General features: G+C 52.6%; 58 protein-coding genes and 1 tRNA gene (2 of these 59 cut by a window edge). 28 read left to right on the top strand and 31 right to left on the bottom strand.

The window, feature by feature from the left end:
- Nucleotides 1–2,167 carry the 3' portion of a xanthine dehydrogenase family protein molybdopterin-binding subunit gene (locus tag L103DPR2_RS05585; protein WP_055360125.1) on the top strand. Its footprint begins 173 nt before the window's first position, so 2,167 of the gene's 2,340 nt are visible here — the last part of the coding sequence; its start codon lies beyond the left edge, outside the window; it ends in the stop codon at nt 2,165–2,167.
- Between the two features lie 70 nt (nt 2,168–2,237).
- Nucleotides 2,238–2,594 (top strand): hypothetical protein, encoded by a 357-nt coding sequence (locus tag L103DPR2_RS05580; RefSeq protein WP_231717691.1) that lies wholly within the window; start codon nt 2,238–2,240, stop codon nt 2,592–2,594.
- A gap of 64 nt (nt 2,595–2,658) precedes the next feature.
- Here L103DPR2_RS05580 and hemW read toward each other — a convergent pair whose 3' ends face one another.
- From hemW to rph, 3 genes are read right to left on the bottom strand one after another with little or no spacing between them, the layout of a single operon-like run.
- On the bottom strand, nt 2,659–3,864 hold the full coding sequence (hemW, locus tag L103DPR2_RS05575; protein WP_055360123.1) for a radical SAM family heme chaperone HemW: 1,206 nt from the start codon (nt 3,862–3,864) through the stop codon (nt 2,659–2,661).
- Between the two features lie 3 nt (nt 3,865–3,867).
- Nucleotides 3,868–4,470 (bottom strand): RdgB/HAM1 family non-canonical purine NTP pyrophosphatase, encoded by a 603-nt coding sequence (rdgB, locus tag L103DPR2_RS05570; RefSeq protein ID WP_055360122.1) that lies wholly within the window; start codon nt 4,468–4,470, stop codon nt 3,868–3,870.
- Nucleotides 4,471–4,474: 4 nt separating this feature from the next.
- Nucleotides 4,475–5,236, bottom strand: a complete 762-nt coding sequence (rph, locus tag L103DPR2_RS05565) for a ribonuclease PH (protein ID WP_055360121.1) — start codon at nt 5,234–5,236, stop codon at nt 4,475–4,477.
- A gap of 117 nt (nt 5,237–5,353) precedes the next feature.
- Here rph and L103DPR2_RS05560 point away from each other — a divergent pair, with 117 nt between their 5' ends.
- From L103DPR2_RS05560 to L103DPR2_RS05545, 4 genes are all read left to right on the top strand, one after another.
- Entirely contained in the window at nt 5,354–6,271 is a 918-nt protein-coding gene (locus L103DPR2_RS05560; RefSeq protein ID WP_082466734.1) for a YicC/YloC family endoribonuclease, read from the top strand.
- Nucleotides 6,272–6,290: 19 nt separating this feature from the next.
- Nucleotides 6,291–6,911: a guanylate kinase gene (gene gmk / locus L103DPR2_RS05555; protein WP_055360119.1), complete on the top strand. Its 621-nt coding sequence runs from the start codon at nt 6,291–6,293 to the stop codon at nt 6,909–6,911.
- A 20-nt stretch (nt 6,912–6,931) separates the two neighbouring features.
- Nucleotides 6,932–7,132, top strand: coding sequence for a DNA-directed RNA polymerase subunit omega (gene rpoZ, locus L103DPR2_RS05550; protein ID WP_055360118.1), 201 nt, complete (start codon nt 6,932–6,934; stop codon nt 7,130–7,132).
- Nucleotides 7,133–7,370: 238 nt separating this feature from the next.
- Nucleotides 7,371–9,602, top strand: coding sequence for a RelA/SpoT family protein (locus tag L103DPR2_RS05545; protein WP_055360117.1), 2,232 nt, complete (start codon nt 7,371–7,373; stop codon nt 9,600–9,602).
- A gap of 40 nt (nt 9,603–9,642) precedes the next feature.
- On the opposite strand, the gene greB is transcribed toward L103DPR2_RS05545, so the two are convergent.
- Nucleotides 9,643–10,206 (bottom strand): transcription elongation factor GreB, encoded by a 564-nt coding sequence (gene greB, locus L103DPR2_RS05540; protein ID WP_055360116.1) that lies wholly within the window; start codon nt 10,204–10,206, stop codon nt 9,643–9,645.
- Nucleotides 10,207–10,309: 103 nt separating this feature from the next.
- Nucleotides 10,310–10,386: transfer RNA gene (locus tag L103DPR2_RS05535), tRNA-Arg, on the bottom strand.
- 216 nt (nt 10,387–10,602) lie between these two features.
- Here L103DPR2_RS05535 and L103DPR2_RS05530 point away from each other — a divergent pair.
- Genes L103DPR2_RS05530 through L103DPR2_RS05515 form a run of 4 tightly spaced genes read left to right on the top strand, consistent with a single transcriptional unit; the run spans nt 10,603 to nt 13,468 of the window.
- On the top strand, nt 10,603–11,403 hold the full coding sequence (locus tag L103DPR2_RS05530; RefSeq protein ID WP_055361879.1) for a transporter substrate-binding domain-containing protein: 801 nt from the start codon (nt 10,603–10,605) through the stop codon (nt 11,401–11,403).
- 6 nt (nt 11,404–11,409) lie between these two features.
- Nucleotides 11,410–12,072, top strand: coding sequence for an amino acid ABC transporter permease (locus tag L103DPR2_RS05525; RefSeq protein WP_055360115.1), 663 nt, complete (start codon nt 11,410–11,412; stop codon nt 12,070–12,072).
- A gap of 12 nt (nt 12,073–12,084) precedes the next feature.
- A complete protein-coding gene (locus tag L103DPR2_RS05520; protein WP_055360114.1) occupies nt 12,085–12,738 on the top strand; it encodes an amino acid ABC transporter permease in 654 nt (217 codons plus the stop codon).
- Entirely contained in the window at nt 12,731–13,468 is a 738-nt protein-coding gene (locus L103DPR2_RS05515) for an amino acid ABC transporter ATP-binding protein (RefSeq protein WP_055360113.1), read from the top strand. Before L103DPR2_RS05520 ends, L103DPR2_RS05515 begins: the two co-directional genes overlap by 8 nt.
- An 8-nt stretch (nt 13,469–13,476) precedes the next feature.
- Here the strand turns inward: L103DPR2_RS05515 and L103DPR2_RS05510 are convergent, their stop codons facing one another.
- The gene (locus tag L103DPR2_RS05510; protein WP_055360112.1) at nt 13,477–14,496 is read right to left on the bottom strand and encodes an aromatic ring-hydroxylating dioxygenase subunit alpha; all 1,020 of its coding nucleotides are present in this window, start codon (nt 14,494–14,496) and stop codon (nt 13,477–13,479) included.
- Nucleotides 14,497–14,588: 92 nt separating this feature from the next.
- Here L103DPR2_RS05510 and L103DPR2_RS05505 point away from each other — a divergent pair, with 92 nt between their 5' ends.
- The 9 genes from L103DPR2_RS05505 (at nt 14,589) to L103DPR2_RS05465 (ending at nt 22,569) form a co-directional block, all read left to right on the top strand.
- Nucleotides 14,589–15,092: a nucleoside deaminase gene (locus tag L103DPR2_RS05505; RefSeq protein ID WP_055360111.1), complete on the top strand. Its 504-nt coding sequence runs from the start codon at nt 14,589–14,591 to the stop codon at nt 15,090–15,092.
- 202 nt (nt 15,093–15,294) lie between these two features.
- Nucleotides 15,295–15,882: an NAD(P)H-dependent oxidoreductase gene (locus L103DPR2_RS05500; RefSeq protein WP_055360110.1), complete on the top strand. Its 588-nt coding sequence runs from the start codon at nt 15,295–15,297 to the stop codon at nt 15,880–15,882.
- Nucleotides 15,879–17,114, top strand: a complete 1,236-nt coding sequence (locus L103DPR2_RS05495; protein ID WP_055360109.1) for an amidohydrolase family protein — start codon at nt 15,879–15,881, stop codon at nt 17,112–17,114. Before L103DPR2_RS05500 ends, L103DPR2_RS05495 begins: the two co-directional genes overlap by 4 nt.
- A 20-nt stretch (nt 17,115–17,134) precedes the next feature.
- Complete coding sequence (locus L103DPR2_RS05490; protein ID WP_055360108.1) at nt 17,135–17,584, top strand: RidA family protein; 450 nt, start codon at nt 17,135–17,137, stop codon at nt 17,582–17,584.
- A gap of 27 nt (nt 17,585–17,611) precedes the next feature.
- Nucleotides 17,612–18,469 (top strand): creatininase family protein, encoded by an 858-nt coding sequence (locus L103DPR2_RS05485; RefSeq protein ID WP_055360107.1) that lies wholly within the window; start codon nt 17,612–17,614, stop codon nt 18,467–18,469.
- 138 nt (nt 18,470–18,607) lie between these two features.
- On the top strand, nt 18,608–19,552 hold the full coding sequence (locus L103DPR2_RS05480) for an ABC transporter substrate-binding protein (RefSeq protein ID WP_055361878.1): 945 nt from the start codon (nt 18,608–18,610) through the stop codon (nt 19,550–19,552).
- Entirely contained in the window at nt 19,549–20,346 is a 798-nt protein-coding gene (locus tag L103DPR2_RS05475) for an ABC transporter ATP-binding protein (protein ID WP_055360106.1), read from the top strand. Before L103DPR2_RS05480 ends, L103DPR2_RS05475 begins: the two co-directional genes overlap by 4 nt.
- Nucleotides 20,343–21,167, top strand: a complete 825-nt coding sequence (locus L103DPR2_RS05470; protein WP_055360105.1) for an ABC transporter permease — start codon at nt 20,343–20,345, stop codon at nt 21,165–21,167. Before L103DPR2_RS05475 ends, L103DPR2_RS05470 begins: the two co-directional genes overlap by 4 nt.
- Before the next feature lie 25 nt (nt 21,168–21,192).
- The gene (locus L103DPR2_RS05465) at nt 21,193–22,569 is read left to right on the top strand and encodes an FAD-binding oxidoreductase (RefSeq protein ID WP_055360104.1); all 1,377 of its coding nucleotides are present in this window, start codon (nt 21,193–21,195) and stop codon (nt 22,567–22,569) included.
- Nucleotides 22,570–22,593: 24 nt separating this feature from the next.
- On the opposite strand, the gene L103DPR2_RS05460 is transcribed toward L103DPR2_RS05465, so the two are convergent.
- Nucleotides 22,594–23,709, bottom strand: a complete 1,116-nt coding sequence (locus tag L103DPR2_RS05460; protein ID WP_055361877.1) for a VWA domain-containing protein — start codon at nt 23,707–23,709, stop codon at nt 22,594–22,596.
- Between the two features lie 62 nt (nt 23,710–23,771).
- Between L103DPR2_RS05460 and L103DPR2_RS05455 the strand changes: the two genes are divergently transcribed.
- The 5 genes from L103DPR2_RS05455 (at nt 23,772) to L103DPR2_RS05435 (ending at nt 28,444) form a co-directional block, all read left to right on the top strand.
- A complete protein-coding gene (locus L103DPR2_RS05455; RefSeq protein ID WP_055360103.1) occupies nt 23,772–24,704 on the top strand; it encodes a S1C family serine protease in 933 nt (310 codons plus the stop codon).
- Nucleotides 24,705–24,798: 94 nt separating this feature from the next.
- Nucleotides 24,799–25,758 carry an AAA family ATPase gene (locus L103DPR2_RS05450; protein ID WP_055361876.1) on the top strand — a complete coding sequence of 320 codons (960 nt, stop codon included), beginning with the start codon at nt 24,799–24,801 and terminating at the stop codon, nt 25,756–25,758.
- Nucleotides 25,748–26,641, top strand: a complete 894-nt coding sequence (locus L103DPR2_RS05445) for a DUF58 domain-containing protein (RefSeq protein WP_055360102.1) — start codon at nt 25,748–25,750, stop codon at nt 26,639–26,641. The genes L103DPR2_RS05450 and L103DPR2_RS05445 overlap by 11 nt, the downstream gene beginning before the upstream one ends.
- Nucleotides 26,634–27,626: a VWA domain-containing protein gene (locus L103DPR2_RS05440; RefSeq protein ID WP_082466731.1), complete on the top strand. Its 993-nt coding sequence runs from the start codon at nt 26,634–26,636 to the stop codon at nt 27,624–27,626. The genes L103DPR2_RS05445 and L103DPR2_RS05440 overlap by 8 nt, the downstream gene beginning before the upstream one ends.
- Nucleotides 27,627–27,658: 32 nt before the next feature.
- A complete protein-coding gene (locus L103DPR2_RS05435) occupies nt 27,659–28,444 on the top strand; it encodes a tyrosine-protein phosphatase (protein WP_231717690.1) in 786 nt (261 codons plus the stop codon).
- Here the strand turns inward: L103DPR2_RS05435 and L103DPR2_RS05430 are convergent.
- The 10 genes from L103DPR2_RS05430 to pstS form a co-directional block, all read right to left on the bottom strand.
- Nucleotides 28,436–29,188: an ABC transporter substrate-binding protein gene (locus L103DPR2_RS05430; RefSeq protein ID WP_055360100.1), complete on the bottom strand. Its 753-nt coding sequence runs from the start codon at nt 29,186–29,188 to the stop codon at nt 28,436–28,438. The genes L103DPR2_RS05435 and L103DPR2_RS05430 overlap by 9 nt on opposite strands.
- Before the next feature lie 35 nt (nt 29,189–29,223).
- Nucleotides 29,224–29,616 (bottom strand): hypothetical protein, encoded by a 393-nt coding sequence (locus tag L103DPR2_RS05425; protein WP_055360099.1) that lies wholly within the window; start codon nt 29,614–29,616, stop codon nt 29,224–29,226.
- A gap of 38 nt (nt 29,617–29,654) precedes the next feature.
- Entirely contained in the window at nt 29,655–31,610 is a 1,956-nt protein-coding gene (locus L103DPR2_RS05420) for a PhoX family protein (RefSeq protein WP_055360098.1), read from the bottom strand.
- Nucleotides 31,611–31,678: 68 nt separating this feature from the next.
- A complete protein-coding gene (gene phoR / locus L103DPR2_RS05415) occupies nt 31,679–33,046 on the bottom strand; it encodes a phosphate regulon sensor histidine kinase PhoR (protein WP_055360097.1) in 1,368 nt (455 codons plus the stop codon).
- Between the two features lie 7 nt (nt 33,047–33,053).
- Nucleotides 33,054–33,776, bottom strand: a complete 723-nt coding sequence (phoB, locus tag L103DPR2_RS05410) for a phosphate regulon transcriptional regulator PhoB (RefSeq protein WP_055360096.1) — start codon at nt 33,774–33,776, stop codon at nt 33,054–33,056.
- Complete coding sequence (gene phoU, locus L103DPR2_RS05405; RefSeq protein ID WP_055360095.1) at nt 33,773–34,471, bottom strand: phosphate signaling complex protein PhoU; 699 nt, start codon at nt 34,469–34,471, stop codon at nt 33,773–33,775. The genes phoB and phoU overlap by 4 nt, the downstream gene beginning before the upstream one ends.
- A 16-nt stretch (nt 34,472–34,487) precedes the next feature.
- Nucleotides 34,488–35,264, bottom strand: coding sequence for a phosphate ABC transporter ATP-binding protein PstB (pstB, locus tag L103DPR2_RS05400; RefSeq protein ID WP_055360094.1), 777 nt, complete (start codon nt 35,262–35,264; stop codon nt 34,488–34,490).
- 16 nt (nt 35,265–35,280) lie between these two features.
- On the bottom strand, nt 35,281–36,129 hold the full coding sequence (gene pstA, locus L103DPR2_RS05395; RefSeq protein WP_082466858.1) for a phosphate ABC transporter permease PstA: 849 nt from the start codon (nt 36,127–36,129) through the stop codon (nt 35,281–35,283).
- A 5-nt stretch (nt 36,130–36,134) separates the two neighbouring features.
- A complete protein-coding gene (gene pstC / locus L103DPR2_RS05390; RefSeq protein ID WP_055360092.1) occupies nt 36,135–37,115 on the bottom strand; it encodes a phosphate ABC transporter permease subunit PstC in 981 nt (326 codons plus the stop codon).
- 38 nt (nt 37,116–37,153) lie between these two features.
- Nucleotides 37,154–38,176, bottom strand: a complete 1,023-nt coding sequence (gene pstS / locus L103DPR2_RS05385; protein ID WP_055361874.1) for a phosphate ABC transporter substrate-binding protein PstS — start codon at nt 38,174–38,176, stop codon at nt 37,154–37,156.
- A gap of 261 nt (nt 38,177–38,437) precedes the next feature.
- On the opposite strand from pstS, the gene ppx reads away from it, so the two are divergent.
- A complete protein-coding gene (gene ppx, locus L103DPR2_RS05380; protein WP_055360091.1) occupies nt 38,438–39,955 on the top strand; it encodes an exopolyphosphatase in 1,518 nt (505 codons plus the stop codon).
- On the opposite strand, the gene L103DPR2_RS05375 is transcribed toward ppx, so the two are convergent.
- From L103DPR2_RS05375 to L103DPR2_RS05345, 7 genes are all read right to left on the bottom strand, one after another.
- Entirely contained in the window at nt 39,934–40,395 is a 462-nt protein-coding gene (locus L103DPR2_RS05375) for a SixA phosphatase family protein (protein ID WP_055360090.1), read from the bottom strand. The genes ppx and L103DPR2_RS05375 overlap by 22 nt on opposite strands.
- 17 nt (nt 40,396–40,412) lie before the next feature.
- Nucleotides 40,413–42,497 (bottom strand): polyphosphate kinase 1, encoded by a 2,085-nt coding sequence (gene ppk1 / locus L103DPR2_RS05370; protein ID WP_082466730.1) that lies wholly within the window; start codon nt 42,495–42,497, stop codon nt 40,413–40,415.
- Nucleotides 42,498–42,633: 136 nt separating this feature from the next.
- Entirely contained in the window at nt 42,634–43,662 is a 1,029-nt protein-coding gene (locus L103DPR2_RS05365) for a glycosyltransferase family 4 protein (RefSeq protein ID WP_055361872.1), read from the bottom strand.
- On the bottom strand, nt 43,659–44,540 hold the full coding sequence (locus L103DPR2_RS05360; RefSeq protein WP_082466729.1) for a UDP-2,3-diacylglucosamine diphosphatase: 882 nt from the start codon (nt 44,538–44,540) through the stop codon (nt 43,659–43,661). Before L103DPR2_RS05360 ends, L103DPR2_RS05365 begins: the two co-directional genes overlap by 4 nt.
- Nucleotides 44,540–45,379, bottom strand: coding sequence for a GNAT family N-acetyltransferase (locus tag L103DPR2_RS05355; RefSeq protein ID WP_055360089.1), 840 nt, complete (start codon nt 45,377–45,379; stop codon nt 44,540–44,542). The genes L103DPR2_RS05360 and L103DPR2_RS05355 overlap by 1 nt, the downstream gene beginning before the upstream one ends.
- A gap of 149 nt (nt 45,380–45,528) precedes the next feature.
- On the bottom strand, nt 45,529–45,960 hold the full coding sequence (locus tag L103DPR2_RS05350) for a DUF3237 family protein (protein ID WP_055360088.1): 432 nt from the start codon (nt 45,958–45,960) through the stop codon (nt 45,529–45,531).
- The gene (locus L103DPR2_RS05345) at nt 45,957–46,658 is read right to left on the bottom strand and encodes a DUF599 domain-containing protein (RefSeq protein ID WP_055360087.1); all 702 of its coding nucleotides are present in this window, start codon (nt 46,656–46,658) and stop codon (nt 45,957–45,959) included. The genes L103DPR2_RS05350 and L103DPR2_RS05345 overlap by 4 nt, the downstream gene beginning before the upstream one ends.
- 109 nt (nt 46,659–46,767) lie before the next feature.
- On the opposite strand from L103DPR2_RS05345, the gene L103DPR2_RS05340 reads away from it, so the two are divergent.
- Together L103DPR2_RS05340 and L103DPR2_RS05335 are read left to right on the top strand one after the other, a co-directional pair.
- Nucleotides 46,768–47,283: a hypothetical protein gene (locus L103DPR2_RS05340; RefSeq protein ID WP_055360086.1), complete on the top strand. Its 516-nt coding sequence runs from the start codon at nt 46,768–46,770 to the stop codon at nt 47,281–47,283.
- Entirely contained in the window at nt 47,280–48,095 is an 816-nt protein-coding gene (locus L103DPR2_RS05335) for a hypothetical protein (protein ID WP_231717688.1), read from the top strand. Before L103DPR2_RS05340 ends, L103DPR2_RS05335 begins: the two co-directional genes overlap by 4 nt.
- A 36-nt stretch (nt 48,096–48,131) precedes the next feature.
- Here L103DPR2_RS05335 and L103DPR2_RS05330 read toward each other — a convergent pair whose 3' ends face one another.
- The 5 genes from L103DPR2_RS05330 to L103DPR2_RS05310 form a co-directional block, all read right to left on the bottom strand.
- On the bottom strand, nt 48,132–49,616 hold the full coding sequence (locus tag L103DPR2_RS05330; protein WP_055360085.1) for an amidase: 1,485 nt from the start codon (nt 49,614–49,616) through the stop codon (nt 48,132–48,134).
- Nucleotides 49,617–49,618: 2 nt separating this feature from the next.
- Nucleotides 49,619–50,626 carry a Bug family tripartite tricarboxylate transporter substrate binding protein gene (locus tag L103DPR2_RS05325; protein ID WP_231717687.1) on the bottom strand — a complete coding sequence of 336 codons (1,008 nt, stop codon included), beginning with the start codon at nt 50,624–50,626 and terminating at the stop codon, nt 49,619–49,621.
- 12 nt (nt 50,627–50,638) lie between these two features.
- Entirely contained in the window at nt 50,639–51,775 is a 1,137-nt protein-coding gene (locus L103DPR2_RS05320; RefSeq protein ID WP_055360084.1) for an NAD(P)/FAD-dependent oxidoreductase, read from the bottom strand.
- A gap of 97 nt (nt 51,776–51,872) precedes the next feature.
- Nucleotides 51,873–52,724, bottom strand: a complete 852-nt coding sequence (locus L103DPR2_RS05315) for an alpha/beta fold hydrolase (RefSeq protein WP_055360083.1) — start codon at nt 52,722–52,724, stop codon at nt 51,873–51,875.
- 2 nt (nt 52,725–52,726) lie between these two features.
- Nucleotides 52,727–53,719, bottom strand: coding sequence for a Bug family tripartite tricarboxylate transporter substrate binding protein (locus L103DPR2_RS05310; RefSeq protein WP_055360082.1), 993 nt, complete (start codon nt 53,717–53,719; stop codon nt 52,727–52,729).
- Between the two features lie 88 nt (nt 53,720–53,807).
- On the opposite strand from L103DPR2_RS05310, the gene L103DPR2_RS05305 reads away from it, so the two are divergent.
- Complete coding sequence (locus L103DPR2_RS05305; protein ID WP_055360081.1) at nt 53,808–54,770, top strand: LysR family transcriptional regulator; 963 nt, start codon at nt 53,808–53,810, stop codon at nt 54,768–54,770.
- Nucleotides 54,771–54,792: 22 nt separating this feature from the next.
- On the opposite strand, the gene L103DPR2_RS05300 is transcribed toward L103DPR2_RS05305, so the two are convergent.
- Both L103DPR2_RS05300 and L103DPR2_RS05295 read right to left on the bottom strand, forming a co-directional pair.
- The gene (locus L103DPR2_RS05300; RefSeq protein WP_055360080.1) at nt 54,793–55,980 is read right to left on the bottom strand and encodes an ROK family transcriptional regulator; all 1,188 of its coding nucleotides are present in this window, start codon (nt 55,978–55,980) and stop codon (nt 54,793–54,795) included.
- 23 nt (nt 55,981–56,003) lie between these two features.
- Nucleotides 56,004–56,145: the 3' end of an RbsD/FucU family protein gene (locus L103DPR2_RS05295; RefSeq protein ID WP_055360079.1), read on the bottom strand. Its footprint extends 299 nt past the window's final position; the window shows 142 of its 441 coding nt (coding positions 300–441); its start codon lies off the right edge, out of view; the stop codon is at nt 56,004–56,006.

Raw genomic sequence — 56,145 nt, 5'->3', positions numbered from 1 at the left:
CCACGCCAACATCACCCGTTTAGACACCCAAGCAGCAAAAGGCATGCCGGGCGTTTTGGCGGTTTACAGCGGGCAAGACCTGTTGGCTGCTGGCATCAAACCATTGGCTCGCCCCATGAATTTCAAGCGGGCAGACGGCAGCCCACTTTCGTCAACCACCCGTCATATTTTGGCCACCCAGACCGTGCGTTTTGTGGGCGAGCCCATTGTGGCCGTGGTTGCAACATCAGAAGAACAAGCTCGCAACGCCATCGAGGTCATCGAGATTGAATTCGATGCCTTGCCAAGCGTCACCACCCTGAGCGATGCGTTGGCCCCCACCGCGCCTCTTTTGACAGAAGCACCCGACAACCGTGTTGCCGAAACCCGATATGGCGACGCACAAGCCACCCAGGCGGCCTTTGACCAAGCCGCCCACGTGGTGCACCTGAATATCGTGAATCAACGCGTGGCAGCCCTGTCCATCGAACCTCGCAGTGTTTTGGCCTACCCAGACCAAGGCCGCTTGCACATCCGCATGAGCAGCCAAATGCCAACAGGCGTTCGCAATACAGTTTCTGACCTGCTTGGCATCGACAAGGAAAAAATTCGCGTCATCGTGGGCGATGTCGGTGGCGGTTTTGGCATGAAAACTGGCGCATACGCCGAAGATGTGGTCACCGCATATTGCGCCCACTCGCTTCAACGGCCCGTCAAATGGATCGCCGACCGCAGCGAAGAGTTTCTCAGCAGCTCACATGGCCGTGACATTCAAACTCAAGCCGCCTTGGCATTGGCCGCGGACGGCAAAATTTTAGGTCTTCGCATTGAAACTTTGGCCAACGTGGGGGCCTATCCCACCATGACCGGCTTGGCCATCCAAATGATGATCGGCCCTTGGGTGCAGAGCAGCGTCTACGACATTCAAACCATCGACTACCACTTCACCGGCGTGATGACCAACACCGCCAGTACGGGCGCTTACCGTGGCGCAGGTCGCCCTGAAGCTATTTACAACATCGAGCGTTTGATCGACGAAGCCGCTCGCGTCAGCGGCATTGACCGCGTGCAATTGCGCCGCCGCAACTTCATTCAACCATCGCAAATGCCCTACAAGAACCCCATGGGTCAGGTGTATGACACCGGTGCGTTTGAAATGATCATGGACCAGGCTATGGAAAAAGCCGACTGGGCAGGCTTTGCACAACGCGAAGCGGCCTCCAAAGCCAAAGGCCTGTGGCGCGGCTTGGGCATTGCCACTTTCTTGGAGTGGACGGGTGGCAATGCCTTGGAAGAAAACGTGCAAGTGCAAATTTTGGCCGACGGCACCATTGAAGTGGCCTCGGCAGTCAACGCCATGGGTCAAGGCATCGCCACCTCCTTGGCCCAATTGGTGGTGGATGTTTTTGGTGTCGACATCTCGAAGGTTCGCGTCATCTTAGGCGACACAGACCGCGCCAATGGCTTTGGAAGTGCCGGCTCCCGCTCACTGTTCACAGGCGGTTCAGCGATGCGTGTCGGCGCAGAAAAAACATTGGACAAAGCGCGAGATTTGGCAGGTCAAGCGCTAGAAGCATCGCCTGCCGATTTGGCCTATGAAAGTGGCCGTTTCAGCGTGAAGGGCACCGACTTGAACATCAGCCTGGCCGATTTGGCGAAGCGCCAACCCGAAGGCCGAATTGAGTTGCAATCCAGCACCACCGCCAGCGGACCCACATGGCCCAACGGCTGCCACATTTGCGAAGTTGAAGTGAACCCCGCCACTGGCGAATCGTTCGTGGTGTCTTACACCTCCATGAACGATGTGGGCCGCATCGTCAACCCGATGATTGTGGAAGGCCAATTGGATGGCGGCGCCGTTCAAGGCATGGGACAAGCCTTGTTAGAAGGCTTGGTCTACGACTCAGAAAGTGGTCAGTTGGTGACTGGAAGTTTGATGGACTATGCCGCACCGCGTGCAGACATCATGCCGCAAATGTTCCATACATTTACCAACCAAACAGTGCCCAGCACCAACAACGTGCTTGGCGTCAAAGGGGTTGGCGAATTGGGAACCATTGGTGCAACACCTTGCGTGGTGAATGCGATTGCAGATGCGTTGGCACGCAATGGAAATTCACAAAAATCACAAAATCTACAAATGCCGCTAACTCCTTTTAGATTGTGGGAATTACTTAACGGCGCATGAATCTAATTCACAAAGAATGGACACTTTGCTACTATTTCTCAGATGCGAGGATTAGAATCAAAGTATGACCATGAAGAGCACCACAACCGCCAACGCCTATCTGCGATTTTTGCAGCTAGCGCGTGGCCTTCAGCAATTGCCTGACGCGCCGCAGTTAGACGCCAACGAAAAAGCTTTGCTTGAAGAAGTGGCACTGCGTTGGTTTGAAAATAGAACCATGACGGTTCGCGAAGCCATCGGCTTGGCGCACTTGGGTTCACCTGCAACTTTGCACAAACGCATCACACGTTTGCGCCAAAAAGATTTGCTGATGACTTTCAATCAGCCTGAAGACAAGCGCGCCAAGTACCTCATCCCCACCGAAAAAACCATCGCCATGTTTGGTGACTTCGGCAAAAAGATGAACTCAGTCATGGCAACTGCTTAATTCAAACTCAGCGCTGATGTGCTGCACATTGGCGCTGCTCATTTGCACCGTTCATCTGAACTGTCTAGCGATCTGCCAAAAACAAAGCTTGCAGATCGCTTAAAAAATCAAAGCCTCGTTCTGTGGGCCAAACCCGATTCAAGTCCCTGGCAATGAGTTGCTTGGCTTCGGCCTTGGCCAAACCTTGTTGAATGGACGTCATGGCCAGTCCCGTGCGTGCCATGTAGTCGGCCAAACTAAAGCCCTCTTTCAAGCGCAGCGCATTGAGCATGTATTCAAACGGTAACTCTTCGCGAGCCACTTCTGCGTACTGTGTCACCGGCGCACCTTGCAGGGCTTGCACAAGGTACAACTGCGGCTCACGGTAACGCACATAGCGCATCACGCGGTGCGCAAAACTGAGCTTGCTGTGCGCGCCAGCACCAATGCCCAAGTAATCCCCAAACTGCCAGTAGTTCAGGTTGTGCCAGCAGCGGTGTCCTGGCTTGGCATAGGCCGACACTTCGTAGCGCTGCAAGCCCGCTGCGCCCGTCATGTCGGTGATCAAATCCATCATCGCGTAAGCATCGTCATCCTCAGGTAAGACCGGGGGATGTTTGGCAAACATCGTGTTAGGTTCGATGGTGAGGTGGTAGATGGAAATGTGCGGCGGCTTGAAGCTCAAAGCGGTTTGAATGTCTTGCGTCAAATCGGCCAAGCTTTGTCCCGGCAGTGCATACATCACATCCAGATTGAAAGTTTCAAAGGCACTCTGTGCTTCGGCCACAGCCGCCATGGCCTGATCGCTGTTGTGCACACGGCCCAGCGCTTTCAAATGTGCGTCGTTGAAACTTTGCACACCAATGGACAAGCGCGTCACACCTGCAGCACGAAACGCCTTAAAGCGATCTTTCTCAAACGTGCCAGGGTTGGCCTCCATGGTAATTTCTGCTTCGGCCTCCAAAGGCAAGCGCGCACGAATACCACTGATCAATCGATCGATGCTGGCAGGCTCAAACAAACTGGGTGTGCCGCCGCCAATGAAGATGCTGTGAACAGGACGGCCCCAAATCAGCGGCAAGCTGGCTTCTAAGTCGGCCAGCAGCGCATCGATGTAGCGTTGCTCTGGCATGCCCTGCGCGTTGTCGCGCCACTCGTGCGAATTGAAATCACAATACGGACATTTCTTGATGCACCACGGCAGATGCACATACAGCGAGAGCGGTGGCAAGGCCTGCAATTGCAACAAGCCAGGCCGCATGGCATGCACCACATCAAAAGGATGGCTCATGCTTTAGAGGCCCCAGCGTTCACGCATCAATGCCACCATGGCCTGTGACGAGCGGCCCCGATGGCTGTTGGCATTCTTCACTTCTTCAGGCAACTGTGCAAACGTTTGGCCAAACTCTGGCAACCACAAAATAGGATCAAAGCCAAAGCCATTGGTACCGACGGGTTCGCGCGCAATCTCAACCACCACCCGCCCCACTGCAATCAAAGGCTCAGGATCTTCGGCACTGCGCAGTGCGACCAGGGTGCTCACCATGGCTGCACGGCGGTTATCGACCTGCGCCATTTGCTCAATTACAGCGCGCACGTTGTTGGCATCCGATTTCTCATAACCAAACTGCGTGCAGTAGTAAGCGGTGTCTACACCTGGCAAGCCACCAAATGCATCAATGCACAAACCTGCATCGTCTGCCACAGCCGGCAGACCACTTTGTGCAGAGGCATGGCGTGCTTTGGTCAAGGCATTTTCAACAAAGGTTTTGTAAGGCTCTGGCGCTTCCGAAATGTTCAACTCAGACTGACGCACCAACTGCACATTCAGCACGCTGAACATGCTTTGCAGTTCGTTCAATTTGCCTGCGTTGTTGGAAGCCAAAACCATTTTCATGACATCAAGCGCCTGCGTGAACGTGTGTTTGACGTGATTGCTTTTGCAATTGCACCAACTCGGCAATGCCCTTCTCAGCCAGGGCCAACAAGCTGTCCATTTCTTTGCGTGTAAAGGCCACACCTTCGGCGGTGCCCTGCACTTCTACAAAGTTGCCAGCACCGGTCATGACCACGTTCATGTCGGTATCGCATGATGAGTCTTCGGTGTAATCCAAATCCAGCAAAGGTGTGCCGTCTTTCAAGCCCACCGAAATGGCCGCGACCGAATCAATGATGGGAGACTCTGTGAGCTTGCCTTGGTGCATGAGCCAATCGACGGCGTCTTGGGCGGCCACAAACGCACCCGTGATACTGGCTGTGCGAGTGCCGCCATCGGCTTGCAGTACATCGCAATCCAAATGGATGGTGCGCTCACCCAGTTTTTTCAGATCAAACACGGCGCGCATGGAACGGCCAATGAGGCGTTGAATTTCTTGTGTGCGGCCACTTTGTTTACCGCGTGCTGCTTCGCGGTCACCGCGTGTGTGTGTGGCGCGCGGCAACATGCCGTATTCAGCCGTCACCCAACCTTCACCACTGCCTTTTTTGTGACCTGGTACTTTTTCTTCAACCGAAGCCGTGCACAACACGCGTGTGTCGCCAAATTCGATCAACACAGAGCCTTCGGCATGAACGGTGTAGCCCCGCGTGATTTGGACCTTGCGCAATTGATCTTGCTTGCGATCATGGGCGCGTTGAAAGTTGGAAGAATTGAGAGTGGTCATGGATGTGATCGCTGGTTGAATGTTTGAATGAACGCGTTAGATCGACATTCAAGATTAGTTTGAGATAATCGCCGACTGAACCGCAGCCCTTTGTCTGCCGCATCCTAGAAAGAATTCATGCCAGTTTACAGTATGACCGGATACGCCAGCGTGCAATCCAGCACGCCCGCTTCAGAGAGCGGCACCGACACAGCGGCCACGGCAGCTGTGCGTTTCGGTCTTGAGATACGTTCCGTGAACAGCCGCTTTCTAGACCTCAGCTTTCGACTGCCCGACGAGCTGCGTCATACCGAACCGGCTTTGCGTGAGCACATCACACAACACATCAAGCGCGGCAAAGTGGAAGTGCGTGCGGTCTATCACAGCACCCAAGACAATGACCTGGCCGACCCCTCCATTGGCACCTTGCAAAAACTGGTGGGTCTGCAAAACAAAATTCAAAGCTGGCTGCCCAAAGCGCGCGACCTGAGTGTTTCCGATGTCATCAAGTTGGCCTCGCACGAAAAATCAGGTGCGGGTCTTCAAGACGCCGACCTCATGCCTTTGGCCACACAAGCGGTCAAAGCCCTCAAAGATGCCCGCGCCCGTGAAGGCGCCCGCTTGGCTGAGATGCTGCAAGACCGCATTGGCCAACTGCGCACGCTGGCAGAACAAGCAGCGCCCCTGTTGCCACAATTGGTTGAGCAACAGCGCCAGCGTTTCATTGACCGCTGGAACGAGGCCATGGCTTTGTCGGATGGCAATGTGTCGTCCGACGTTGCCAAAGACCGCGCTTTGACGGAAGCCACGGCTTTTGCCATTCGCATCGATGTGGCCGAGGAGCTCACCCGACTGGCATCCCACTTGGACGAAATCAGCCGCCTCGTCAAAAAAGGCGGCGACATTGGCAAACGCCTTGATTTCCTCATCCAAGAACTCCACCGCGAAGCCAACACCTTGGGCTCCAAGTCGGCGGCCCTCGAGCTCACCAAAATCTCCGTCGACATGAAAGTCTTGATTGAGCAAATGCGTGAGCAGGTGCAAAACATCGAATAAGTTGACTACACTCCTTGCCATGGAATATCCTGGAAACCTCTACGTCGTAGCTGCCCCCAGTGGTGCGGGCAAGTCCAGCCTGGTCAAGGCCCTGATGGAGCTTGACACCCGCGTCTTGCCCTCGGTGTCGCACACCACCCGCGCGCCAAGAGGCCAAGAAAAGCACGGCCGAGAGTACTTTTTTGTCTCTCAGCAAGAGTTTGATGCCATGGTGGCCGCCGACGCCTTTGTGGAATGGGCCAACGTGCACAGCCACCGCTATGGCACCTCCAAGAAAATGCTGGAAGAGCGCATGGCACAAGGCTCCGACGTCATTTTGGAGATTGACTACCAAGGCGCCATCCAAATCCAAAAGATGTACGCCAATGCCATCCTCATCTTCATTCTGCCCCCCAGCTGGGAAGAATTGCGCAGCCGCCTGGAGCGCCGAGGCGAGGACAGCACGGAAACCATCGAATTGCGCCTGCAAAATGCGGCCATTGAGCTGGCCCAGGTCAAAGAATTTGATTTCGTTATAATCAACGAAGTTTTCGATCGCGCCCTGTTTGACCTCAAGGCCATCGTGCACGCCCAGCGCCTCAAGTACATTGCCCAGCGCCGGGCCCGTGCCGAAACTTTCGAATCCCTCCATATCACCTGAATTACTTACCGGAGACCGTCATGGCCCGCATCACTGTTGAAGATTGCTTGGAACAGATCCCTAACCGTTTCCAATTGGTATTGGCGGCCACTTACCGTGCTCGCATGCTGAGCCAAGGCCACACCCCCCGCGTCGAGAGCAAAAACAAGCCAGGCGTCACGGCCCTGCGCGAAATTGCAGCCGGCAAAGTTGGTTTGGAAATGCTCAAAAAAGTAAACTAATTTCTACACCCAGCCAAACCGTTCTGGTTTGGCACCATCAGCCCCAAAGTTTCAAAACCTGGGGCTTTTTCACGCCTGAAATTCGCAAATTTGTGAGGGCAAGTCCTCAGGCTTTCTGAAGACGGCCCTCTCGCGTTACATTTGAGCCATGCGCGCAGCTTTTTCTTCTATTTTTAACAGTTCCGGTAGTACTTCAATACCCGGAAAGCGCGACAACGCACACAACATTCAAGCGGGCATGCCCTCCGCCAGCGCAGCCAACGCGGCGGCCGCAAGTTTTGCAGCCTTGGTGGCCCAGCTAGGCTACCTGTCAGCTGCCGACATTGAACTGGTCCGAAAAGCCTATCGGTTTGCCGACGAAGCACATTTAGGCCAACTGCGCAAAAACGGCGAGCCCTACATCACGCACCCTATTGCAGTGGCCACGCAGTGCACCGAGTGGAAACTCGATGCGCAAGCCTTGATGGCAGCGCTGATGCACGACGTGATGGAAGACTGCGGCGTCACCAAAGCCGATCTGATTGAAAAATTTGGTTCCTCCGTGGCCGAATTGGTGGACGGGCTGACCAAGTTGGACAAGCTGGAGTTCAACACCCGCGAGGAAAACCAGGCTGAGTCCTTCCGAAAAATGCTGCTGGCCATGGCGCGCGATGTCCGTGTCATCCTCATCAAGCTGGCCGATCGCACGCACAACATGCGCACCATGTCCGACATGCCGCGCGAAAAGTGGGGTCGCATATCTTCTGAAACTTTGGAAATTTATGCGCCGATTGCGCACCGCTTGGGCCTGAACCAAACCTATCGTGAACTTCAAGATTTGTCGTTCCGGTACTCAATGCCTTGGCGCTACAACGTCTTGGCCAAAGCCGTTGCCAAAGCACGCAACCGCCGGCGCGACCTGATTCAAAAAGTTCAAGGCGAGCTCGAGTCCACGTTTTCTCAAGCAGGCATGGACGTTCAAATTTCAGGACGAGAAAAAACGCTGTATTCCATTTACAAAAAAATGGATGGCAAGCACCTTAGCTTTGCACAAGTGACCGACATTTATGGCTTTCGCTTGATCGTGCCTTCGGTCATTGATTGCTACACTGCCTTGGGCATCTTGCACCAAATGTACAAGCCCGTGCCTGGCCGATTCAAAGATCACATCGCCATTGGCAAAGTCAACGGTTATCAGTCTTTGCACACCACCTTGGTGGGCCCCTCGGGTGTCAACGTTGAATTTCAAATGCGCACAGAAGCCATGAACGTGGTGGCCGAATCGGGTGTTGCTGCGCATTGGCTCTACAAAGACAAAGGCTCTAACGACGGTGCATCTGAACGCTTGGGCACGCAGTGGCTGCAGTCACTGCTGGACATCCAAAAAGAAACACGCGATGCCTCCGAGTTTTGGGATCACGTCAAAGTGGACTTGTTCCCAGATGCTGTTTACGTGTTCACGCCCAAGAGCCAAATCATGTCCTTGCCGCGTGGCGCCACTGTGGTTGATTTTGCGTACATGATCCACAGCAATATCGGTGACCACTTGGTCGCCGCCAAGATCAACAACCAACAAGTGCCCTTGCGCACTGAGTTGAAAAACGGTGACGTCGTTGAGGTGATGACGGCCCCTGTGTCCTCGCCCAATCCATCGTGGCTTGGCTTTGTGCGCACTGGCCGTGCGCGCTCACGAATTCGCCATCACCTTAAAACCATGGCCAACAGCGAGTCCATGGACTTGGGTCTCAAACTTCTCACTCAAGCTTTGCGTGCAGAAGGCATTGAGAAGATGCCAGACGATCCGTCTCGCTATCAAGGCTTGTGGGAAAAATTGTTGCGCTTCACCGGCAACAAAAACCGCAGCGATTTGTTGGTCGATGTGGGCTTGGGCAAACGCATTGCCAGCATTGTGGCCAAACGCATGGCGGCCTTGCTGTCCGAAATGGGCGAAAAGCCCGATCCATTATTGATGACGCGTGAGCGCTTCATGGCGCACGAGACCGTGTCTCAAGGTGCCATCATGCTCGACGGCACCGAAAACGCCTCGGTGGTTTATGCGCGCTGCTGCCACCCCTTGCCTGGCGACAAAATCATTGGCTACCTGGGCCGCGGTGAAGGTTTGGCGGTGCACACAGCCGATTGCAGTGTGGGCCAAAAACTTCAACAGAAAGACAGCGAACGCTTCATTGGTGTTGAGTGGTCAGACGAGCCCTTGCGCAATTTCGAAACCAGCATCAGCGTCACCGTGGTCAACACCAAGGGTGTATTGGCGCGGGTGGCAGGCACATTGGCCAACTCCGAGGTCGACATCATTCATGTTGAAATGGGACAAGCCAGTGCGCAAGATGCAGCCGAAAACACTTTTGTGATTTCAGTGCGCGACTTGAGCCATTTGGAAACTGTGCTGCGCAATTTGAAGCGCACACCTGCTGTATTGAATGCTGAGCGCATCACGCACCGAGCTCGCGGTCAAAGCGCACCCGACGCATAAAAAACCCTCTGACTTTCGGGGGAGGCTTGATTTTTTGAACTCAAGCACTTGGCTTGGGATACGCGACTTCCAACACTTCAATTTCGCGCACCCCTTGCGGGGTGACCAATTGCAAGACATCGCCCGTGCGTGACTTCAGCAAGGTGCGCGCAATGGGGGACACCCAACTCACCTCGCCTTTGAGACTGTCAGCTTCGTCGATGCCGAGGATGGTGACCGTGCGTTCGTCGCCACGCTCTTCGGCGTAAGTGACAGTGGCACCGAAAAACACCTGGTCTTTGCCATGGTGCGCACTGGGATCGGTGACCTCGGCAATTTCCAGACGCTTGGTTAGAAAACGGATGCGCCGATCAATCTCGCGCAAACGTTTTTTGCCATAAAGGTAATCGCCGTTTTCGGACCGGTCACCATTGCTGGCGGCCCAATGCACGATGTCGACAATTTTGGGGCGCTCTTCGTCTAGCAAGCTGAACAACTCTGCGCGCAAAGTGGCATACCCCTGGGGGGTCATGTAGTTGCGGCTTCCGGCTGGCAATGGCGGCAGGCTGGGATCTTCCCCATCATCTGAATCCGCATCGGTTTCGCGCGTGAATGCTTTGCTCATGGCTTTCGAAAAAGAAAACGAAAATGAAAGGTGAAAATGGGATGCACAAAGAAAAACAGCCTAGGGGCGTAAGCCTCTAAGCTGTGTTCTAGAATCGAAATTCTGGTGCGGCTGGCAGGAATCGAACCCACGACCCCTTGGTTCGTAGCCAAGTACTCTATCCAGCTGAGCTACAGCCGCGAAGCTGTAGATTATAGCATGGGATTTTGGGTATCCTCAAACACGGCTTAAAAATCCAAACAAATCCCCAAAAAAGGGCAGCCAGATCCGATCTAAGGGTTTGACTGATTGAATTTGGTGCATGGCCCTTTCAAAATGCCCCTTCAATACCTTCTTTGGGCGGCACAGGTCTTGCAACCTCCTCCAATTAAGTTTTACTTCACTTGGAGATGTTTCATGCAATTCAACTTTTTGGCCAAGCGCCGTCTCACCCTTGCGCTGTTGGCCGGCTTGGCCCTGACCGGTGCCACAGCACAAGCCCAAACCGCATTAGACGATGTGCTCAAAGCCAAAGTCATCAAGATTGCCATCCCCACCGACTACCCGCCCTACGGCTTTGTGGGCATTGACCTGCAACCTCAAGGCTTGGACATCGACATGGCCAACTACATTGGCCAAAAAATGGGCGTCAAAGTTGAATTGATTCCCGTGATCAGTGCCAACCGCATTCCTTACCTGCAAACCAAAAAAGCCGACTTGGTTATTTCCACTTTGGGCAAGAACCCAGATCGCGAAAAAGTGATCGATTTCACAGCGGCCTACTCGCCTTTCTTCCAAGCCGTCTTTGCTTCTAAAAGCTTAAGCATCAAGAGCTTCAACGACTTGGTGGGCAAATCAGTGGGCGTCACACGTGGCGCCATGGAAGATCAAGAATTGGCCAAAGTGGTTCCATCCGGTGTTGATGTCAAACGTTTCGAAGACAACAACGCCACCATCTCTTCCTTCATTTCAGGCCAAGTGCAAGTCATTGCCACAGGCGCATCTGTGGCCGGCACCATCATGACCAAGAATCCTGGCTTGAACACCGAGTACAAGTTGTTGCTCAAAGACTCCCCCAACTTCATTGGCGTGGCCAAAGGTGAAGACAAGCTGCGCTTGAAAGTGAACGAGATCATTGCGCAAGGCCGCAAAGCTGGCGACATCGACAAGATGTCGCAAAAGTGGTTGGGCCGCCCTGCTGGCGATCTGCCATTTTGATGCTTCATGCGCATTGAACTGGATTTCATCAGCGTCCTGATTGAATGGCCGCTGTTGGTGAAGGGTGTAGCCTGGACCATCGGGCTCACCAGCATTTCCACCCTCCTCGGTCTTGCACTGGGCATCGTGCTGGCTTGGTCACGTGTGCATGGGGCACTGCCCCTGCGCGTGTTGGCTGGCACATATGTGGAGCTCATTCGCAACACGCCCTTCATCGTTCAGTTGTTCTTCGTTTACTTTGGCCTGCCCGCGATGGGCTTGCGACTGTCGCCAGAAACCGCGTCGATCATTGCCATGGTGATCAACCTGAGCGCGTATGCCACTGAAATCATACGCGCTGGCATTGAGGCCACGCCCAAGGGGCAGATTGAAGCAGGCATGAGTTTGGCCTTAACGCCAGGCCAAATTTTCACGCACGTGGTGTTGCCGCCTGCGCTGCGCAAGGTCTGGCCTGCCTTGGTAAGTCAAATTATCATTGTGATGTTGGGCTCTGCGGTGTGCGGTCAAATATCCACAGAAGAATTGAGCCATGCGGCCAACCTCATTCAAAGCCGCAACTTCAGAGCCTTTGAAGCCTTCATCATTGCCACGCTCACCTATTTGACGCTAGCCGTGGCACTGCGCCGATTGCTCAATTGGTTGGGCCCGCGTTTTCTTTTTGGTCGCTGAAGAGGAAAAGACATGGTTGATTTTTCTCTTTGGGACATCTTCAGAAACTTGCTTTTAGCTTTGCGTTGGACAGTGGTTTTGTCACTGATCGCTTTTGCAGGTGGCGGCTTGATGGGATTGATGCTCTTGATTGCACGTTTGTCGCATTTCAAATGGGCAAGGGTCTTTGTCAATGTTTACGTTCAATTGTTCCAAGGCACACCTTTGCTGATGCAATTGTTTTTGGCTTACTTTGGCATGGCCTTGATTGGCATCGAAACTTCTCCGTGGTTGGCCGCCGGTGTTGCCCTCACCTTGTACAGTAGCGCCTTTTTGGCAGAAATTTGGCGCGGCTGCGTTGAAGCCATTCCCAAAGGACAGTGGGAAGCCAGCCAAAGTTTGGCCTTGAGCTTTATGGAGCAATTGCGCTATGTGATCTTGCCGCAGGCTTTCAAAATTGCCATTCCACCCACGGTGGGCTTTTTGGTTCAAGTGATCAAAGGCACCGCCTTGGCGTCGGTGATTGGTTTCATTGAGCTCACCAAAGCGGGCACCATGATCACCAACGCCACCTTCAAACCCTTCTTGGTCTACAGCTGCGTGGCCTTGTTGTATTTCGCACTGTGCTACCCCGTGTCTTACTTTGCCAAACATCTTGAACGAAAGGTCCAACGTGGACATGCATGAACCCCTGCTCGCCATTCAAGGGCTGCGCAAAAGCTTTGGCGACAACGAAGTCCTCAAAGGCATTGACCTCCAAGTGCAGGCGGGTGAAGTCATTGCCATCATTGGCAAAAGTGGTTCGGGCAAAAGCACATTGCTTCGTTGCATCAATGGTTTGGAAACTTTTCAAGCAGGCACCCTCACTGTGGACCGACAGGCGCTTTTGCACCATGACGCCAACGCGATGCGGGCACTCCGCCAAAAAGTCGGCATGATTTTCCAAAGCTTCAATTTGTTCCCGCATTTGAAGGTGGGGCAAAACATCATGCTGGCCCCCGGCTTGGTGAAGCAACAAGACAAAACCTCAGCTGAATCCAAAGCCCGCCAACTTTTAGACCGCGTGGGCCTGGCAGAGAAGTTCGACGCATGGCCCGATCAGCTCTCGGGTGGGCAACAACAACGGGTGGCCATTGCCAGAGCATTGGCCATGGAACCTCAAATTTTGCTGTGCGATGAAATCACATCGGCACTGGACCCCGAATTGGTTGGCGAAGTGTTGCTGGTGGTGGAAAGCTTGGCAGAAGAAGGCATGACCCTTCTGATGGTGACGCACGAAATGAACTTTGCGCGCAAAGTGGCCGATCGCGTGATCTTCATGCACCAAGGGCGCGTGCATGAAAGTGGCACGCCCGCTGAATTGTTTGGCAATCCCCAAACCCCAGAGTTGGTGCAGTTCTTGTCTGCTTTGGGCTGATTCAAAATTCAACGATGGACTTCTACTTCGCCATGCTTGGCCAGCAGTTCCATCAATTTCTTGCGAATCAAGATACCGGGGCGGTCTGAATCCATGGAAAACTCCACGCCACGCCGACGCATGTCAACCACGGCATCGTGATCCGTAGACTCCAAGATGTCTTTGTCCTCACGCGTGATCACTTCATCGAAGTGAATGAGCATCTCGGCAGGACAATCGGCTTCTGTATCGTTTCGAAACAGCCATTGACACAGTTGAATGTGGCCATCGTCAATGGGAGTAAAACAATTGATGATGATGTGACGGATGCCGCTGGGGTATTCAATGTCCAAGCGCCTTGAAAAAGGCAAATAGTAGGCGTTGCGCATGTGCCTTGTGGTGATGGGATCCTGAACACCACTGATGCGCTGAAACTTCTCTGGATTGACCGCCTCGATGACAGTCTCCGCTTCAAAACCAATTTCTGATTCATGCAATTCGTATTTGCTGGGCTTAGGGCTTGCAGCCACGCCAAAGGTGGCTTTGTGAACAAAACTGAAATGCGCGTTGTCGAATGAATTTTCCAAAGCCCTGACGGGACTGGTGGCCCAGGTTTCATAAAACTGAAAAATGGTCCTGTACTGAGGGTTGTCAAATTCAGGAACTTCAAATATGTCGGCAATGGGGTCTTCCAAGGCAACCCATGCATAGCCGTAGCGCGCCACACAATGAAATGCTTGGGTTCGATAGTCAGATGGAATTTCGCGATCGGCTGCGTACTGAGGGATGACGACCACTTTGCCTACGCTGTTGTACTGCCATCCATGGTAAGCACATTCAAGGTTGCCATTTTTGCACTGACCTTTGCTGAGTTTAGCGGTGCGGTGGCAGCATCGGTCAGCGAGTGCAGCAGGTTGGCCCTGGGCATCCAGAAATAGAACGATCTTCTCGCCTAACAAGGTAAAGGGTTTCGGGCCTGAAGCAAGTTCAGACAGCGGCATCACGGCGTGCCAATATTTTCGAAAAATAGCTTGTTGTGTGACCAGCATGAAAGAGCTCCTCTGCAAATTGTCCTGCAAATCCTGGGCCAAGCAGTTGGCACGTCGTGTGCATCACAAGGCATCGATCTAAGGAGTGTGCCATGTCCCAATACCCCACAGAAATGAAATTGTCAGACACTGACGCCACCTATTTGCGCGATGCCATTCGCATGTCTGCAGTCGCACGAGCCAGAGGCAACCGGCCGTTTGGTGCGGTGGTCATCTCCAAGCAGGGCGAGTTGTTGGCAGAAGCCTTCTGCAACACCACCGAAACAGGTGACTGCACAGGCCATGCAGAAACGACTGCCGTTCGAATGCTCAGCCCCAAACATGCCAGGTCCGTCTTGGCAGAAGCGACGCTGTACTCATCGGCAGAGCCTTGTGTGATGTGCGCAGGCGCTATTTTTTGGTCGGGCATTCAGCGCGTCATCTACGGCATTGATGCAGAGAGGCTCCGCATTTTCAGAGGTGAACTGCTTGAACAAAAAGACGCTGAACTGTCTTGCAGAGATGTCTTCAACGCCTCCTCTCATCCCATTGAATGCATTGGCCCTGCCTTGATCCACGATGCCAGCCAAGTTCATGAAGGCTTCTGGAAATCCTAAAGTGTGCATGTCTGCACCAAAGCTGGATGCATGCCTCACAAGGGTGCGCCAGAATTGTGCGAACCACCTCTTTCCTGTCTTTTATTGAAACAGCGCTGCACACTCCTTGAAATTGAACATGGCACGCGGCTTGCAATGATTGAAACGTGAGCGCATCTGCATCTTCAGATGTCCACATCCGTCTCTAGAGGCACTTTCAGTCATGCGCGTTCTGGTCATTTTTTGTCACCCTGTTGAATCGAGCTACAACGCAGCCCTTCACGCAGAAGTTGTGACTCAACTCAAGTTGGCGGGACACGAAGTCGACGATTGCGACCTCTACGCAGAAAATTTCAACCCCGTCATGAGCCGCGAAGAGCGACTGGGTTATCACGAAGTACCCGACAACGAAAAGCCAGTGCAAACCTACGTTGACAGATTGCGCAACGCAGAAGCTTTGGTGTTTTGCTTTCCAACTTGGTGCTTTGGCTTGCCTGCCATGCTCAAGGGCTACTTCGACCGTGTGCTGATGCCCGGTGTGGCCTTTGACTTAAGCGACCCCCAAAACGTCAAGCCATCCCTGACCCACATCAAGCGCATATCCGCTGTGGTGACCTATGGCAGACCCCGCTGGACGGCTTGGTACATGGGCGATCCTCCCAGAAAAATCATCACCCGGTATTTGAAACTGCTGACAGGTGGTGGCAGCCGTGTGGACTATCACGCGCACTATCACATGAACGTGGCCACCCCTTCCTCCCTCTCTCAATTCAAAGCCAAGGTGAGTCAAGCCATGGCGACATTCGCATGACACCCCATCCCGCTACCTCTTCTTTTTTACTCAAAGGTGCTCGATTGCCCCAATGGCTGAACACGCACTCGACCGACCAGTTGGTGGACATCGCCGTGGTGAACGGAAAGCTCGAGAAAATTGAAGCAGCTTCCGCCAATCCATTGGCCTTGCCCATCTGGGACATCCAAGGCGCACTCACCCTGCCACTCATGGTCGATGCCCACACGCACCTCGACAAAACATTGACCAAAAGCAGAATGGGCGACATCACCCCAGGTTTGCTAGGCGCCATTCAGGCCATGATGAGCGACCGCGCGCACTGGACGCCTGAAGATGTTTACCAACGTGCCAATCAAGGCCTCACGTGGTCCTTTGAGGCGGGCGTCCAACACTTGCGCACGCACTGCGATTGGTGGGAGCCCAAGGCAAAACCCATCGCTTGGCAAGTTCTGCGTGATTTGGCCTCTGACTGGAAGGGCAAGATCGCCATCGAACGCGTGAGCCTCATCCCCTTGCATTTGTATGCCGATGCAGCCCAAGCGCGAAGCTTGGCCAAGCAAGTGGCCGCCAGCGGGCCCGGTGCATTGCTGGGTGGTTTTGTGCACACCAGCAACTGGGATTTGCAAGCCTTGAAAAATCTGTTTGCCGCTGCCCAAGCAGAAGGTTTGAATGTCGACCTGCACATGGACGAAGAACTGAACCCTGCGGCCCAAGGTTTATTGCGCGCAACCGAAATCATGCGCGACATTGGCTTTGAAGGGCATGTGGTGTGCGGCCATACCTGTGCGCTGTCTGCACAAGACAGCTTACTGGCCTTGCGCACACTCGACGAAGTGGCCAAAGTCAACATGAGCTTGGTCACACTGCCGCTGACCAACCTGCTGCTGCAAGATGCCGTGACAGGCAAAACGCCAACCAAGCGTGGCCTGACCTTGGTGCAAGAGGCCCGCGCACGCCACATACCCGTCATGGTGGCCAGCGACAACGTCCAAGACCCCTTCTGTACCTTTGGCAGTTACGACCCCTTAGAGGCACTGAGCACGGGCGCTCTGGCAGCTCAATTACCGCAAGTGTTTGACGATGCCACGCAAAGCATTTGCCGCACAGACTGGCTAACCGGTGATGCACAAGACGCACCTTTCCAAATTGGATCGGCCGCCAATTTCATGGTGTTTGAGCAAGCCAATCTGTGGGGCTTCCCCTCACAAACGCACAAACGGCTTGTGGTGCGAAACGGCCTTCTTGCTTGATCACTCGGATAAACACCCCCATGAACAACTTTGCACAACCCTTGGCCCGTTACGCCGCATGGCGACGCGCAGGCGATTACGTATTTCTCTCTGGCGTGATTGCCGTGGATCCGCAGGCAGGAAAAATTGTCAAAGGCTACGGTGATATTCCTAGCGAAGCTGCCCAACAAATTGGTCAAACGGGCGAGTTCTCAACCGACTACAAAGAAGGCCCCATCTTGGCGCAAAGTTGGTATGTCTTGAACAGCATTCAACGCACAGTGGAAAGTGCTGGCGGCCAAATGTCAGATGTCTTCAAGTTGGTCCAATACTTTAAAAACCTCGACCACTTTCCCTTATACAGCCGCGTCCGCAAACAGTTTTTCCCTGGGGACCCACCCGTTTCCACCGTCGTCGAAGTGAGCGGCATGCTGCCCTCTTCAGACATCTTGATCGAAGTGGAAGCCACGCTGTGGTTGCCATTGCGCTAATGCATTCATTCCACTCTACAGAACACCATGCTTCACGCCTACAACCCTCCCAGTCGTTACCTGCCTTATTTGAGCTGGACAGAAATTGCAGCGCTGCCCGACAAAGCCAACACCGTGATTGTCTTGCCCACTGGTGCCACCGAACAGCACGGCCCTCATTTGCCCTGTTCTGTGGACACCACCATCAGTGCAGGCGTTGTGGGACATGCACTGGCACGCTTGCCAGACCACGTTCCCGCTTATGCCATGGCACCCATCACTTATGGCAAGTCTGAGGAACACCTCCACTTTCCAGGCACCATGACCCTGACGGGCGAAACCTTGTTGGCCACCATGAACGAAATAGGTGAGTCGGTTTATCGCGCTGGTTTTAGAAAGTTGTTGATTGTGAATGGCCATGGTGGTCAACCCCAAGTCATGGAAATTTCGGCCCGTGAATTGCGTTTGCGCCATGGCGACTTCATTGTGGTGCCCAGCTTCACTTGGCGCGTGCCCCACACTGCTGGACAGTACCTGTCTGACAAAGAAAAAAAGCTGGCCATGCACGCAGGTCATGCAGAAACTGCACTGATGTTGGCATTGGCCCCCGAAACGGTGCACATGGACAAGGCGGTCAGCAACTATCCCGCAGAGTTCCCCTCTAAATTATTGTCACCCGATGGTCGCCCTGCGTGTGCTTGGAGCGCTCGCGACTTTGGCCCCAGCGGCATCATTGGCGATCCATTGCCTGCCACCCGCGAGCAGGGCTTGCACATCTTGGACTCATTGGCCAACAGTTGGGCACAGGCCATCACAGAGCTTCACGAACTGACATGGGCGCCTCGCGCAGAGCCCACTTGGGGCCGAGCACAACACCAAGGCCACATCCAAGACGGATTGGCATGAAAGATGCAATTCACACATGGATTCAATTCCGTCACCTGTTCATTCAAGCTTTTTCACATTGAGGAGTTCATCTTGAAACATTTCAGCTTCAAATCTTCGACCGCTGCAGCCGTGCGCACAAGTCTGTGCATTGGACTCATGAGCCTTGCCGGTCTTCAGCCTGTGCAAGCGCAAGAAAAATTTACCTACATGACCAACTGGTATGCGCAAGCAGAGCACGGTGGCTTTTACCAAGCTGTTGCCACTGGCATTTACAAAAAGTATGGCTTGGATGTGACCGTCAAAATGGGCGGCCCGCAAGTCAACATCGTTCAATTGATGGCAGCAGATCAAGCCGATTGCGTCATGGGCTCCAGCGATTTGCAAATGATTCAAGTGCGCGAGGGTGGTGTGCCCGTGACCACCGTGGGTGCTGTGTTTCAAAAAGATCCACAGGTTTTGATTGCACACGACGATGTCAAGAAGTTTGAAGACCTGAAGGGTAAAACCATTTTGATTGCTTCTTCAGCGCACCGTGGTTACTGGCCCTGGTTGAAAGCCAAGTTTGGCTTTACAGATGCACAAACGCGCCCCTACACCTTCAACATTCAACCCTTTGTAGCCGACCCCAATGTGGCGCAACAGGGCTACCTCACATCTGAGCCTTTCGCTATTCAAAAAGCGGGCGTCAAAGCCAACACCTTGATGTTCAGTGATTTTGGTTATCCCGCCTACGCAACCACCATTTCTTGCATGGACAAAACGGTTCAAACACGCACCAAGGCCGTGGCTTCATTTGTCAAAGCATCGATGGAAGGCTGGAAGAGTTATTTGGCCGATCCAGCACCCGCCAATGCTTTGATCAAGAAAGACAACCCCAACATGACCGATGAACAATTGGCTTACAGCGTGAGCAAGTTGAAAGAAATGGGCATGGTCACAGGGGGTGATGCCGCCAAGATGGGCATTGGCATCATGACCGATGTACGCGCCAAAGCCAGCTTCGATTTCTTGGTCGCTGCCAAACTCATCGACCCTGCCAAGGTTGAAATGAGCAAGTCATACAACTTGAGTTTCATCAAAGACGCCAAGGTGATGCCTTGATCCACGCACCTGCTCCCGCAGTTGAGGTTTTGTCCGCCAACAAAACTTACAACAATGGCACACAAGCCTTGCTGCCTGTGGACCTTCGCATTGAAGAAGGTGAGTTTGTCACTTTGCTAGGACCTTCTGGCTGTGGCAAAAGCACCTTGCTCAAGATGGTGGCAGGTTTATTAGAGCCCACAGACGGCCGATTGTTGCTCTGGCGCAAGCCAGTTCAGCAATTGGCTGAATCTGGGAAAAAAATGTCTTTCGTCTTTCAGTCGCCCACGCTCATGCCTTGGGCCTCTGTAGAAAAGAATGTCAGATTGCCATTGGAATTGGCAGGCGTCGACAAAGTCATTGCCGACGAAAAAGTCAAAGAAGTTCTGGCCTTGGTAGGCCTGTCTAAATTTGCGAAAGCATTGCCGCGTGCCTTGTCGGGTGGCATGCAGATGCGCGTGTCCATTGCGCGCGGTTTGGTCACCGATCCCGACTTGCTGTTGATGGACGAACCATTCGGCGCTCTGGATGAAATCACCCGTCACCGCTTAGATGCTGAGTTGCTAGAGCTCTGGCAAAAGAAAAAACTCACCGTGATATTTGTCACGCACTCCATTCACGAGGCCGTGTTCTTGTCCAACCGCGTGGTCATGATGGCCGCTCGCCCAGGTCGCATTGTGGAAGAGTTTGTCATTCCCGATGCTTACCCTCGCACTTCTGACTTCATGGTCTCAACCGCATTCAGCCAACATGCCAAAAAACTGCAAAACAGTTTGATGCGGGCCAGTGCAGGCCAGGAGGCCCACTTCTCATGAACGCACCACAAGTTGCTCAACTGATTCGACCTTGGGCACACAACCCAAAAGTTCAAAAAGTCATCTATCCCATCTTGGTGGGTTTGTTCTTGATCATCATTTGGCAAGGCTTGGTCACAGGCTTGAACTTACCGCCTTACTTGGTGCCATCGCCCCTCTTGATGATGAAAACCTTGTTCACCGATTGGGCGGCGCTGGGATTGGCGCTGTGGGTTACCGTCAAGATCACTTTGTTTGCTTTTGCGGTGGCAACCGTCTTAGGCGTATTGATTTCGTTTGTGTTTGTCCAGAGCAAAAGCATTGAAGCGGCCTTTTTCCCCTACGCAGTTTTGCTGCAGGTCACGCCGATTGTGGCCATTGCGCCACTCATCATCATTTGGGTCAAAGATCCCACTTTGTCGATGGTAATCTGCGCCTCGCTGGTGGCCTTGTTCCCCATCATCAGCAACACCACACTGGGCCTTCGCAGTGTCGAGCCCGATTTGCAAAGTTATTTCAAATTGAACCGCGCCAACCGCTGGCAAGTTTTGTGGCGTCTGCGCATCCCCAGTGCGTTGCCGTATTTCTTTGGCGGTCTGCGCATTTCCAGCGGCCTGTCCTTGATTGGCGCCGTGGTGGCCGAATTTGTTGCAGGCACTGGCGGTACGGGTGCTGGCTTGGCCTATCAAATTTTGCAAGCTGGTTTTCAGCTCAATATCCCTCGCATGTTTGCATCACTGCTCCTGATTTCATTGACTGGTGTTTTTCTGTTCCTTTTCATGTCTTGGCTGTCTCGCAAGGCTTTGGGTGGATGGCACGCCAGTGAAGTGATTGGCGAATAAGCATCGAATCATTGAAGGAATTTTCATGTCCAGCACGCTCTTAGAGCCTTCCACCACAGCCCACGATTTGCCTGCCATGCTGCCCAGCGTGGAATGGATCACCGACACAGCAAGAGTCGCTAGACTGTCGCAAGACTTTGCATGGTTCTCACCCATTTTGAAACGCGATTTGGCTGGTAAGACAGGCGACGTGGTGGCTCGGCCGCGCAGTGAAGAAGAAATTCGCCAAGTGGTATCGGCCTGCGCCATTGCCAAAATCCCCTTGACCATTCGCGGCACCGGCACTGGCAACTACGGCCAGTCCACCCCTTTATTTGGCGGCGTCATTTTGGACCTCAGTGGGTACAACGCTTTTTGCTGGGTGCGCAGCCAAGTGGGCCGCGCACAAGCGGGCATTCGCTTGTCTGAGTTTGATGCTCAAGCGCGTCCGCATGGCATGGAATTGCGCTGGTTACCCTCCACCTTCAGAAGTGCCACCTTGGGTGGTTTGTTTGGCGGGGGCTTCGGTGGTGCAGGCTCTATCAACTACGGCCCCTTGGCCGCCCCCGGCAATGTGTTGGGTGTTCGTGTGATGACGGTCGAGCCTGAGCCTCAAATTGTGGAACTGCGCGGCGCAGACGCCATGCTGCTGCACCACACCTACGGCACCAACGGCATCGTGCTAGAACTCGAGGTGGCATTGTCACCTTGCGTGCCTTGGTCAGAATGTGTGGCGCAGTTTGAATCTTTTGACCAGGCTTTGGAGTTTGCAAGCAAATTGACCAAAGCACCAGGCTTGATCAAAAAAGAAGTCTCATTTTTGGCAGCGCCCATCCCCACCTACATGGCCCCGCTAATGCCTTTGTTCAATGACAAGCAGCATGCTGTCATGATGGTTTTGGCACCCCAAAGCGTTGAAGGCGTGGAAGATTTGGTCAAGTCGTTTGGCGGTGTATTTTGTTACAACAAAACGGCTGAGGAAGTCTTATCTTCTAACCGCACCTTGATTGAATACACCTGGAATCACACCACGCTGCATGCCCTGAAGGTCGACAAAAACTTCACCTACATTCAAAGTGGATTCACACCTGCCAAACATGTAGAGCAAGTCAAAGCCTTGGAGAAAGAACTCGGCGGTGAAGTCCTCATGCACTTGGAATTTCTGCGAACCAAAGAAGGTGATTTCAACTGCAGCGGTTTGCAACTGATCCACTACACCTCTGAAGCCCGTTTGAACGAAATCATGGCCATCTACCGTTCACATGGTGTGCAAATCAACAACCCACATGTGTACATTGTGGAAGACGGCAAACAAAACAACCTAGACCCTGCGGTGGTCAAAATGAAGGAACGCTTTGACCCGATGGGTTTGCTTAATCCCGGAAAACTGCGTTCATGGGCCAGTCGCGAAGTGCGACATTGAAGCTTTGGATTGAACCGCGCGCACTCATTCTGCAAGACTTAGATTTTTGCCCGTTTGAGGCCCCATTCGAAACCACAACGCAGACAACATCAGTGCCATCGCAACCAACAACAGCGCGGCGCCCGCTAACAACGCAGAGATTTCGGTGTCGCGTTTTTCTAATGTGAATTGGGTCGACAAGTGTTGATAGACTTTTTTCAAGTCTTCGGCTGACCCTGCTTTGAAGTAGTCTGCTTCAGTGATCTTGGCCACCCCTTTCAGGGCTTCTTCATCGACTTGGGTGAAGAACGAATAGCCTTCGTAGCCAGGAATAAAGCCATTGGGCGTTCCAAATCCCACGGTGTAGACACGCACGCCTAAGTCTGCGGCCATCTTGGCTGCCAACAAGGGATCGGGGCCCGTTGTTCTTCGTCCATCAGACAACAAAACAATCGCACCGCCCTTGTAAGAGCCTGGCGGTTCAGGCGTGCGCTGTTTGGCTGCAGGCTTTGCATCCAAGCTGCGAGCGCCACCAGCCGCCCCACCACTGACGCCATTGGACGATGCATCGCCATACCCATAGGGATTGGGGTTGTATAGCGCGGCCTCTAAATCGATGTTGGCTTCGGGTCTGAGGGTTGCCAGCGACAACAACAAGCCGCTGCCCGTGGCGGTTCCCCGTTGCAATTGAAAACGATCAATGGCGGCAACCAACTCTTCCTTTTGCGTGGTCACGTGCTGCACCACTTGCGCATTGCCCGCAAAGGAGATGACGCCCACCCGAACATTGGCTGGTAAATCTTGTAAAAATTCTTTGGCTGCCTTTTGGGCTGCCTTGATTCGACTGGGCTCGACGTCCTCGGCCAGCATGCTTCTTGACACATCCATGGCCATGATGAGGGTCATGTAGTCGGCTGGCAAAGTGACTCGGGCCATGGGCCGGGCACTGGCCAGCAACAAGAGGGCCAAGGCCAAGGCCAACAGCGCAGGCGGAACGTGACGACGCCAAGGGGATGGCGTGTCCATGTTTTGCACAATCCACGAAACCGCAGAAAAAGCAACAACCTGCTTGCGCCGCCTTTTAAGTAGCCATAGGTAGCCTCCTACCATCAAGGGCATGAGCAGCAGTGACCAGAGCATGAAGGGCTGAAGAAATTGCATCGCCATCAGGGTTTTAGCCAGTTACGTCAATTTGACATCGAGGCTTATGCTATCGTTTATTTATGAAAAGAGAAGCGGTTTTTAGCAAAAGCCCGCGACCTGCAGGTTCAGATAAACACGCGCCTACTGAACCTAGCCCATTTAGTTCCCAAACCAATTCAAAGCCCAGCACCCCAATTCAAAGGAGATTGAGCAAGATCAAATCCGGTTGGCGTTGGGATTTCTTGGCCGTCTTTTTGATGGGCATTGTTTGCAGTCTTTTGGCTGTCGGTGTTTTTTCACCCGCGTTGCAATGGCGCCCCGCATTGACGCAAAAAGACATTGATGCAGCTGTTTTACACACCTTGCAAACCAAAGATTTACCGTCAGCCAGTTCCAAAGCTGCCGCATCGATTCAAGGTGCGGTGGTGCATGTGCAAGCCTATGTGGCTGATCCTAAAAATAAAGATTCAGACATTGAAAGTGGTGTGGGCACTGGGGTTGTGATCAAAGATGACGGCACCATCCTGACCAACTTTCATGTGGTGTCCGGCGCTAAAAAATTGCGCGTCACTTTTTTCGATGGCACGGAATCAGATGCCACGGTAATTGGGGTTCAAGCCGACAAAGACTTGGCCGTCTTGAAGCCGCAAAAAATTCCTGATGATTTGGAGCCCGCCATTTTGGGCTCCAGCCAACAATTGGCGCCGGGCGATGGTGTGGTGGCCGTTGGCTTTCCGTTTGGTATCGGTCCTTCTGTTTCATCGGGTGTGGTGTCAGGTTTGAATCGGCAATTCAAATCGCAGGATGGCAAACAAAATCTAAGCGGCTTGATTCAATTTGATGCTGCGGCCAACCCCGGTAATTCTGGCGGCCCTTTGATCAACATGTCGGGCGAGGTGGTCGGCATTGTGACGGCCATCCTCAATCCAACTTCAGCGCGCACCTTCATTGGCATTGGCTTTGCCACCACCATTGAAAGTGCTGGCAGTGCCGTGGGCTTACCCCCTTTCTAGATTCAAAGGAGACAACATGACTGTTTCATCGGACGCATGGCGTGGCAAAGGCAGCGCTTCCACTGGCTTCCAACCTGAAGCGGCGGCAGCCCAGATGCAAAGGCTAATGTACGAGGTCAAGCGGGTGGTGGTGGGTCAAGATGCTTTTCTAGAACGCGTGTTGATTGCGCTGTTGGCACAGGGCCACTTGCTCATTGAAGGCGTGCCTGGATTGGCCAAGACCCTGACAGTGAACACCTTGGCCAAAACCCTGAACGGCAGTTTCAACCGCATTCAATTCACCCCTGATTTGCTGCCCGCCGATTTGGTGGGCACGCGCATTTTCAATCAGCAAACCAGTGAATTCAGTACGGTGTTGGGCCCCGTGTTTGCCAACCTGCTGTTGGCCGATGAAATTAACCGTGCCCCCGCCAAAGTACAAAGTGCTTTACTGGAAGTGATGCAAGAACGGCAAGTCACCATTGCCGGGCAAACGCATCGCGTGCCCTCGCCTTTTTTGGTCATGGCCACTCAGAACCCGATTGAAACGGAAGGCACATACCCGCTGCCTGAAGCCCAAGTGGACCGCTTCATGATGAAAGTCTTGATTGACTACCCCAGCGAAGACGACGAATTTGTGATTGTTCAACGGGTCATTGCCGGTGGGGCGCAAGTGACGGGCGTCATCAGTCCTGAAGAGCTCCAAGCGCTGCAAGTGCAGTGTCGTCACTGTTACGTTGATCCCAGTTTGATTCACTATGCCGTCAAGCTCATTTCTGCCACACGTTTCCCCTCGCGCTATGGCTTGGAAGCTTTACAAGGCTACATCAGCTTTGGTGCCAGCCCACGCGCCAGCATTGGCTTGATCGAAGGTGCACGCGCATTGGCCTTGCTGCGTGGCCGCGATTACGCCTTGCCGCAAGACTTGAGCGATTTGGTGCCCGATATCCTCAGGCATCGATTGGTGCTGTCATACACAGCCTTAGCCGAGGGCAAAACCGCAGACGCACTGATTCAAGAGATCATGAAAGCAGTGTCCATGCCAGACCAACCCTTGGAGGCGCATGTCCGCTGAAGCGCTACTACAGCAACTAGAGTGGACGGTGTTGCGCCGTTTAATCGGTTTGCTGCAAGGAGATCACAAAACCTTGTTCAGAGGTTCGGGTGTCGACTTGGCAGATTTGCGCGAATACCAAGCCCACGACGACGTGCGGCACATCGATTGGAATGTCACAGCGCGGATGCAATCACCCTATGTGAGGGAACACCAAGAGGACCGTGAAATCAGCGCATGGTTTTTATTGGACTTGAGCGGCTCCATGGATTTTGGCAGCGGCAACATCAGCAAACGGCAAATGATGATGCAATTTGTCGGTGTCATGGCCAAGTTGCTGATGAAGCGTGGCAATCGCATCGGTGCGCTGTTATTGAACCCTGCAGAAACGGATGGCTTTCAATGCATTCCCCCACGCATGGGACGACGTCACTTGCTTCATCTGCTGCATGTTTTAGAAACATCCCCCAACATTCAAAAAACACACCAAACCAACTTGAATGAATGGTTGGCCCGAGCCAACGGACTGATCAAACGCCGATCCAGTGTCTTTGTGGTGTCTGATTTCATGGGTCAATTCAATTGGGCTTCGGAGTTAAGCGCCCTAGGAAGAAGACACGACACCGTGGCCACGCGCTTGTTCGATCCAGCAGAAATGAATTTGCCCAAGGCAGGCTTGATGTTGCTACAAGATTCAGAGACTTCCGAGCAGTTGTTGCTGGACACTGCCAATACCAAATTCAGACATCGTTATGCCCAATTGGTTGAAGAGCGTGAAATGCAGTTGGCCACGTGTTTTGCGCAAGCTGGCGTCGATGCCCTTGAACTTTCCACCAACGAGGACATGGCCAACGCCTTGATGCGTTTCTCGGAATTGAGAAAGCGGAGAGTCTGGCGTGCCTGATTTAAGTTCGCTCCAGTTCTTGTGGCCTTTCATGCTGTATGCATGTGTTGGCGTACCGATCTTTGCCGTCTATTACGCTTATCGAACCCAGCGAATTCCCCCGCTTGTCTTGTGTTTGGGTTTACTGTTGCTTTGTGCAGCCATGGCGCGGCCTCAAACAGTTCTAATGACGCCTCTGCGCGAAGCTACAGTCATGCTGGTCATTGACACCTCTGGCAGCATGCGCGCCAAAGACTTGAAACCCTCACGAATTGAAGCCGCGCAGCAGGCTGCACAGCAATTCATTCAAGACAAACCCAGCCGTCTGCGCGTTGGATTGGTCACCGTCGCAGGCACGGCCGCTTTAGCCCAAGCACCCACAGAAGAGCGGGATGTCTTGTTAAAAGCCTTGGAATATTTACCACTGCAATATGGCTCGGCTTTGGGTACAGGTTTGTTGGTGTCACTCGAAGCACTTCTGCCTGGCGCAGACATCGATGCACAAAAAATCATCAATGAAGCTTCGGAGATGGGCGGCAAAAAAGCCAGCGACATGGGCAAGTCCTTGGACGACAAGGCCAAACCTGCTACCGAAGCCTCAACCAGTCGAGGTAAAAACATGGCCATCGTTTTGATGAGCGATGGTCAGAGCAACATGGGACCTGAATTGCTCAAAATGGCCGAGCTGGCAGCCAAGCACGAAGTCAAGGTCTACACCGTGGGCATTGGCACCACAGAGGGCGATGTGGTTCACATTCAAGGTCGAAGCATGCGGGTGAAGTTGGAAGATGAAGCCCTTCAAAAAGTTTCGGCTCTCACGCAAGGTGAATACTTCAAAGCGGACAGTACCGAGGGGTTGAAAAATGTCTACGACAAACTGGGCTACAAGCTGCGCTTTGAAAAACGTGCCATGACCGAGATCAGTGCCCAAGTGGCTTTGCTGGGCATGCTCTTGATTTTGATCAGTCTCATCCGCAACTTTGTACGAATGGGCAAAATTATCTAAACGCTGCACCCTCATTTGGCGCGAGGGCTTCGATGGAATTTCGCGTTAACATTCAAGCCATGTCCATGCACAGCACCCACGACCTCTCGCGCCGCCATATCCCGCTCAACGGCGCCTCTAATTTCCGCGACTTGGGTGGCTATGTGGGCCACGAGGGCCGCCCTTTGAAATGGCGCAAAATTTTCAGATCAGACCATTTGGCCGCGCTGGATCACCAAGATCTTGCACAATTGAAAGCATTGGGCATTGCACGCAGTTTTGATTTCAGGGGCGTTCAAGAAAGTCAAGCGCAGTCTTATCAGTGGCCTGACATCCAAAGGCACAGCCTCAGCATTGAGCCCACTGTGGTGCAACGCCTTCAAGCCCAACACCTCACTGGCAAACCCCTCACGGCAGCCGATGCACTCGATGCCATGCAAACCACTTACCGTGATTTTGTGCGTTCAGATTCGCACCGCTTTGCGCAATTGTTTGAACACTTGCTAGACAAGCCCGATCCCCTGCTCTTTCATTGCACGGCTGGCAAAGACCGAACGGGCTTGGCTGCTGCTTTGGTGTTGTCGGCCTTGGGCGTTTCAGAAGCCGATATCTGGAAAGACTACCTGCTAACCAACCAACTCTACAAGCGCAACAGCACGGGCGCCTTCACCCTCTCGCCCGATGTCTTGAAGATCGTATGGGAAGTGCAAGAGAGCTTCTTGAAGGCATCACTGGAAGTGATCCACCATGACCATGGCGGCATGCACAACTACCTTACCCAAACATTGGGCTTAACGCCCGCAGCCCTGCAAAAGTTGCGCGCCACCTATTTAGATTGAGTTGGCAGGCGCCACAGCGGCACCTTCAATTTTGTGCCGCGCCAAAGACTGCGCCACAAAGCCTGATGCCTTCATTTCTTCCACAAACTTCTTGAGGTAAGCCTGCGCCTCGGGGCTGCGTGCTTTAGGCAGTCCCATGGCTTGCTCAATGACCATGAAACGACCTGGTAGCAAGCGCAAGTTGGGCAAGCGCTTGGCGTCGATCTCCAATTGCTGCTTCACACCCGCAGCCACTTCTAATTTTTCTGAGATGAAATAATCAACTGTGGTTGGGGAAGTTGGTGCACGATGGATTTCTGCGTTCTTAATTTCACGTGTCAAGAACAAGTCATAGGCACTGCCCTTGCCCACGGCAATGCGAATGCCCTTCTTGTCGACTTGGTCGTTGCTGGTGAGTGGTGAATTGTTGGCCACTAAATAGCTGCCCTCAATCAATACATAGGGCCCCGTGAACGAAATGCCTTGTCCGCGCACTGGGTCGATGGCAAAGAAGCCGAAGTCGGCTTTTTCATTTGTCACCGCCTCGACTGATTTACCAGCCGCATCAAACACCACCAAACTCAAGGGAACGCCCAAACGTTTAGCCAACTCTGTCGACAAATCGATGGAGACGCCCACAGGCAGCCCATTGGCATCTTTGTTGGCCAAAATGGGATTGCCCAAGTTGATGGAGGCGCGCAAGGTGCCCGTTGGGGCAAAAGCTTCTACCAAAGCAGGTGTAGGTTGTGAGTGCGCAGAAATCATGGTCAATAATAAAGCAGATGAATGAGGTCAGAGAATCATTGATTTTTCAAAGGATTGATGCATTCATCAGATCCCTTGCGCTTAAAACATGAGCAGGTTAATGCGTAGGCCTTCATCGTGCCCTTCACCACATTCATGCTGGCGTTGCGAGTGGCATTGCCAGGGATGGCGAACTTAGGCACAAACTGTTTACCCACCGATTTGCCATCGTTCAAATCCACATTGGCAGCCCCGCATTGAATGGGGCCCTTGAGGCCATTGACCAACTCAAAAATCAAAGTCTGATCGTCGCCTTTGGCCCAACCCGCATTGACTTTGATTTTTTGAAGTTCTGACTTGGAGAGCGCTACTTCGGTGACGTCGTCACTGGCAAAAGGGTTCCAAGCCAAGGCGCCAATTGGCATGGCCAGCATCAAAAAAAAGGTCATGACTCGCATGACCTTTATTCTATCGTCGGCCTGGCAAATTAAGCCTTGGTCAGGCGCATCTGCGTCAGTTCAGCCGTGAGGTAGCCCACCGCAGCACCGAACTTGTCCTTGTAGTTGGCTTTGATGAGAGGATCCAGCGTTGACTTCACTGTGTTGTGAATGCCGCCCCAGTCGCCCGCATGTTGGAAGTTACTCATGATGTAGGTCCAACCATTCAGCTCATCCACGGCATGCAAGCCCGTAGACTCGCCACCCGCAGGAATTGACATAATGCGCGACAAAACTTTGGTGTCAATGTTATAAGCCCACAAGAAATTGTTCACGTGCTGACCACTGTCTTCCCCGATGAACAAGGTGCGCAAAGTCTCTGAAAACTTCAAGTTGTCTGGGTTGGCAATTTTCTCGGGATTGGCCGTATTGCCCAAGGCATCCGCAGTGATGTCTTCACCTGTAATCAAAGCTTTGGTATCAACGGGCATCCACTCGCTGTTGATGGCCCCACCAGCAGTGTCTTTCACGCCGCCCTTCAAATTCAGCGCCATCACGGCACCCGCATTCAAAGCCTTGGGAATACTTACGCCATTGCCCACTGTGTTGTAGGCATTGCCAGCCACCATGGAAGCATTGCAATTCTGCAAAGCAGAGTAAGCTACTTTGTCCTTGATGTTGACCGTTGTGCCTTCCATCTTGCTAAAGCCCATTGAAGCACCAACCAATGCCGCGTAACGATGGGTCTCAAGGAATGCTGCTGCCTTTTCCATGCCAGGCATCAACTTGATCCATTCAGTTTTGCCGTTGGCGTTGACCTTGGTGTAAGTGGCATCTTGTGGATCTGTGGTCGACACAGACATGATGTCGGTGGGCTTTAATGTCGTGGCCAATGCCTTGATCTCGGCACTGGTGGCAGAACCCAATTTGATCCATGTCAGTGGCGCAGCAGGCGCTGTAGGATCAATTGAGAATCCTGCACCCACTTTGGCAACGTACAAAGAACCGGCGCTCAAGTCCTTCTCTTTGTCGGCCACAAAGACAAAGTAGCCACTATTGGTGGCATCGTCACCCATGAAGACTGTGCGGTTGTCGGGCATCACCTGAACCAACTCGTGTGAAATTCGGCCCAAGTTGTAATGCTTCTTGATGGACGCCGTGCCATCAGGATTGACCGTCACTTCTGGCAAGTGACCGTAGTTGTAAGGATTGGCTGCTGTTTCTGAACCGTAGAGGTTTTTACTGAACGCTTTGAATTGCGCATCCGTGGCTGCAGTGAAAGCATTGGGTTCGTACTCTTCACTCGACAAATGTGTACCCCATGGCGACAAACTGGCGCCGCAGGTAATCCACAAGCCATTGACACTGGATGTGTCCACGTTGTGGTACTTCACCAAACTCAATTTTCCAGTAGCAGGATCTTGGTCCAAGGTCAACACAGCAATGGGCGAAGGTAATTTGCCGTACATGCCCGTCACGCCATCTTGCGCCCAAGTGGTGTATTCAAATTGAACGACAGCAAACACGGGGTTGCCTTTAACGCCGGGTACATTGGCGTTGGGCACTGTGAGCAAGGATGTACCGTCTGGCGAGTCAGAGAAGTACTGGCGCTCCTTACCAGCCACCGTGGTGTCCATGATGGGTTTGTTGTTGATGTCGTAATAGCCACCCGACAAAACTTTGCCGCCCTTGCCATCAGAGACCAAATCACCGGTGACAAAGAAAGGTTGGTAGCTGAGCTTGTAACTTTGTTGCGAGCCATCACTGAAATTCAGGTTCAAGGATGAACCCACAGTGGTGGTGGCCATTTGTGCGGCATTGGCCAGTGTTGGTGCTGGTGTTGAAGTGAAAGAGGCGCTGACAAAGCTGGCCAGCGTTTGCGTGGTTCCACCGCATGCGGTCAGCATCATGCTGGCACCGCTCAGCGATGTTGCCAAGGGCAGCAAAGGTGCACCGGCAAATGTTTGTAGCCATTGACGGCGATTGAATTGAAGCGACGAAGTCATAGAATTCCTAAAATTGATTCAGACAAAATTGCAGTTGACATTTGCAACTGCAGTATCAATGTCTCAAATCAAGATGAAGAATGCGTGACTTCCAGATGAATATCTGATGAATTTTGCAACACTTCAAGTGTGCGAGATTCTGGGAATATCAGAGAAAACTTAGAGCCTTTTCCAAGTTCACTTTCGATGCGCAGTTCGCCGCCATGACGCTGCATGACGTGCTTGGTAATGGCAAGACCCAGCCCCGTACCACCCGACTCTCTAGAACGGCTCCGATCCACGCGATAAAAGCGTTCAGTCAATCGGGGTAGATGTTCTGGTGCAATGCCAGGCCCTGTATCTTGAACAGAGAACTGCAAACGTTGATCTGGCAATTGAGCCCAGATGCATGTGACAGTTCCATCTTGCGGTGTATAACGTACTGCATTGTTGATCAAGTTGGTGACGGCACTGTAAATTTCATGTCGGGACCCTATCAAACGCCATTCCTGTGACATTTCAAAACGCAATGTTTGCGTCAAACGACCCTCGACAGAGTTGGCGACAGACAAGCCCTTGGCTTCTGCTTCAGCTGCGCCCATTAACTCACTCAGCATAAATTGCTCTGTCATCAGAGGCAAAGGACTGCCCTCCAATTGAGAGAGCGTTAAAAGGTCGTTCACAAGCCCTTGCATACGACTGGCTTGGGTCGACATTAAATCTAAAAATTTAACTCTGTCCTCAGGCTTTAAATCCAGCGTTTGCAAAGTCTCAATGAAGCCACTCAATACAGTTAAAGGCGTTCTAATTTCATGCGATACATTGGCCACAAAATCACGCCGCATGGCCTCAGCTTGCGCCAAGGCTGTCACGTCACGTGACAGCAATAATTGGCGATTTTCACCATAGGCATGTAATTGCACTGATAACTTCACGCTGTATGACAAAGAAGAGGAACGCCCTTCAATGATCACTTCGCCATCATGCGTTTCTTGCAAATAATATTTCTTGAAGACGGGGTCACGAACCAAATGAACGACGTGCTGCATCACATCACGTTTGGTATCGAATCCCAAATGATGTGCCGCCGTTTGATTGCACCATTCAATTCGGCCTTCAGGATCGAGCAACACCACGCCATTGGGAGAGGCTTGAATGGCTGATAAAAAATCTTGAAGTCGCTTTTGATGTGATTCCGTTTGCTTCTTTTGATCGTTCAATATTCTGCGCAAGCGATCAATCAAATCACCCCACAAGCCACCCAATACTGGCGGCTCCTGGACGGTGTTATGGCGCAACCAATTCGAAATCTTTTGCCCACGCCACAAATCTTTGAAAATCGTAAACAGTGCAAATGCAAGCGCAGCCGCAAGTGCGCCCAAAGTCCGGGCATACCAAAAGCCCATCACGCCCATGACCATCAGCCAAAAAAGCAAGCCTATAAATCGTGGAAACATGCTGAGGTCAGTTGGAAGTCGCGTTGGAAGCAGGAGATGAAGACGACAATGCAGTCAAACGATAACCCGCGCCTCGAACAGTTTCAACCATTGCACCGGCGGCTCCCAGCGCTTCCCGCAAGCGCTTCACATGGACGTCGACGGTCCTTTCTTCGATGAACACATGATCGCCCCAGACACGGTCTAAGAGTTGTCCCCTACTGTGAACGCGCTCTTTGTGCGTCATGAAATATTGAAGCAATTTGAATTCTGTAGGACCCAATTTGAGAGGTTGATCTTGAAAAGTAACGCGATGGGTATCAGCATCCAAGATCAATTCATTCATTTGAATACGGCCACCCGATTGCTCTGGCGCGCGTCTTCTTAAGACCGCACGAATTCGCGCCAACAATTCTTTGGTAGAAAAGGGCTTAACGATGTAATCGTCCGCACCAGAATCCAAACCCGCAACCCGATCAGACTCCTCGCTTCGGGCGGTCAGCATGATGATGGGGATGTCCTTGGTGCGCGAATGATTGCGCCATTTTTTAGACAAGGCCAAGCCACTCTCACCGGGCAACATCCAGTCGAGCAAAATGACATCGGGCAGCACATCGTCCAATTCCTTTTGCGCCGTCACGCCGTCCATGGCCCAAAAAGGCTGGAAACCATTGTGTCGCAAGTTGACAGCGATCAGCTCAGCAATGGCTGGCTCGTCTTCAACAATCAAAATGCGTGGCAAATTTCTCATTTAACTGCAGACTCCACATCTGCAAATGCAATGTGACGCACATCAGCGCCTTTCACCACGTAAATGATGAACTCTGCAATGTTCTTGGCGTGATCGCCAATTCGCTCAATGGCTTTGGCGATGAACAACAAATCCAAACTGGCCGAGATGGTTCGCGGATCTTCCATCATGTAAGTGACCAATTTGCGCACAAAACCGTCAAACTCTGCATCGATCAGATCGTCCTCTTTGAGAATGCTCACGGCTTCCGCCACATCTAAACGTGCAAATGCGTCCAGTGCCTTGCGAAGCAGTCCAGAAGCCAAATCTGAAGCAATGCGCAATTCAGAGGCAGGCAGGAAACGTGCATTGCCACTGGCGCTAATGGCTTTAACCATGCGGGCAATCTTTTCTGCCTCATCGCCTACACGCTCTAAGTTGGCGGTCATTTTGGAGATAGCAATCAACAAGCGCAAGTCGCGCGCGGTGGGTTGCCGACGGGCAATGATGGAAGACAGATCGCGGTCAATCTCAACTTCCATTGAATTGATTTTCTCTTCGCCTGCGATCACTTCATCAGCCACCTCATTGCTGAAATGTGACAAGGCATAAACGGCATGGCGGATTTGCGTCTCAACCAGCCCACCCAACTCAAGCACTCGGCTAGAGACACTGCCCAACTCATTGTCAAATTGACTGGAAATGTGCTTATCCATTTTTGAGGTCTCCTGATCAGCCGAAACGGCCAGTGATGTAATCTTCGGTTTCTTGACGGGCAGGCTTCATGAAGATTTGGTCAGTTTCACCAAATTCCATCAACTCACCCAAGTACATGTACGCGGTGTAATCGGAAACACGTGCAGCCTGCTGCATGTTGTGCGTCACAATGACCACGGTGTATTCACTCTTCAAGGTGTGAACCAACTCTTCTACCTTGCCTGTTGAAATGGGGTCCAACGCGGAGGTGGGTTCGTCCAGCAACAAAATGGAGGGCTTCACAGCAATACCGCGCGCAATGCACAAACGCTGCTGCTGGCCACCCGACAGTGACAAACCGCTTTGGTTCAGCTTGTTTTTGACCTCATCCCAGATGGCTGCCTTTTGCAATGCCCATTCGACGCGCTCGTCCATGTCACTGCGTGATAATTTTTCGTACAAGCGAACACCGAAGGCGATGTTGTCGTAGATGGACATGGGGAAAGGCGTAGGCTTTTGGAACACCATGCCGATGCGTGAACGCAACAGGTTCAGGTCTTGCTTGGGATCCAAAATATTCTGACCATCAAACAAGATCTCACCCTCTGCACGCTGGCCAGGATACAAGTCGTACATCCGATTGAGCGTGCGAAGCAATGTGGACTTGCCACAACCTGATGGTCCAATGAACGCCGTGACGGTGTTCTTCTGGATGTTCAGATTGATGTGCTTCAGGCCTTGAAATGCACCGTAGTAGAAGTTCAAGTCGCGAACTTCTAGGATGGTTTCTTTGGATTCAGGTTTTGAATTCATGTTCAATCAGGTTAATTTAAGCAGCTACTTTTTCGCGAAACACAACGCGGGCGATGATGTTCAAGGCGAGTACAGTGAGGGTGATGAGCAATGCGCCTCCCCATGCCAAGTTCACCCAGTTCTCATAGGGACTCATGGCAAATTGGAAAATAACCACTGGCAAATTGGCCATGGGTTTGGTCATGTCCATGTTGAAGAATTGGTTGTTCAACGCCGTAAACAACAGGGGTGCGGTTTCACCACTAACCCTTGCCAACGCCAACAAAAGCCCCGTCATCACGCCACTGCGTGCAGCTTTCAAGACCACTGACGTCGAGACTTTCCACTTGGGTGCGCCCAACGCAAAAGCAGCCTCGCGCAAACTGACGGGAACCAATTTCAGCATGTTCTCTGTGGTGCGAACCACCACAGGAATGGCAATCAAGGTCAGTGCCACGGTACCGGCCCAACCCGAAAAATGTTTACTGGGCACCACGACCATGGCGTAAACAAACAAACCAATCACGATAGAGGGTGCCGACAGCATGATGTCATTCACAAAACGTGTGATCGAAGCCAATCGACTGCGATCACCGTATTCGGACAGGTAGACACCTGCCAAGACACCAATGGGCGTGCTGATCAATGAGCACGACACCACGATCATCAAACTGCCCACGATGGCATTGGCCAAGCCGCCACCGTCAGATCCCGGTGCAGGCGTACTTTCTAAGAACATCGACAGATGTATTGCTGAAAAGCCCTTCAGCAATAAGATGCTCAAAATCCAAAATAAAAATCCCAAACCAATGGCCATGGCGGACATCGACAACACCAAGCCAATCAGGTTGACGCGCTTACGGCGGGCGTAAATAGAAGGGTCCATGTTGCTCATGTCTTCAAACCTTTCTTGGCTTCGGCGCGTAACAGCATCCATTTGGCCAAAGACAAGACCACCAAGGTGATCACAAACAGCGCCAAGGCCAGCGCAAACAAAGAGGCGTAGTGCAACCCTGGCTCTGCTTCGCCAAACTCATTGGCCAGGGTGGATGCTATAGAGTTACCTGGCGAGAACAACGAAGGCGACAGTTTGTGTGCATTGCCAATCACAAAAGTGACCGCCATGGTTTCGCCCAAAGCACGGCCAAGACCCAACATGACGCCTCCTACGACGCCAGTCTTGGTGTAGGGCAGCACAATCTTGGTCACCACTTCCCAGGTGGTGCATCCAATGCCATAGGCAGACTCCTTGAGAATGGGTGGCACGATTTCAAAAACATCGCGCATGACGGAGGCAATGAAAGGCAAAATCATCATGGCCAAAATGAGGCCAGCCGCCAAAATGCCAATGCCATTGAAGGCACCGGTGAACAAAATTCCGATCACTGGAATCTGACCCAGTGTGGACGCCAATGCAGGTTGAACATATTCTGCAAACAAGGGCGCAAATACAAACAAACCAAACATGCCGTAAATGATGGAAGGCACAGCCGCCAACAGTTCAATGGCTGTTCCCAGGGGACGGCGCAATCTCATGGGGCATGTTTCAGTCAAAAACACGGCAATGCCAAAGCTGAGCGGCAAGGCAATCACAATGGCAATGGTGGCCGTGACCACCGTGCCAAAAATAGCAATCAAACCACCGAACTGAGAATTGATGATGTCCCATTCAATGGTGTAAAAAAACTCCAAGCCAAATGTTTGCAACACTGGCATGGAACTGACGAACAACGAGACGATGATGCCTGTGAGTGCCACCAAAGTGGACAAGGCAAAAACCAAGGTGGTTTTCTCAAAGAAAAAGTCTTGCCACCGCTGCCAGCGCAATACGCTCTGGCGGTGCGAGGTCATCAAATCGTCTGCATTGTTCATGTCTAACTTCTAGAAACGTACAAATTTAAATTTGCACTTTATTTGACGTTGATTTTGTTCCAAACGTTCTTACGAATGAAGTCGGTCGTTGCGTCAGGCATTGGCACATATTCCAAATCAGCGGCCATTTTCTTGCCTTCTTTGAAAGCGAAGTCAAAAAACTTGATCACTTCAGCAGAGTTGGCTTTGTTGGCAGGATCTTTGTACATCAAGATGAAAGACGCGCCGGTGATGGGCCAAGACTTGGCACCTGGTGCATTGGTCAAGTAGATGCCCATGCCTGGAACTTTGGACCAGTCGGTATTGGCTGAAGCCGCAGCAAATGTTTCATCATCAGGCGCAACAAACTGACCCGCTTGGTTGCGCAGATTCAAATGCGACATGTTGTTTTTCTTGGCGTAAGCGTACTCAACGTAACCAATTGCGTTTTTGATACGGCTCACGTTAGCAGCAACGCCTTCGTTGCCCTTGCCACCTACTGAGGAGGCTGCTGGCCACTTAACTGCAGCCCCAGCACCCACTGTTGATTTCCAGTTGGCATTGACTTTGGCCAAGTAGTCCGTGAACACGGCAGTTGTACCAGAACCGTCTGCACGGTGAACCACCGTGATGGCGGCATCAGGCAATGCAACACCAGGATTCAAATCAGCAATGCGCTTGTCATTCCATTTGGCAATGACACCGGCGAACACATCGGCCAACAACTCGCCTGTCAATTTCAACTGGCCTGGCTTGATGCCTTCAATGTTCACAACGGGCACCACACCACCAATGATGGCGGGGAACTGGACCATGCCATCTTTTTCCAAATCTTCAAAGCTGACGGGTGCGTCTGTGGCGCCAAAGTCCACTGTTTTGGCTTTGATTTGCTTGATACCACCCGATGAACCAATCGACTGGTAATTCATGCTGTTGCCAGTCTTGGCTTTATAGGCTTCTGCCCATTTGGCATAGATGGGGAATGGAAATGTTGCGCCCGCACCCGTAATTTCGGCGGCCATGGCAGTTGTGGCCAGCACGGACAAGCCTAATGCGGATACCCAGGTTTTGATCTTTAGCATGTTGAATCCTTGATTCAGAGGTTGAAACTCAGCGGTCAATGACATCGAAAAGCCGATGGAGACTTGTCTGTCACAAGGCAACTTTAGTGACCGATTGTGACAAATTCATGTCAAATTCCCTACTTCTTTGTTTAATTTCCTTCGATCAAGCGCCTCTCCTGGCCAATAAACTCTTGATTTTTCAGATTGTCATGAAAATGACAAAAAACAGACACAGAATGCAGTCATTCATTCTTGACACATCTCTAGCAGTACGCCCCCATGCAAAACGGACAACTTGTCGCCGCCGTCGATTTAGGCTCCAACAGCTTTCGCCTGGAAATAGGGGTCTACGAAGAGGGGCATATTCGCCGGGTGGACTACCTGAAAGAAACCGTCAGGCAAGGCAATGGCTTAGACGCCGACCGCATGCTCTCCAAAGAAGCCATGCAAAGGGGTTGGGATTGTTTGGCACGTTTTGCCGAAAGATTGGCAGGGTTTGAACCTGAATTTGTCCGCGCTGTTGCCACGCAAACGCTCAGAGAAGCCAGAAATCGGGATGTTTTCCTGATTCAAGCCACCACCATTTTGGGCTTTCCGATCGAAGTCATTTCTGGGAAAGAAGAAGCGCGGCTCATCTACGTTGGCGTGGCGCACAGTTTGCCGCAGTCCAATGAAAAGCGCCTGGTCATTGATATCGGCGGACGTTCGACCGAAATGATCTTGGGACGGGCTTACAAACCCAACACGATGGAGTCGTACAGGGTGGGCAGCGTCAAATGGTCCATGAAGTACTTTGCCAATGGTGTGTTCACCAACGCCTCCTTCAGCAAGGCTGAAATAGCGGCCAAAGCGGTTCTGGATGAAGCATTGAGCCTCTACCCTCGCAATGCATGGGAAACAGCCTACGGCTCCTCTGGAACGGTCGGTGCCGTAGCGGATGTTCTGGCTTCTGCAGGCTGGCCAATGGGAAAAATTACCCGCGAAGGCTTGGACTGGCTCAAAGAAAAACTCATCAAGGCTGGCAATACTGAAGCGCTTAAATTGGAGGGTGTCAAAGATGATCGAAAGCCCGTCATTGGCGGCGGCTTGGCCATCCTTTATGCCTTGTTTGATTTGCTGGGCATCGAGGAGATGCAAGCGGCACAAGGCGCGTTAAGACAAGGCGTGTTGCAAGATTTGCTCGACCGACTCGAGAAAAATGAAAACACAGATTTGCGCAGTTCCATGGTGACGGCACTGGCCAGTCGATTTGCGGTTGACTTGGCCCAAGCAGACAGAGTGTCAAGGACAGCTCGCTGGTTGTTTCAAAGCATTCAAGCTTCAGGTTCTAAAAAAACCAATCGCTTGATGCAACTTGAAAACAAAATGACATGGGCTGCCCAGTTACTTGAAATCGGCACACGCATTTCGCACAGTGACTTCCACAAGCATGGCGCTTATATTTTGGACAACGCCGACCTCACAGGCTTTTCAATGCCTGAATTGCACAGGTTGAGTCAATTGATTTTAGGCCATCGGGGCAAGTTGAAAAAGCTGGATGCAGAAATGCGCGACGAAGACTTCGTGTGTCAACTCATGAGCCTTCGTTTGGCTGCCATACTGTGTCACGCGCGCCGAGAGCCAGACTTGGAAGGTTTGGTTTTCAAGCGAGCATCCAGTGGGCACGAGTTTGTGATTCAGTGCCCTGCGACATGGGCGCTACTGTGGCCGCAATCAGCCCATTTGTTGCAAGAAGAATGTGAAGCTTGGCTTAAAACCCATTGGCAACTGAAGGTTCAAATTAGCTCCGGCGTTTGAACAGAAACGACGACGGTTTGTGGAACGCCATCGCGCACACGACTTCGCAACCACCAAACCGCGCCTTTTCTGACCAGCAATTCATTGCCCGGCATGCCCAGCAAATAGGCGATGCAGTGTCCGATCACTGGCTGATGACCGACCACCACCACCGACATTTTGGAATGAGGCCACCCGACTGCCTCTAGCAATTCAACGGCAGAGGCGTCTGGCAACAAGTCTGACTTTAATTTGTATTTGCGCCCCAAAGCACGCGCCGTTTGTTCTGCCCGGGTTGCAGGACTGCTGATCACGCGCACACCCTCGGGCAATTGACGGTCAAGCCAGTGGCCTATTTTGGTAGCTTGCTTTTCGCCCTTGGGCGTCAGCTCACGCAACAAGTCCTCTTGACCGTCCACTGCGTCCAATGCATCTGCATGACGCCAAAAAATCAAGTCCATGATCAACTCATTTGAAATCAAGAACTGCTGACGTATTGCTGCATCAACAATGCCTGAGCACTTTGAATTTTTTGGCCATTCTTCTCTACGCGGTGATACTGTCCATCGGCCTCCAAGGTCCAAGCATTGCGCGTGTCATAGAGGTATGCCAACAGACATTCGTCAATGATGCGCCTGCGCAGAACAGGATCGACCACTGGCCATGCCAACTCAATGCGCCGTGTCATGTTGCGACTCATCCAATCGGCACTGGCCAAGTACAAGGATTGCTCATCGCCTGCTTCAAAGTAGAAAACCCGCGAATGCTCCAAGAAGCGTCCAATGATGGATCGAACACGAATGTTCTCCGTTTGACCAGGAACCCCAGCGGGCAACATGCATGCACCGCGCACGATCAAATCAATTTGTGCACCTTGTTGACCTGCCCTGATCAATGCATGAATCAGACTAGGGTCTGTGAGCGCATTCATTTTGACAACAACCCGGGCACTCAACCCATTGGCCGCAGCAGCCCCCACTTGATCAATTTTCTCAATCAATTTGCGCTGCATGTGAAACGGTGCAGTGATCAATTTGCTCATGCGACTCAGGCGCGAAGGACTGGCCAAATGAACAAACAAGCGGTCCATGTCACCCGTCATGGCTGTATCACACGTCAGATAACTGAGGTCAGTGTAGAGCTTGGCAGTGCGGGGGTTGTAGTTGCCCGTTGACATGTGGCCATAGCGCTTCAATGCGCGACCTTCTTGCCTTGTGACCAGAAGCATTTTGGCGTGTGTTTTAAGGCCCACCACGCCGTACACCACCTGTGCACCCACCGCCTCCAGTTGTTCCGCCCAATTGATGTTGGCCTCTTCGTCAAATCGCGCTTTCAATTCAACAACGGCCGTCACCTCTTTGCCACGGCGAACCGCTTCACGTAGCAAGTTCATCATGGCAGGATCGCTGCCTGTGCGGTAGATGGTTTGTTTGATGGCCAAAACCTGCGGGTCTTCAACTGCTTCTTTCAAAAAGGCCAAGACGCCATCAAAACTTTCAAAGGGTTGATGAATCAGAATGTCGCCTTGACGCATTCGCGCCATGATGGATGCACCCTTGGTCAATTGCTTGGGGTAGCACGCTTTGTAGGGTGAAAACAAGAGCTTGGGCTCGTCCACCAAGTCAATCAATTGGCTGAGTCGAACCAGGTTCACCGGTCCTGCTACGCGAAAGAGCGCACTGTCTGGCAAGTCAAATTGCTTTAACAAAAAGTCTGACAGATGCACCATGCAACTGTCAGAAACCTCCAAGCGCAAGGCTTGGCCATAGTGACGGTGCTGAAGGCCGCGCCTGAGTGCAGTCCGCAAATTTTCAACATCTTCTTCATCGACTGACAAATCGGAGTTACGAGTCACCCTGAATTGCGAGAAATGCACCACCGAACGTCCAGGGAAAAGTTCTGACAAATGCGCGCGAATCACACTGGACAACAGAACAACCGACACGTGCTTGCCTGCCACTTTGGCTGGCAAGGGAATCACACGAGGCAATACCCGGGGCACTTTCACAATGGCGATGTCATTGATTTTGCCGAAGGCATCTTTGCCCGACAACTGCACAATGAAATTCAAAGATTTGTTGGCAACCTGAGGAAAGGGGTGAGCAGGATCTAAGCCTACGGGGACAAGAAGAGGACGAACCTCTCTTTGAAAGTACTCGGCAACCCACTTGCGCTGAAGCGGGGTTCGTTCACCATGCGACAGAATTTTGATGCCGTGCTTTTGCAATTTTGGGAGCAGCACGTCGTTGTACAACCTGTACTGTTCATTCACAACAACGCGTGCATGCTCATACAAACTGTGAAACGTGTCCTTGCGGTAGGGGCCTTTTGACTCATCAGACCTGAAGGCTGCCATGTGCAAGTCGGCGCGAACCTCAAAAAACTCATCCAAATTGGATGAAACAATGCACAAATAACGCAGTCGCTCCAACAGTGGCACTTCAGGTCGTTTAGCCCAATCGAGAACACGTTCATTGAAGGCAAGAATGCTTTCATCCCTGTCTAGGAGTGGCACATCGGTCTGTCCAGACCGCTTTTTTTCGATAGAACCGGGTCTGAGCAAAGCGACCTCCCTTTGTAATCATTTGCCGACGCCTCTTCACCAGAGGCCTTGGATCTCGCTCATTCTTTCGAGACCAAATGTCAGATTGATGACAAGAGCATGAAGATTTGGCGTCACCCTACGCCCTTCAAGCCTCTTAGACCGTTATCTGGCGCACATAACTGACAAACAACTGCGAAGCTCTTGCCCAACTGAAGTCGTATGCACGATCTCTGGCTGACTGGCGAGGTACCTGCAAGGCTTGCCGCGTTGCTTCTGCCAAGTCTGGATGCAGCACCCCACCCAGCACATCCCCGGAGGACGCCGTTAGCACTTCAAAGGGGCCGTCGACAGGAAATGCCGCGACAGGCGTGCCACATGCCATGGCCTCGAGCATGACCAATCCAAAAGTTTCATTTCGACTGGGAAAGACAAAGACATCCGCAGAGGCATAAACACGTGCCAACTCTTTTCGGGGCAGCAAGCCTAGCCACGTGACGTCCGGGTACTTGGCTTTCAGATCTGCTTCCAGCGGCCCCACACCGCAGACCACCTTGCTGCCCTCAAAGGGCATTGCCAAATAAGTTTCAATGTTCTTTTCGTAGGAAACACGACCAACGAACATGCTGATCGGCCTTTTTAAATGCGCAAGTTGATCGTCTAACTGGCACTCTTGCGCATATTCAAACAACTCTGTGTCAACACCATGTGTCCAGAGTTTCAAGTTTTGAAAACCACGTTGTGTCAGCAGATTCAAGACACCTTGCGTCGGCACCATCACGCCTGATGAGGGCTTGTGGAAATGCCGAAACAAGGCATAGCCCATCCAAAGCGGTATGCCTGCAGCTGCCTTCAAGACCTCGGGGAAGCGCGTGTGAAAAGCCGTTGTGAAGGGCCATTTTTTCTGCTGACACAGGCCCCGTGCAGCCCACCCCAATGGGCCTTCTGTCGCAATGTGAACTGCGTCAAATTTTTCAGAGGCCATCATGGCCGCCATCTGCTGACGGGGTCTAACCGCCAAATCGATGCCTGCATAGCCAGGGCAAGGGCGCGTCTTGAACAAGCCAGGATGGATCACCGTCACTTGATGACCCAACTTGCTCAACTCTCGAACCAACTCAACCAGCGTGGTGACTACGCCATTGACTTGCGGCATCCAGGCATCGGTGATGAGCAGCAACTTCACGCGGTCACCCAACTTTCTGAGCTCGATTTCTCGCCTGCTTGCACCAAGGGCCCCTCATGGACGTCCAAAGTAGAACCGTTGGGATTGAATTTCAAAATTTCCAAGCGACCATCGGCATGCTCTACCAAGGCACTGCAACTCTCCACCCAATCGCCATCGTTGCAATACAGCATCCCATCAATATTGCGAATTTCTGCGTGATGGATATGACCACAGACCACACCTTGATATCCCAGCTTTCTTGCCTCGTTGGCAACGGCAACCTCAAAGTCAGAAATAAAGTTCACCGCTTTCTTGACCTTCAGTTTGAGGTAGGCAGACAAGGACCAATACGGCAATCCCAACCTGGCCCTTAACTGGTTCAAATAACGGTTCAGTTTGAGTGTCAGTTCATACAAACTGTCGCCCACATAGGCAAGCCATTTGGCACACTGAATCACGCCGTCAAAGTAATCGCCGTGAATCACCCACAATTTTTTGCCATCTGCTGTGACGTGAACAGCTTCTTCTCTGATTTCAATGCCACCAAACGAGTGATCCAAAAAGTGACGGCCAAACTCATCATGGTTGCCTGGCACAAAAATCACCTTGCAGCCTTTTCTGGCTTTTCTCAGTAATTTTTGCACCACATCATTGTGGCTTTGGGGCCAATACCATTTGCGTCGAAGCTGCCAGCCATCCACAATATCGCCCACCAAATACAGGTTGTCACAGGTGTAATTTTTTAAAAATATCAACAAGGCGTCAGCCTGGCATCCTGGGGTTCCCAAGTGCAGATCAGAAATGAAAATAGAGCGATAGTGCGTTTTAGAACGCGTCGCCCACACATTCGACTCGAGGTAGTGTTCCTGGCCAGATTCATGTTTAGCGTATCGCATCAAACACCCTCAAAGTGTTTGCGATAACGACGCGGCAGATCACCGACACGCATCATCATGGGCAAATCGGCCGTGTTGAAATCAGGATCCCAAGCCGGTGCGCCCAGCACCTTGGCACCCAATCGAATGTAGCCTTTGATCAGCGCAGGCGGCTCGACGTTCAACTGTGAATTTAATTCATCAATCGGCAATGGCAAGCGCGGCCGAACATGAAACTCGACGGAAGACAGCGCTTCGGACTTCAGTTGCTGCCAAACGCTGGCCGCAACATCACCACTGATCATGCCGCTGTGCAGCATGGGAATGCTGGCACAACCGATCATGGTGTCTAGCTGGTTGCGGGACATGAACTCAAACAAGGCGCCCCAGAGGCTTAAGATGACACCGCCATGCCGATAGTCTGTATGAACGCAGCTACGGCCCAGCTCCACCATGCGCTCTCTGATGTGACGCAAGCGTGTTAAATCAAATTCAGTGTCGGTGTAGGTGCTGCCAGCACGTTTGGCTTGCGCAGGCGTCAAGACGCGGTAGGTGCCAACAACTTGTTGCGAAACAGCATCTCTTACCAGCAAGTGTTCACAGTAATCGTCAAACAAGTCAATGTCATGACCTTCAAGCGTGACAGGTAACCGAGCGCCCATTTCCGTGGCAAAAATGCTGTAACGCAATCGCTGGGCTTCTCTGACTTCATCTTGGTGCTTGGCCCAACTGACTTGAATCAGCGAATTTGAAACGGACTTTGAATCCTTCGAAGCTTGTTCATGAGAGCTTGGATGAAGAGACCCCCGAGGCAATGCAATGGGCGACAAGGGGAATGTCGGGCTTGGCAATTCTTTCATGATCAGCTCCCAAGTGTGGTTTAACTTGGTAGGTGATCATGAGGTCAAGCCATTTCAGGCATGTTTCATTTGCATGAAATATTCATGACAACGAAATGGTGCGAAGGCTGTCCGCCTTCTACTCAAAATTTCAGCTGAATTGAATTGATTCAATTCAATTGATAGACGCGAATTTTCACTGCCATCCTGGCTGGTTTCAGCGACTCTAGCGTCCCTACAAACACTCTCCGGTTCAACCACTCATAGTTGCCGGAAGGGGCTCGAAACTTCACCACAGATCGGGCGTAACGTTGCTCGGGACTGGGCATGTCGATGGTGACCTGATTGTGAACCGTGATGATCACGCCATCATCTGTTTGCATTTCATAAAGCGCATCAAGTTCCTTGATGCCATCTGGCCTCAACAACTGCCGATCTGCACCCCCAGGCAATATCTTGCCTTGCAGCAAAGGGCCTTTGAACTCGCCCCCTCTTATGTTCACAATGTACCTTTGCCCCACTGGGCTTTGGCCCAAGCTTTGGACCTCTTCTATGTCGGCAATGGCTTCATAAACAAAATCGCAGCGTGGTGCATCACTCATGATTCATCCTTCAAAACTTCAAGTACTTCCGATTTGAATTCGCGTCCATACAAAATAATCACCACCAGCGCAGTGGCCAAGACCAGTGCAATGGGCGAAAAAAACCAGGCCATGGCGGCGAATGAAAAGTAATACGCACGCAAGCCGTCGTTGAAAGTTTCAGCAGCGGCGCTGACCAGATTGCCTGCACGCTCTGCAAACTTTGTGCGATCTTGTCGCCCTTCTGCAAACTCCTTGGGCGGCGGCATCGCACCAATCACCAAAGCCACAAAGGTGTACTGCCTCATGGACCATGAGAACCGGAAAAAGGCATACACAAAGATGCCAACCAGCACCAGCACCTTGAACTCAAACACCAAGAGGGGCGTTTGCTCGGCAAATGGAATCTCTCGAACCAGTTCAGCGGCCTTGTCTGTAGTACCCAAAAGCGCAAACAAACCGCCGATGATGATGATGGAGGTTGAAGAAAAGAAAGATGGCGTGTGCGAGAGGTTTTGGGTGATCAAGCCATCCAGCATGCGCGGGTCGCGCGCAGTAGCCTGCATCATCCACAATTGCCGATAGTGGTTGGTGGTGGCGATTAGGGTCATGTTGCGTTTGCCGTTCACACGCGCAAACCAGGCATACCCAATCCAAAGCCCAAAAAACAGGGCCATGGCCAACCAGTCGGCCCAAGGCAAGAGTGTCAAGATTTTCATGGCACTATCCTAAACCGAAACTGCCTATTTAGGTCCTGATGACGGACATTCATGAATAGAATGAGTGCTCTCATGCAAGCATTGTTGCAGCTCAGTTACCCCAAATGAAATGACAATTTATTGGGTCATCGCTTACTTCTTGGTGCTCGCCCTCACCTTGATTTACAAAACCCCCATCCTGCGGGGGCCGTGGCTGTTTTTGCTGCGCTCTTTTTTTCCAAATTGGAAGTTCTTTCATGCCGTGGGCTACGTGCCGCATCTCTATGCGCGTGCCGCTACCACAAACGCCAAGGGCGAACAGGTATGGTCTGAATGGACGCATCTGTACCCACGCACACGCCAAAGCATTTGGCATCTAGTGCACAACCCGCAAACCAATTTGGGGCTGGCACAGCAAAACCTGATCGATCATTTCTGGGCCGATCTGAACGATGCACCCGAAGGCTGCGACCCTCGCGCTTTTGTCAGCTACCAAATGGTGGCGCACTTCGTCAATGGCGTATTGAAGTCTGAACATCCCCAGCACACGCATACCCAGTTTGAATTGCGCATGCTGATGGACAGCACCACAGAAACCATTCACAGCCACGTCATGATGACGTCACCCGTCGAGGTCCGAACATGATGGTGGACTGGAACTCGCCCTACGTCTTGAGCACCCCGTTGACTGTTCGGTGCTTGGAGTTGCTCTTTGCATGGAGCGCCGGCATTCAAACCTTGGAGTACTGGCGCATGCGCCCTGCCATGCAAGGGGATGGTTTGTGGGTGTGGTCTATTCAGCGGCAAGACATCCCCAATCCTTGGATGCGCCAATTCTTGGATACCTTGTTTTCACCCAGCATGTTCAGTTCATTGCTGGCCCTGAGGTTCATTGCACTGCTCAGTTTGGCAACACAAGGCAGCCACCTGCTGAACATCGGCTTTCTGTTCACCAGCAATTTAGCCCTGCTGATTCGTTGGCGCGGTGCATTCAACGGCGGCAGCGATTTCATGACCTTGGTGGTGCTCACGGGTTTGCTGATTGCACAAATCGTCAGTGACTTGGCGGGGCCTAATTTAGGATGGCGGGCTGGATTTTGGTACATCACCATCCAGTCCATCACGTCTTACTTCATGTCGGGATCGGTGAAGTTGCTTAGGCGCGAATGGCGCAATGGCCATGCCATGACCATCTTTTTGAATGCAGCCATCCATGGCCCTCTCAGCAAAGATCACTGGCTTCGCAAACCCTGGTTGGCGGCTCTGGGTTCTTGGGCATTCATCGTGTGGGAGTGCTTGGCCCCATTGGCCTTGCTAGATGCAAGACTGGCTGTGGTGTTTTGCCTGATTGCCGCAGTGTTTCACTTCTTGGTTTTTTGGTTCTTTGGTTTGAACCGATTTTTTTGGGCATGGATGGCTACATTCCCAGCCATCATTTGGTGTGCTGGGCAGATTTAAGCAGCTCAGATTCGCCTCTGTGGACTTTAGGTCAAATTATGAAGACTTCAAAATCGGAGGGTGCGTCACGATGTCTTTCAGGTTGACCGACGATTGACGTAAGCGATCTTGATCTGGTTTTGGCCTTGCGGTGGCTTTGTTCGAAGCCAACGCCATTTCCAGTGCGTGGGACATGGCCAATAACTTAGCGTCTTGTCGCAACTCACCAATCAATTGCAAGCCAAAAGGCATGCCATTCAGATCAACACCGCATGGCAATGCCAAAGCCGGGTTGGTGGCCAGGGTCACCACATAGGTCAACTCTAGCCAATGGTAGTAATTGTTCATGGCATGCCCGGCCACTTCCTTGGCATACAACTCAGTCCAAGGAAAGGGTGACAAAGGTGTGTTAGGCGCAATGATCAAATCAAAATCTTGAAACTTCTTGGCAAACTGACGCATCAATTGCGTTTGCGCCAAATGCGCCATGGCCCGATCGCCCAAAGAAATTTGCTCGGCGATGGCCAGGTTGGCGCGAACGTTGGGACCGAGGGTGTCGGGCGGGTTTTTGACGGGGTCACCAAAGGCGGCAAAGAAACTTTCGGCGCGCAACACATCAAAGGTGCGGTGCGCATGCGCCACCTCAAACGAAACTGGTTCGCAACGTTTTACCAAAGGTTTGATGGCATTGATTCGTTTGCGAAATTCTTCGCGAATGCCAGGGTCAACATGGCACAAGTCAAAGTCTTCCGTATAGCCAATGCGAAGTTGCGACACATCCACTTCTGGCAAGGGCCAGAAAGGGCCAGGGCTCAGGTCGTAAGACAAGGGGTCCATCGGATCTGCGCCTAAAGATGCGGCCATCATGAGCGCGGCGTCGTCCACTGAACGTGCCATGGGGCCCAACACCGAAATGGCAGACCATCCTAAGGCTCGGGTGTCATTGGCCACCGCACCTGGTGAAGGCCGCAGGCCCACAATGCCGCACAGTGCAGCAGGAATGCGCAACGAGCCGCCGGTGTCAGAACCTGTGCAAATGGGAAACATGTCGACGGCCAAAGCGGCCGCAGAGCCCCCCGAAGAGCCCCCTGCATTGAGTGCAGGATTGAAAGGATTGCCTGTCGCACCCCACACCGGGTTGCGCGAGTTCGCGCCGGCGCCCATGTCAGGCACATTGGTTTTGGCGGTGACGATGGCACCCGCTTGTTTCAACTTGGCCACATAACTGTTGTCGGCTTTGGGCACATTGCCGCGCAAACCAACGTTACCGTAGGTGGTGAGCAAGCCGGCCGTCTCTTGCAAATCCTTCACGCCCATGGGCAAGCCGAGCAGCAAGGGTAACTCAGCTTGCTGCATGACCTGGGCTTCTGCCTGCTTGGCGGTCGCTCGGGCACGCTCAAAGTCTGTGGCCGTGACAGCATTGATGTGTGGATTGAGTGCTTCAATGCGCGCAATGCACGCGTCCATTAACTCGACGGGTGACAGTTCTTTGCTGCGAATCAGGGCACGCAATTCGACAGCAGATTTTTCAACAAGTGTCATGGTCAGTCCGCCGTGATTTTGGCGCGGTGCACATACGCACGAAGCAGTGGCAATTCGGTGGCCACGCGTTTGTCGTAAGACTGCGGTGCTTCAAATGCCACTTCTAAACCAGCGCGCTCCAAATCACGTTTTGAGTTGGGATCTTTCAGAATGTCCTGGATGGTATTGGTTAACTTTTGACTCACAGCCTTGGGCAGTCCTCGTGGCGCCACGATCACAATCCACGGCACCATTTCATAGCCAGGGTAGCCCGCCTCAGCAATGGTGGGCACTTCGGGCAAGGTCGATGAGCGCTGTGCAGAGGTGACCGCAATGGCTTTGACTTTGCCTGCGCGCAACATGGGAAGCGCAGCGACATTGGTGTCAAAAGTGAACTGAATTTGACCACCAATCAAATCGGTCATGGCCGGCGCGCTGCCTTTGTAAGGCACATGCAAAATGTCCACACCCGCCATGTACTTGAACATCTCACCCGCCAAATGCGATGTGGTGCCACTGCCGAATGAACCAAAGGCAAACTTGGCGCTGGGCTGGTTGGCTGCAGCGACAAGCTCTTTCACAGTTTTCACAGGTACATTGGGGTTGGCCAATAACACCAAAGGCGACGATCCAATGCCGGCCACCGATTCAAAATTCTTAGCGGGGTCATAAGGCAATTTGACCTTGATGGCAGGATTGACCGTGAAGGTAGTGTTGGAGCTGATCAACAAGGTGTAACCATCCGCTTGTGCTTGCGCCACTTCGGCTGCACCGATGACCGTGCCTGCACCCGCTTTGTTTTCAACCACAACCGGCTGACCCAAGCTTTTGGTCATGGCCTGCGCCATGATGCGACCAATGATGTCAGTGGCACCACCCGGTGGGTATGGCACCACCAGACTGATCGGTTTGCTGGGGTAGGCCGCTTGGGCCATGGCGCCAGTGACGGTGCTGAGTGCACCCATTGTGAATGCGCTGATCACCAAGCCATGCAGGCTGGTTTGCAGCCATTGTCGTTTTGAATTGTTCAAAGTCGTCTCCTTTTATTTTCTCAATCGTTGGACGTAAAACATGCTGGCATCGACGCCGCATGCTTCAAGCTCAGGGGTGATAACTTGCTGCTGAAGCAAACATGCTGCCAAACTGGAATAGCCCGCTGCACTTTGAATGCCGTAGCCGCCCTGCCCTACCAACCAAAAGAATTGAGGACAAGCATCGTCAAAGCCAATTACCATTTCGCCGTCTGGGGCAAATGTGCGCAAGCCCGCCCAGGTGCTGGTGGGCCGATGGATGTTCAAATTTGTCGCGGCCATGATGCGGTCGATGCCCAGCGCAATGTCCATGTCCTCTGGCAAGACGTCGTGCGCAAAGGTGTCGTCTGCATTGGCAGGCGAGCCAAACAGCTGACCGGCATCGGGTTTGAAATACCAGTCTTCTTCAATGCCGACAATTGCTGGCCATGCTTTGGTGTCAGTGCCCTCCGGCGCTTTGAAGGTAAAAGCACTTCGTCGGCGTGGCACCAAGCCAATCGGTTTGGCGCCCACAATGCTGGCAACAGCATCACCCCATGCACCGCTGGCATTGACCACACATTTGGCACGCACTTCGGTACCATTTTGTAGTCGTAGACACCAATGATCTTGCACAAATTTCGCTTCGACCATTTCGGCATTGCACTGCAAGTGGCCGCCTTCTTTTTGAAAACCTTTGAGAAATCCTTGAAGCAGTGCATTGACATCAATGTCTTGTGAGTCGGGGTCCCACAAGGCGCCAAGCAGCTGATCGGGTTTGAGGCAAGGCGCCAGCGCCAAGGTTTGTTGAGCTGACAAATGTGCGAGGTTGGGAATGCTTTGTCCCAACTCTTCGGCGACGTGTCTTAAAGCTTCCGCTTGGTCTTGTTGAGCCACATACAGTGCGCCCCTAGGGCTGAGCAATGAATGCGCTGAAAACTGTGGCGGTGGTGCTGTATAAAACTGCCGGCTGGCACGCGTCAAGGCTCGCACACCGGGTGGCCCATAACTCTCCATGAACATGGCAGCCGACCGACCCGTGGTGTGATAGCCAGGCTGTGACTCTCGCTCCAACAACACAACCGACGCTGAAGGTGCCAAGCGATACGCGACAGAAGCCCCGGCCATCCCGCCGCCCACAATGGCAAAGTCATAAAGGGGCGTTGTCATGACTTGCCTTGGCGGATGAAAAGCGCTGTGTTCAGAATCTTCATGGCCAAATTATGAGCCAAGAAACCCCGCATTTGAGCAGCCCTGCGCAGCCAATTCAAAGCGTCGAGGATTCTGCCAAAAAAGCCAACACCGTGGTGTTGAAAAATGCCGCTTGCTCTCGACTGACGCCATGACCGGCACCGGCCACACGCACCGCTTTGGCGTTGGGCATCGCGACGACCACGTTGTCGAAGATGGCCTTGTGCACAGGCTGCGTATTCAACCCTGACATCAACAGCACAGGCATCGGCAAAGCCGCCAATTGTTCAGGCGGAATGAGCGGAAACTCATCGCTCGACAACGCGATCATTTTCATGGCTTGCAAATTCTGCAAACGCTTTTCCATGGCCGCACCCGACGCCACTGCGGAGGTCGCACCATTGATGCCACCTGTCATGATTTGCGCTGCAAGCACATCGTCACCCTCTCTGAACGCGGCGTTGGCAGGTTCAATGGTGCCTGTTCGAAATGCGTCGGCAATGTCTCGGCCTTCGGGTGTGAAATACGCATACTTCATCATGGGCGGCTCAACGGCCACCAGCGCTTGAATGCGTTGTGGCGCTTGAACCGCAAGGGCCAAAGCCGTAAAGCCGCCATAAGAGCTGCCCACCAAGATGGCCTTGTCAATGTTGAGCAAGTTCAACAAATGCACAAGGTCTTGTGCTTCGTCCAACGCCGAATGGTGCGGCGAGGGTTGATGGTTCTGATTGGGAAAACTGAACCGACGGCTGTAAGAAATGCAATCAAAGTGCGCTGTAAAAGCAGACCACTGCGCTTCCCATGAACGCCAATCGCCCATGGCGCCATGAATGAAGATGAGAGGCACGCCATTGCCTGCGCGCACGCCGTGCAACTCGATACCATTGGGCAAAGCCCATCGCTGCACAGCCAAAGATTCAAAGCTCACGTTCAAACCTCTGACTTGATGTTGTTGTCTTTGATGAGTTTGCCCAAGCGGACGTATTCAGATTTGACAAAGTCTTGCAGAGCGGGGCGCGCGCTGTAACGCTCTGGTGCGGCCATGGCCAACTCGTTGAGTTTTTGCGCAATGGCGGGCGTGTTCTTCACCTTCAACCATGCGCTTGACAGTTGATCCACCACAGCAGGCGGCGTGGCGGCAGGTGCAAAGACAATGATCCAGCCGAGGTACTCAAAATCTTTCACACCCATCTCGTGCACTGTTGCGATGTCGGGCATGGAACTGACGCGTTCTTTGGTGGTCACCGCCAGCAAACGCAGCTTGCCTGACTTCACATGGGCCATGGCCACATTGGGGGCGGTGAACATCACTTGAATCTGACCGGCCAACAAATCGACCACCGCCTGGCCGTCGCCCTTGTAGGGGATGTGCGTCATTTTGACGCCCGCTAGGCCATTGAAATACTCTGTGCACAAATGGCCCGATGAACCATTGCCACCAGATCCATAAGTGAGCTGATTGGGATTGGCTTTGGCCAGGGCAATCAAATCTTTGACGTTATTGGCCTTAACCGAAGGATGCACAACCAGCACAAATGCGCCTGCACCCAACATGGTGACTGGCACCAACTCCCGCATCGGGTCGTAGGTGATTTTGGAGAACATGTGCGGCATCACCACAATAGATGCTGGGCCAGAAATCAGCAACTGATGGCCATCGGCAACGCCCTTGACCACCTGATCAGCCGCAGGCATGCCACTGGCGCCTGGCTTGTTCTCAACAATGAAGTTTTGCCCCATGCCGGGCCCAATCGAATCGGCCAAGACACGCGCCAAAAAGTCTGAAGGTCCACCTGGGGGTGAGCCCACCACCAGCTTGACTGCTTTTTGCGGATAGCTCTGCGCCCAAGCCACGCCAGCACCCCAAGTGCTGGCAATGCCTGCTGCCAAGGCGGCGCTTAGTTTTCGACGGGTCAGTGTCATGGGAGTCTCCTTTTGTTTTGACGCATTGTGGAGTGCTATTTGCTCGAAGAGAAATAGAATTGGCACCTTAGGTATAAGTAACACTGATATGTCAATTTCCGCCAAAGTTCTGCTCAACCGCCTGATGTCCAAAGCCAGGTTTCGACATTTCGAAGTTTTGGTTCGTCTCACTGAACTGGGCAGCGTCAAGCGCACCGCTGAGTCCATTGGCATGACCCAACCTGGCGTGACGCAGTTACTGGCCGACTTGGAGGAATTGTTGGAAGTGAAACTGTTTCACCGACATGCGCGTGGCGTCTTGCCTACACAGGCCTGCCAAGATTTGTTGCCAATGGCTCGGCAATGCTTATTGGGCTTGAGCACCAGTGCAGAGGCGATTGCCGACAGGTCCACCCTGGGGCAAGGCGTGGTGCGCATCAAAGCCTCAACCGCAGGCATCAATGGCTTGTTGGTAGAGGCTGTGCCAGCTTTGAATGCCCAATTTCCGGGCATTCAGCTGCACATTCACGAAGCCGAACTGAACGAACAGTTTGCGTCCATCAACCAAGGCGACATTGACATAGGGGTCTGCCGCCAGCCCGCACAAAGCCCTGCAGGCTGGCAGTTTCAAGCTTTGATGGCCGATGAATTTGTGGTGGTCTGCAACCCCTCACACCGCCTCGCCAAAAAGTCCAAAGTGACATGGAAAGAATTGAGCCAAGAAACTTGGGTCTTGTCCCCCATCGGTTCAGCCGCACGCGAAAAATTCGAAGCACTCAGTCAACAGTACAAATTCACGCCCAACACCTGCCACGTGATCACGCGGGTGTCGTCCATGACCTGGGCCATGATGCAGCAAAGGCCGCTGCTGACGCTGGTGCCCGCCAGTGTTTTTCAGCAATTGAAAAATGCACAGCAACTGACCACGGTCAATTTGAAAGAGAAACTTCCGTTTGACCCCTTGGGTTTGTTGTTGCCCGAAAGAGATGCCTCATTGGCCACGCAATCGGTTGCCAACTTTCTGAGGGATTTTTGCCAGCAACACCACAAACTGAAAAGCAGTCGATCTTGAAAGATGAATTTGCTTTCCGAAATTAACCCTGATCTTGTTTCAAGAAAATTTCTTTGTCTGGAAAAAACTGACTGTGCATGGGCAACAAGGCGCCACCCAACGCGCGCGCATGCGCACCCACCTGGCCTTTGAGCAGGGCTGGCTGATGAATGCCATCAAAACGATACTGCGCCAACTTTTTTTGGGTGGCGGCCATCAAGGCGGTCATTAAGGGCTCACCCAAAGAGCCGTCTAACACCACCGCATCCAAATCCAATAAGGCGGCAGAAGTGGCCACCGACATGGCCAAGGACTCGCTGGCTTGTGCCAACCAAGCCTGCGTCAGACCTTCATAACTCGGGTTCATGATGTCTTCTTGATGCACCAGCAACGGGTCATGCCCTGCCGCCATCAAAGCTTGCTCCAATTGCCAACCCGAAGCCATTTGCAAAAGCTGCGGTGGCATGCCTGAACGTTCTGTTGACAAACCCACAGGCAAAGAGCCGATGGCGCCAGCATTGCCTCGTTCACCATTCACGATGTGGCCCGACATGACCAAACCACCCCCAATGAAGGTGCCCACAAACACATACAAGAAACTGCGAATGCGTCGCCCCTGCCCTTGCAACAGTTCGGCCACACACGCGGCCGTGGTGTCTTTGGCAAACACCACCGGCAAGTTGGTGAGTTGTTGAACCTGCGCTTGCAGATCAATGTGCTCCCAGCGCGTCAGCGCTTGAGCGGCCTCACCGCCCATCAGGTCAGCCCATTTGTGAAGCGACAAAGGCGCAGTCAAGCCCACACCGACCACACGCGACCAATGTTCGCCCATGCGCTTTTCGAGCGTTTTCAAACCTTTGGCAATGGCAGCAAACAAAGCATCGGGTTCAGGGAATTCGTAGTGCACTTCGATGCGCTGCACTTGCTCGCCACAAAAGTTGGCGACCAACAACTCCAAACTGCGACGCCCCACCTGAATGCCCACGCTGAACGCACCTTCGGGGTTCAAAGACAAGGGCACGGAGGGTTGGCCAATCTTGCCGCGAACGCGGGCTTGCTTGAGCAGCAAACCTTCATCCATCAAACGGCTCACGATGATGGCCACCGTTTGGGTTGACAGTTGGGTCAAGCGCGCCAGATCGGCTTTGGGAATGGCACCGTGGTGGCGAATAGCTTGCAACACAATTCGCTCATTGAACTGACGCATGCCCACATGGTTGGAGCCCCGCATGCGGTGAGAAGAAGCGCTTTTGTTCAAAACAGAATCACACCTTTACAAAACATCGCATTGCCGTAGGCCGTGCCTTCACCGGTTTGCACCAGCAAACTGGCGCTTTTGATTTTGTCGTAAAACGCAAACCGTTCCACCGATTCGACGTGTGATGGATGCAAACCT

Origin of the sequence: Limnohabitans sp. 103DPR2 (assembly GCF_001412575.1) — a bacterium.
In the GTDB taxonomy this organism is placed as follows: domain Bacteria; phylum Pseudomonadota; class Gammaproteobacteria; order Burkholderiales; family Burkholderiaceae_C; genus Limnohabitans_A.
Note: the sequence above shows the minus strand (reverse complement) of the source record. Positions and strands in the feature narration are given on the sequence as shown.

Coding starts and splice junctions, on each gene's coding strand:
- L103DPR2_RS05580 (WP_231717691.1), top strand. CDS start 2,238: ATGAAGAGCACCACAACCGCCAACGCCTATCTGCGATTTTTGCAGCTA.
- hemW (WP_055360123.1), bottom strand. CDS start 3,864: ATGAGCCATCCTTTTGATGTGGTGCATGCCATGCGGCCTGGCTTGTTG.
- rdgB (WP_055360122.1), bottom strand. CDS start 4,470: ATGAAAATGGTTTTGGCTTCCAACAACGCAGGCAAATTGAACGAACTG.
- rph (WP_055360121.1), bottom strand. CDS start 5,236: ATGACCACTCTCAATTCTTCCAACTTTCAACGCGCCCATGATCGCAAG.
- L103DPR2_RS05560 (WP_082466734.1), top strand. CDS start 5,354: ATGCCAGTTTACAGTATGACCGGATACGCCAGCGTGCAATCCAGCACG.
- gmk (WP_055360119.1), top strand. CDS start 6,291: ATGGAATATCCTGGAAACCTCTACGTCGTAGCTGCCCCCAGTGGTGCG.
- rpoZ (WP_055360118.1), top strand. CDS start 6,932: ATGGCCCGCATCACTGTTGAAGATTGCTTGGAACAGATCCCTAACCGT.
- L103DPR2_RS05545 (WP_055360117.1), top strand. CDS start 7,371: ATGCCCTCCGCCAGCGCAGCCAACGCGGCGGCCGCAAGTTTTGCAGCC.
- greB (WP_055360116.1), bottom strand. CDS start 10,206: ATGAGCAAAGCATTCACGCGCGAAACCGATGCGGATTCAGATGATGGG.
- L103DPR2_RS05530 (WP_055361879.1), top strand. CDS start 10,603: ATGCAATTCAACTTTTTGGCCAAGCGCCGTCTCACCCTTGCGCTGTTG.
- L103DPR2_RS05525 (WP_055360115.1), top strand. CDS start 11,410: ATGCGCATTGAACTGGATTTCATCAGCGTCCTGATTGAATGGCCGCTG.
- L103DPR2_RS05520 (WP_055360114.1), top strand. CDS start 12,085: ATGGTTGATTTTTCTCTTTGGGACATCTTCAGAAACTTGCTTTTAGCT.
- L103DPR2_RS05515 (WP_055360113.1), top strand. CDS start 12,731: ATGCATGAACCCCTGCTCGCCATTCAAGGGCTGCGCAAAAGCTTTGGC.
- L103DPR2_RS05510 (WP_055360112.1), bottom strand. CDS start 14,496: ATGCTGGTCACACAACAAGCTATTTTTCGAAAATATTGGCACGCCGTG.
- L103DPR2_RS05505 (WP_055360111.1), top strand. CDS start 14,589: ATGTCCCAATACCCCACAGAAATGAAATTGTCAGACACTGACGCCACC.
- L103DPR2_RS05500 (WP_055360110.1), top strand. CDS start 15,295: ATGCGCGTTCTGGTCATTTTTTGTCACCCTGTTGAATCGAGCTACAAC.
- L103DPR2_RS05495 (WP_055360109.1), top strand. CDS start 15,879: ATGACACCCCATCCCGCTACCTCTTCTTTTTTACTCAAAGGTGCTCGA.
- L103DPR2_RS05490 (WP_055360108.1), top strand. CDS start 17,135: ATGAACAACTTTGCACAACCCTTGGCCCGTTACGCCGCATGGCGACGC.
- L103DPR2_RS05485 (WP_055360107.1), top strand. CDS start 17,612: ATGCTTCACGCCTACAACCCTCCCAGTCGTTACCTGCCTTATTTGAGC.
- L103DPR2_RS05480 (WP_055361878.1), top strand. CDS start 18,608: ATGAGCCTTGCCGGTCTTCAGCCTGTGCAAGCGCAAGAAAAATTTACC.
- L103DPR2_RS05470 (WP_055360105.1), top strand. CDS start 20,343: ATGAACGCACCACAAGTTGCTCAACTGATTCGACCTTGGGCACACAAC.
- L103DPR2_RS05465 (WP_055360104.1), top strand. CDS start 21,193: ATGTCCAGCACGCTCTTAGAGCCTTCCACCACAGCCCACGATTTGCCT.
- L103DPR2_RS05460 (WP_055361877.1), bottom strand. CDS start 23,709: ATGCAATTTCTTCAGCCCTTCATGCTCTGGTCACTGCTGCTCATGCCC.
- L103DPR2_RS05455 (WP_055360103.1), top strand. CDS start 23,772: ATGAAAAGAGAAGCGGTTTTTAGCAAAAGCCCGCGACCTGCAGGTTCA.
- L103DPR2_RS05450 (WP_055361876.1), top strand. CDS start 24,799: ATGCAAAGGCTAATGTACGAGGTCAAGCGGGTGGTGGTGGGTCAAGAT.
- L103DPR2_RS05445 (WP_055360102.1), top strand. CDS start 25,748: ATGTCCGCTGAAGCGCTACTACAGCAACTAGAGTGGACGGTGTTGCGC.
- L103DPR2_RS05435 (WP_231717690.1), top strand. CDS start 27,659: ATGGAATTTCGCGTTAACATTCAAGCCATGTCCATGCACAGCACCCAC.
- L103DPR2_RS05430 (WP_055360100.1), bottom strand. CDS start 29,188: ATGATTTCTGCGCACTCACAACCTACACCTGCTTTGGTAGAAGCTTTT.
- L103DPR2_RS05425 (WP_055360099.1), bottom strand. CDS start 29,616: ATGACCTTTTTTTTGATGCTGGCCATGCCAATTGGCGCCTTGGCTTGG.
- L103DPR2_RS05420 (WP_055360098.1), bottom strand. CDS start 31,610: ATGACTTCGTCGCTTCAATTCAATCGCCGTCAATGGCTACAAACATTT.
- phoR (WP_055360097.1), bottom strand. CDS start 33,046: ATGTTTCCACGATTTATAGGCTTGCTTTTTTGGCTGATGGTCATGGGC.
- phoB (WP_055360096.1), bottom strand. CDS start 33,776: ATGAGAAATTTGCCACGCATTTTGATTGTTGAAGACGAGCCAGCCATT.
- phoU (WP_055360095.1), bottom strand. CDS start 34,471: ATGGATAAGCACATTTCCAGTCAATTTGACAATGAGTTGGGCAGTGTC.
- pstB (WP_055360094.1), bottom strand. CDS start 35,264: ATGAATTCAAAACCTGAATCCAAAGAAACCATCCTAGAAGTTCGCGAC.
- pstA (WP_082466858.1), bottom strand. CDS start 36,129: ATGGACCCTTCTATTTACGCCCGCCGTAAGCGCGTCAACCTGATTGGC.
- pstC (WP_055360092.1), bottom strand. CDS start 37,115: ATGAACAATGCAGACGATTTGATGACCTCGCACCGCCAGAGCGTATTG.
- pstS (WP_055361874.1), bottom strand. CDS start 38,176: ATGCTAAAGATCAAAACCTGGGTATCCGCATTAGGCTTGTCCGTGCTG.
- ppx (WP_055360091.1), top strand. CDS start 38,438: ATGCAAAACGGACAACTTGTCGCCGCCGTCGATTTAGGCTCCAACAGC.
- L103DPR2_RS05375 (WP_055360090.1), bottom strand. CDS start 40,395: ATGGACTTGATTTTTTGGCGTCATGCAGATGCATTGGACGCAGTGGAC.
- L103DPR2_RS05360 (WP_082466729.1), bottom strand. CDS start 44,540: ATGCGATACGCTAAACATGAATCTGGCCAGGAACACTACCTCGAGTCG.
- L103DPR2_RS05355 (WP_055360089.1), bottom strand. CDS start 45,379: ATGAAAGAATTGCCAAGCCCGACATTCCCCTTGTCGCCCATTGCATTG.
- L103DPR2_RS05350 (WP_055360088.1), bottom strand. CDS start 45,960: ATGAGTGATGCACCACGCTGCGATTTTGTTTATGAAGCCATTGCCGAC.
- L103DPR2_RS05345 (WP_055360087.1), bottom strand. CDS start 46,658: ATGAAAATCTTGACACTCTTGCCTTGGGCCGACTGGTTGGCCATGGCC.
- L103DPR2_RS05340 (WP_055360086.1), top strand. CDS start 46,768: ATGACAATTTATTGGGTCATCGCTTACTTCTTGGTGCTCGCCCTCACC.
- L103DPR2_RS05335 (WP_231717688.1), top strand. CDS start 47,280: ATGATGGTGGACTGGAACTCGCCCTACGTCTTGAGCACCCCGTTGACT.
- L103DPR2_RS05330 (WP_055360085.1), bottom strand. CDS start 49,616: ATGACACTTGTTGAAAAATCTGCTGTCGAATTGCGTGCCCTGATTCGC.
- L103DPR2_RS05320 (WP_055360084.1), bottom strand. CDS start 51,775: ATGACAACGCCCCTTTATGACTTTGCCATTGTGGGCGGCGGGATGGCC.
- L103DPR2_RS05310 (WP_055360082.1), bottom strand. CDS start 53,719: ATGACACTGACCCGTCGAAAACTAAGCGCCGCCTTGGCAGCAGGCATT.
- L103DPR2_RS05305 (WP_055360081.1), top strand. CDS start 53,808: ATGTCAATTTCCGCCAAAGTTCTGCTCAACCGCCTGATGTCCAAAGCC.
- L103DPR2_RS05300 (WP_055360080.1), bottom strand. CDS start 55,980: ATGCGGGGCTCCAACCATGTGGGCATGCGTCAGTTCAATGAGCGAATT.